The organism is Mesorhizobium sp. M0698, from assembly GCF_040320455.1.
In the GTDB taxonomy this organism is placed as follows: domain Bacteria; phylum Pseudomonadota; class Alphaproteobacteria; order Rhizobiales; family Rhizobiaceae; genus Mesorhizobium.
On the sequence record NZ_JAMYPQ010000005.1, the window covers coordinates 108,413 to 163,478 of the forward strand.

Annotated in this window: 58 protein-coding genes and 1 pseudogene (2 of these 59 cut by a window edge); 29 read left to right on the plus strand and 30 right to left on the minus strand. The window is 62.9% G+C overall.

Going from position 1 to position 55,066, the window contains the following annotated elements:
- The 14 genes and pseudogenes from rpsF to NKI16_RS13600 all read left to right on the plus strand — a co-directional run.
- Positions 1–10, plus strand: partial view of a 30S ribosomal protein S6 gene (gene rpsF, locus NKI16_RS13535; protein ID WP_292663863.1) — the end only. Its footprint begins 491 nt before the window's first position; the window shows 10 of its 501 coding nt (coding positions 492–501); the start codon falls outside the window, past its left edge; it ends in the stop codon at positions 8–10.
- Entirely contained in the window at positions 10–258 is a 249-nt protein-coding gene (rpsR, locus tag NKI16_RS13540; protein WP_006203718.1) for a 30S ribosomal protein S18, read from the plus strand. Before rpsF ends, rpsR begins: the two co-directional genes overlap by 1 nt.
- A 215-nt stretch (positions 259–473) precedes the next feature.
- Entirely contained in the window at positions 474–1,058 is a 585-nt protein-coding gene (gene rplI / locus NKI16_RS13545; RefSeq protein WP_352625005.1) for a 50S ribosomal protein L9, read from the plus strand.
- 153 nt (positions 1,059–1,211) lie between these two features.
- Positions 1,212–2,501 (plus strand): cyclopropane fatty acid synthase, encoded by a 1,290-nt coding sequence (locus NKI16_RS13550; RefSeq protein ID WP_352454398.1) that lies wholly within the window; start codon positions 1,212–1,214, stop codon positions 2,499–2,501.
- An 82-nt stretch (positions 2,502–2,583) separates the two neighbouring features.
- Positions 2,584–2,907 carry a YnfA family protein gene (locus NKI16_RS13555; protein WP_352625003.1) on the plus strand — a complete coding sequence of 108 codons (324 nt, stop codon included), beginning with the start codon at positions 2,584–2,586 and terminating at the stop codon, positions 2,905–2,907.
- A 3-nt stretch (positions 2,908–2,910) separates the two neighbouring features.
- A complete protein-coding gene (locus NKI16_RS13560) occupies positions 2,911–3,879 on the plus strand; it encodes a small ribosomal subunit Rsm22 family protein (RefSeq protein WP_352641007.1) in 969 nt (322 codons plus the stop codon).
- Positions 3,880–4,085: 206 nt separating this feature from the next.
- Positions 4,086–5,576 (plus strand): replicative DNA helicase, encoded by a 1,491-nt coding sequence (locus NKI16_RS13565; protein WP_023677714.1) that lies wholly within the window; start codon positions 4,086–4,088, stop codon positions 5,574–5,576.
- Positions 5,577–5,804: 228 nt separating this feature from the next.
- Positions 5,805–7,223, plus strand: coding sequence for a DNA repair protein RadA (radA, locus tag NKI16_RS13570; protein WP_352622587.1), 1,419 nt, complete (start codon positions 5,805–5,807; stop codon positions 7,221–7,223).
- Positions 7,224–7,270: 47 nt separating this feature from the next.
- On the plus strand, positions 7,271–7,942 hold the full coding sequence (locus NKI16_RS13575) for a CvpA family protein (RefSeq protein WP_352622585.1): 672 nt from the start codon (positions 7,271–7,273) through the stop codon (positions 7,940–7,942).
- A 125-nt stretch (positions 7,943–8,067) separates the two neighbouring features.
- Positions 8,068–9,537 (plus strand): amidophosphoribosyltransferase, encoded by a 1,470-nt coding sequence (gene purF / locus NKI16_RS13580; RefSeq protein ID WP_023677717.1) that lies wholly within the window; start codon positions 8,068–8,070, stop codon positions 9,535–9,537.
- A 26-nt stretch (positions 9,538–9,563) separates the two neighbouring features.
- Positions 9,564–9,854 carry a hypothetical protein gene (locus tag NKI16_RS13585; protein WP_352922954.1) on the plus strand — a complete coding sequence of 97 codons (291 nt, stop codon included), beginning with the start codon at positions 9,564–9,566 and terminating at the stop codon, positions 9,852–9,854.
- Complete coding sequence (locus tag NKI16_RS13590) at positions 9,851–10,597, plus strand: SDR family NAD(P)-dependent oxidoreductase (protein WP_023677719.1); 747 nt, start codon at positions 9,851–9,853, stop codon at positions 10,595–10,597. Before NKI16_RS13585 ends, NKI16_RS13590 begins: the two co-directional genes overlap by 4 nt.
- 144 nt (positions 10,598–10,741) lie before the next feature.
- Positions 10,742–11,047 (plus strand): annotated as a pseudogene (locus NKI16_RS13595) (hypothetical protein); the annotation flags it as partial.
- A gap of 130 nt (positions 11,048–11,177) precedes the next feature.
- Positions 11,178–11,399: a hypothetical protein gene (locus NKI16_RS13600; protein WP_023677720.1), complete on the plus strand. Its 222-nt coding sequence runs from the start codon at positions 11,178–11,180 to the stop codon at positions 11,397–11,399.
- A 152-nt stretch (positions 11,400–11,551) separates the two neighbouring features.
- On the opposite strand, the gene NKI16_RS13605 is transcribed toward NKI16_RS13600, so the two are convergent.
- The gene (locus NKI16_RS13605) at positions 11,552–12,058 is read right to left on the minus strand and encodes an OsmC family protein (protein ID WP_352448969.1); all 507 of its coding nucleotides are present in this window, start codon (positions 12,056–12,058) and stop codon (positions 11,552–11,554) included.
- Between the two features lie 324 nt (positions 12,059–12,382).
- On the opposite strand from NKI16_RS13605, the gene NKI16_RS13610 reads away from it, so the two are divergent.
- Positions 12,383–13,291, plus strand: a complete 909-nt coding sequence (locus NKI16_RS13610) for a DMT family transporter (protein WP_502897595.1) — start codon at positions 12,383–12,385, stop codon at positions 13,289–13,291.
- Between the two features lie 196 nt (positions 13,292–13,487).
- Here the strand turns inward: NKI16_RS13610 and NKI16_RS13615 are convergent, their stop codons facing one another.
- Positions 13,488–14,342 carry a LysR substrate-binding domain-containing protein gene (locus NKI16_RS13615; protein ID WP_352622583.1) on the minus strand — a complete coding sequence of 285 codons (855 nt, stop codon included), beginning with the start codon at positions 14,340–14,342 and terminating at the stop codon, positions 13,488–13,490.
- Between the two features lie 115 nt (positions 14,343–14,457).
- On the opposite strand from NKI16_RS13615, the gene NKI16_RS13620 reads away from it, so the two are divergent.
- Positions 14,458–14,865, plus strand: a complete 408-nt coding sequence (locus tag NKI16_RS13620) for a tautomerase family protein (protein ID WP_023677725.1) — start codon at positions 14,458–14,460, stop codon at positions 14,863–14,865.
- Between the two features lie 141 nt (positions 14,866–15,006).
- Entirely contained in the window at positions 15,007–17,229 is a 2,223-nt protein-coding gene (locus NKI16_RS13625) for an AMP-binding protein (RefSeq protein ID WP_352622581.1), read from the plus strand.
- A 121-nt stretch (positions 17,230–17,350) separates the two neighbouring features.
- Here NKI16_RS13625 and NKI16_RS13630 read toward each other — a convergent pair whose 3' ends face one another.
- The 3 genes from NKI16_RS13630 to NKI16_RS13640 form a co-directional block, all read right to left on the minus strand.
- Positions 17,351–17,614 carry a hypothetical protein gene (locus tag NKI16_RS13630; protein WP_352578953.1) on the minus strand — a complete coding sequence of 88 codons (264 nt, stop codon included), beginning with the start codon at positions 17,612–17,614 and terminating at the stop codon, positions 17,351–17,353.
- A gap of 249 nt (positions 17,615–17,863) precedes the next feature.
- A complete protein-coding gene (locus tag NKI16_RS13635) occupies positions 17,864–18,679 on the minus strand; it encodes a CDP-alcohol phosphatidyltransferase family protein (RefSeq protein ID WP_023677728.1) in 816 nt (271 codons plus the stop codon).
- A gap of 3 nt (positions 18,680–18,682) precedes the next feature.
- A complete protein-coding gene (locus tag NKI16_RS13640; RefSeq protein WP_352622579.1) occupies positions 18,683–19,381 on the minus strand; it encodes a phosphatidylserine decarboxylase in 699 nt (232 codons plus the stop codon).
- A gap of 263 nt (positions 19,382–19,644) precedes the next feature.
- Between NKI16_RS13640 and NKI16_RS13645 the strand changes: the two genes are divergently transcribed.
- Positions 19,645–20,511 (plus strand): SMP-30/gluconolactonase/LRE family protein, encoded by an 867-nt coding sequence (locus NKI16_RS13645; protein ID WP_352922959.1) that lies wholly within the window; start codon positions 19,645–19,647, stop codon positions 20,509–20,511.
- 5 nt (positions 20,512–20,516) lie between these two features.
- Here the strand turns inward: NKI16_RS13645 and NKI16_RS13650 are convergent, their stop codons facing one another.
- The 4 genes from NKI16_RS13650 to NKI16_RS13665 form a co-directional block, all read right to left on the minus strand.
- On the minus strand, positions 20,517–20,864 hold the full coding sequence (locus tag NKI16_RS13650; protein WP_352647491.1) for an antibiotic biosynthesis monooxygenase: 348 nt from the start codon (positions 20,862–20,864) through the stop codon (positions 20,517–20,519).
- An 89-nt stretch (positions 20,865–20,953) separates the two neighbouring features.
- Positions 20,954–22,840, minus strand: coding sequence for an ABCB family ABC transporter ATP-binding protein/permease (locus tag NKI16_RS13655; RefSeq protein WP_352922962.1), 1,887 nt, complete (start codon positions 22,838–22,840; stop codon positions 20,954–20,956).
- 20 nt (positions 22,841–22,860) lie between these two features.
- A complete protein-coding gene (locus NKI16_RS13660; protein ID WP_023677733.1) occupies positions 22,861–23,235 on the minus strand; it encodes an ArsR/SmtB family transcription factor in 375 nt (124 codons plus the stop codon).
- Positions 23,236–23,295: 60 nt separating this feature from the next.
- Complete coding sequence (locus NKI16_RS13665) at positions 23,296–24,801, minus strand: LysM peptidoglycan-binding domain-containing protein (RefSeq protein WP_352622575.1); 1,506 nt, start codon at positions 24,799–24,801, stop codon at positions 23,296–23,298.
- A gap of 114 nt (positions 24,802–24,915) precedes the next feature.
- Here NKI16_RS13665 and NKI16_RS13670 point away from each other — a divergent pair, with 114 nt between their 5' ends.
- On the plus strand, positions 24,916–25,527 hold the full coding sequence (locus tag NKI16_RS13670; protein ID WP_023677735.1) for an LOG family protein: 612 nt from the start codon (positions 24,916–24,918) through the stop codon (positions 25,525–25,527).
- A 122-nt stretch (positions 25,528–25,649) separates the two neighbouring features.
- On the opposite strand, the gene NKI16_RS13675 is transcribed toward NKI16_RS13670, so the two are convergent.
- Positions 25,650–26,003: a LysR family substrate-binding domain-containing protein gene (locus tag NKI16_RS13675; protein WP_352922966.1), complete on the minus strand. Its 354-nt coding sequence runs from the start codon at positions 26,001–26,003 to the stop codon at positions 25,650–25,652.
- Complete coding sequence (locus NKI16_RS13680; RefSeq protein WP_352922969.1) at positions 25,949–26,557, minus strand: LysR family transcriptional regulator; 609 nt, start codon at positions 26,555–26,557, stop codon at positions 25,949–25,951. The genes NKI16_RS13675 and NKI16_RS13680 overlap by 55 nt, the downstream gene beginning before the upstream one ends.
- Before the next feature lie 100 nt (positions 26,558–26,657).
- On the opposite strand from NKI16_RS13680, the gene NKI16_RS13685 reads away from it, so the two are divergent.
- Positions 26,658–26,948, plus strand: coding sequence for a muconolactone Delta-isomerase family protein (locus tag NKI16_RS13685; RefSeq protein ID WP_352448978.1), 291 nt, complete (start codon positions 26,658–26,660; stop codon positions 26,946–26,948).
- A 55-nt stretch (positions 26,949–27,003) separates the two neighbouring features.
- Here the strand turns inward: NKI16_RS13685 and rarD are convergent, their stop codons facing one another.
- The 7 genes from rarD to cysS form a co-directional block, all read right to left on the minus strand.
- Entirely contained in the window at positions 27,004–27,936 is a 933-nt protein-coding gene (gene rarD / locus NKI16_RS13690; RefSeq protein ID WP_023677738.1) for an EamA family transporter RarD, read from the minus strand.
- Positions 27,937–28,019: 83 nt separating this feature from the next.
- A complete protein-coding gene (cimA, locus tag NKI16_RS13695) occupies positions 28,020–29,642 on the minus strand; it encodes a citramalate synthase (RefSeq protein WP_352454385.1) in 1,623 nt (540 codons plus the stop codon).
- Positions 29,639–30,595, minus strand: a complete 957-nt coding sequence (pip, locus tag NKI16_RS13700) for a prolyl aminopeptidase (protein WP_352641011.1) — start codon at positions 30,593–30,595, stop codon at positions 29,639–29,641. Before pip ends, cimA begins: the two co-directional genes overlap by 4 nt.
- Entirely contained in the window at positions 30,592–31,068 is a 477-nt protein-coding gene (locus NKI16_RS13705; RefSeq protein ID WP_352922972.1) for a GFA family protein, read from the minus strand. Before NKI16_RS13705 ends, pip begins: the two co-directional genes overlap by 4 nt.
- On the minus strand, positions 31,065–31,556 hold the full coding sequence (locus NKI16_RS13710) for a GFA family protein (RefSeq protein ID WP_352622569.1): 492 nt from the start codon (positions 31,554–31,556) through the stop codon (positions 31,065–31,067). Before NKI16_RS13710 ends, NKI16_RS13705 begins: the two co-directional genes overlap by 4 nt.
- Positions 31,557–31,562: 6 nt before the next feature.
- Positions 31,563–31,949 carry a VOC family protein gene (locus tag NKI16_RS13715; RefSeq protein ID WP_023677743.1) on the minus strand — a complete coding sequence of 129 codons (387 nt, stop codon included), beginning with the start codon at positions 31,947–31,949 and terminating at the stop codon, positions 31,563–31,565.
- Positions 31,946–33,415: a cysteine--tRNA ligase gene (cysS, locus tag NKI16_RS13720; protein WP_352622567.1), complete on the minus strand. Its 1,470-nt coding sequence runs from the start codon at positions 33,413–33,415 to the stop codon at positions 31,946–31,948. Before cysS ends, NKI16_RS13715 begins: the two co-directional genes overlap by 4 nt.
- 414 nt (positions 33,416–33,829) lie before the next feature.
- On the opposite strand from cysS, the gene NKI16_RS13725 reads away from it, so the two are divergent.
- Positions 33,830–33,979 carry a hypothetical protein gene (locus tag NKI16_RS13725; protein WP_023677745.1) on the plus strand — a complete coding sequence of 50 codons (150 nt, stop codon included), beginning with the start codon at positions 33,830–33,832 and terminating at the stop codon, positions 33,977–33,979.
- A 55-nt stretch (positions 33,980–34,034) separates the two neighbouring features.
- Here NKI16_RS13725 and NKI16_RS13730 read toward each other — a convergent pair whose 3' ends face one another.
- Positions 34,035–34,796 carry an SOS response-associated peptidase gene (locus NKI16_RS13730; protein WP_352622565.1) on the minus strand — a complete coding sequence of 254 codons (762 nt, stop codon included), beginning with the start codon at positions 34,794–34,796 and terminating at the stop codon, positions 34,035–34,037.
- 123 nt (positions 34,797–34,919) lie between these two features.
- Here NKI16_RS13730 and NKI16_RS13735 point away from each other — a divergent pair, with 123 nt between their 5' ends.
- The 4 genes from NKI16_RS13735 to NKI16_RS13750 all read left to right on the plus strand — a co-directional run bounded on the left by NKI16_RS13735 (position 34,920) and on the right by NKI16_RS13750 (position 37,289).
- Complete coding sequence (locus NKI16_RS13735; RefSeq protein WP_023677747.1) at positions 34,920–35,345, plus strand: NUDIX hydrolase; 426 nt, start codon at positions 34,920–34,922, stop codon at positions 35,343–35,345.
- Positions 35,346–35,393: 48 nt separating this feature from the next.
- Positions 35,394–35,771 (plus strand): TIGR02301 family protein, encoded by a 378-nt coding sequence (locus NKI16_RS13740; protein WP_023677748.1) that lies wholly within the window; start codon positions 35,394–35,396, stop codon positions 35,769–35,771.
- A 374-nt stretch (positions 35,772–36,145) separates the two neighbouring features.
- Positions 36,146–36,403: a hypothetical protein gene (locus NKI16_RS13745; RefSeq protein WP_023677749.1), complete on the plus strand. Its 258-nt coding sequence runs from the start codon at positions 36,146–36,148 to the stop codon at positions 36,401–36,403.
- An 82-nt stretch (positions 36,404–36,485) separates the two neighbouring features.
- Complete coding sequence (locus NKI16_RS13750; RefSeq protein WP_023677750.1) at positions 36,486–37,289, plus strand: hypothetical protein; 804 nt, start codon at positions 36,486–36,488, stop codon at positions 37,287–37,289.
- A gap of 34 nt (positions 37,290–37,323) precedes the next feature.
- Here the strand turns inward: NKI16_RS13750 and NKI16_RS13755 are convergent, their stop codons facing one another.
- Positions 37,324–38,655 (minus strand): dihydroorotase, encoded by a 1,332-nt coding sequence (locus NKI16_RS13755; RefSeq protein WP_352622562.1) that lies wholly within the window; start codon positions 38,653–38,655, stop codon positions 37,324–37,326.
- Between the two features lie 83 nt (positions 38,656–38,738).
- Here NKI16_RS13755 and ygfZ point away from each other — a divergent pair, with 83 nt between their 5' ends.
- The 3 genes from ygfZ (at position 38,739) to NKI16_RS13770 (ending at position 42,434) form a co-directional block, all read left to right on the plus strand.
- Positions 38,739–39,599: a CAF17-like 4Fe-4S cluster assembly/insertion protein YgfZ gene (ygfZ, locus tag NKI16_RS13760; RefSeq protein ID WP_023677752.1), complete on the plus strand. Its 861-nt coding sequence runs from the start codon at positions 38,739–38,741 to the stop codon at positions 39,597–39,599.
- A complete protein-coding gene (locus tag NKI16_RS13765) occupies positions 39,599–40,231 on the plus strand; it encodes an HD domain-containing protein (protein ID WP_023677753.1) in 633 nt (210 codons plus the stop codon). Before ygfZ ends, NKI16_RS13765 begins: the two co-directional genes overlap by 1 nt.
- Before the next feature lie 64 nt (positions 40,232–40,295).
- Positions 40,296–42,434 (plus strand): putative bifunctional diguanylate cyclase/phosphodiesterase, encoded by a 2,139-nt coding sequence (locus tag NKI16_RS13770; protein ID WP_023677754.1) that lies wholly within the window; start codon positions 40,296–40,298, stop codon positions 42,432–42,434.
- 129 nt (positions 42,435–42,563) lie between these two features.
- On the opposite strand, the gene NKI16_RS13775 is transcribed toward NKI16_RS13770, so the two are convergent.
- The 10 genes from NKI16_RS13775 to NKI16_RS13820 form a co-directional block, all read right to left on the minus strand.
- A complete protein-coding gene (locus NKI16_RS13775; protein WP_023719871.1) occupies positions 42,564–42,836 on the minus strand; it encodes a DUF3303 domain-containing protein in 273 nt (90 codons plus the stop codon).
- 22 nt (positions 42,837–42,858) lie between these two features.
- Positions 42,859–44,322 carry a RimK family ATP-grasp domain-containing protein gene (locus NKI16_RS13780; RefSeq protein WP_023677755.1) on the minus strand — a complete coding sequence of 488 codons (1,464 nt, stop codon included), beginning with the start codon at positions 44,320–44,322 and terminating at the stop codon, positions 42,859–42,861.
- A complete protein-coding gene (locus tag NKI16_RS13785; protein WP_023677756.1) occupies positions 44,319–45,425 on the minus strand; it encodes a peptidase C39 family protein in 1,107 nt (368 codons plus the stop codon). Before NKI16_RS13785 ends, NKI16_RS13780 begins: the two co-directional genes overlap by 4 nt.
- Before the next feature lie 209 nt (positions 45,426–45,634).
- A complete protein-coding gene (locus NKI16_RS13790; protein WP_352569633.1) occupies positions 45,635–46,429 on the minus strand; it encodes an anti-sigma factor family protein in 795 nt (264 codons plus the stop codon).
- Positions 46,426–46,944 (minus strand): sigma-70 family RNA polymerase sigma factor, encoded by a 519-nt coding sequence (locus NKI16_RS13795; protein ID WP_352622556.1) that lies wholly within the window; start codon positions 46,942–46,944, stop codon positions 46,426–46,428. Before NKI16_RS13795 ends, NKI16_RS13790 begins: the two co-directional genes overlap by 4 nt.
- 1,411 nt (positions 46,945–48,355) lie before the next feature.
- Complete coding sequence (locus NKI16_RS13800; RefSeq protein WP_352622554.1) at positions 48,356–51,055, minus strand: DUF2339 domain-containing protein; 2,700 nt, start codon at positions 51,053–51,055, stop codon at positions 48,356–48,358.
- Between the two features lie 84 nt (positions 51,056–51,139).
- Positions 51,140–51,415 (minus strand): PaaI family thioesterase, encoded by a 276-nt coding sequence (locus NKI16_RS13805; RefSeq protein WP_023677761.1) that lies wholly within the window; start codon positions 51,413–51,415, stop codon positions 51,140–51,142.
- The gene (gene recO / locus NKI16_RS13810; protein WP_352622552.1) at positions 51,412–52,200 is read right to left on the minus strand and encodes a DNA repair protein RecO; all 789 of its coding nucleotides are present in this window, start codon (positions 52,198–52,200) and stop codon (positions 51,412–51,414) included. Before recO ends, NKI16_RS13805 begins: the two co-directional genes overlap by 4 nt.
- Before the next feature lie 115 nt (positions 52,201–52,315).
- Positions 52,316–53,404 (minus strand): porin, encoded by a 1,089-nt coding sequence (locus tag NKI16_RS13815; protein WP_352622550.1) that lies wholly within the window; start codon positions 53,402–53,404, stop codon positions 52,316–52,318.
- A gap of 361 nt (positions 53,405–53,765) precedes the next feature.
- Positions 53,766–54,470, minus strand: coding sequence for an antitoxin Xre/MbcA/ParS-like domain-containing protein (locus NKI16_RS13820; RefSeq protein ID WP_352622548.1), 705 nt, complete (start codon positions 54,468–54,470; stop codon positions 53,766–53,768).
- Positions 54,471–54,830: 360 nt separating this feature from the next.
- On the opposite strand from NKI16_RS13820, the gene NKI16_RS13825 reads away from it, so the two are divergent.
- Positions 54,831–55,066, plus strand: partial view of a CPBP family intramembrane glutamic endopeptidase gene (locus tag NKI16_RS13825; RefSeq protein ID WP_352782835.1) — the 5' portion only. It continues 202 nt past the right edge of the window; 236 of the gene's 438 nt are visible here — the first part of the coding sequence; it begins with the start codon at positions 54,831–54,833; its stop codon lies beyond the right edge, outside the window.

The window sequence follows — 55,066 nt, forward strand, 5'->3', positions numbered from 1 at the left end:
CGCAGAATAATGGTCGACATCAACCAGATCCCAACCCGGCGCCCCTTCCACCGTCGCCGCAAGACTTGCCCGTTCTCCGGCGCCAACGCGCCGAAGATCGACTACAAGGACGTGCGGCTTCTGCAGCGCTACATCTCCGAGCGCGGCAAGATCGTGCCATCGCGTATCACCGCCGTCAGCCAGAAGAAGCAGCGCGAACTCGCCAAGGCGATCAAGCGCGCCCGCTTCCTCGGCCTGCTGCCCTACGTGGTCCGCTAACACTTCAGGCGGGCGGTTCGCCGCCCGCTTTTTCACCGGCCACGACGGGCGTAGCCGGATCGAACACCAAATCCCGGGTTGGATTTCGACAAGAGATCCTAACTGCCGCGACAGGCAGGACAGCGACACAGGCGACGACGCCCCAGCTTCCTGACCTGTTCCAGACAATTCGGCGCCGATCCTGAGGATAGGTGCCCAACCGAAGGAACAAAACCATGGAAGTCATTCTTCTCGAACGCGTCTCCCGCCTCGGCCAGATGGGCGACACCGTCAAGGTCAAGGACGGGTTCGCCCGCAATTTCCTGCTGCCGCAAGGCAAGGCGCTACGCGCCAACGAAGCTAACAAGAAGAAGTTCGAGGGACAGCGGGCCCAGCTCGAAGCCCGCAACCTGGAGCGCAAGTCCGAAGCCGCGCAGATTGCAGAAAAGCTCGACGGCAAGAGCTTCATCGCCGTGCGCTCGGCCGGCGAGACCGGTCAGCTTTATGGTTCGGTCTCGACGCGCGACATCGCCGAGTTGGTGACGGCGGAAGGTTTTTCGGTCAACCGCAACCAGATCCTGCTCAACCAGCCAATCAAGACCATCGGCGTCACCAATGTGGCGATCGCGCTGCACCCGGAAGTCGAGGTTACCATCACGCTCAACATTGCCCGCACGGCCGACGAAGCCGAGCGCCAGGCCAAGGGCGAAACACTGACCACCGCCGAAGCCATCTACGGCGAGGACATCAACGATAATGTGCGGCCGGAAAACTTCTTCGATCCGAATGCGGAGTTCGAAGGCGGCGAAGACAACGGCTGATCGTCATTCGTCGGCATTCGCCGGCTAATCGCTATTCTGGACCAATGCCCGGGCCTCGTACCCGGGCATTTTTATGCCAAATGGAACTTTTCGAACCCCTATATCTTGATGCAGAATAGGACAGCATGTCTGGCCGAGAGGGGACAATTGGTCATGAATATTCTGCTGAAACGCGTTCTCGACCGCCTGGTCCGCATAGGCAATCTCAAGGTGACAGGGCCGCAAGGCTCGATGGTGACTTTCGGTGACGGCAGCGGCGAGCCGGTGCACATGCACATCAAGACAAGGCATGCCGAGCGCGCAATAACCTTCGATCCGATGCTGGCGGTGCCGGAAGCCTACATGGACGGTGAACTCGACATTCTCGAGGGCGGCGTGCTGGGGGTGATGCGGATTGCCTTCCAGAACATGGGCAGCGGCGGTATCGATGCCACCTGGTCGAAGGCGATCGAAGGTCTGCGCCACGCCTTCCGGCGCCTGCAGCAGATCAACACGGCGTCGCGGGCGCGCCGCAACGTGCAGCGCCATTACGATCTGTCGGGCGACCTCTACCGCCTCTTCCTCGATGAGGACATGCAATATTCCTGCGCCTATTTCGAGCAGCCGGATATGACGCTCGACGAGGCACAAGCGGCCAAGAAGCGCCATATCGCCGCCAAGCTCAGGCTGAAGGCCGGCCAGACGGTTCTTGATATCGGCTCCGGCTGGGGTGGGCTTGGGCTCTATCTAGCCAAGGCGTTCGACGTCGACGTGCAAGGCGTGACGCTGTCGACCGAGCAGCACGGCGTCGCCACCGACCGCGCCCATGCGCAAGGCCTGCAAAACCGGGTGCATTTCGACATCAAGGACTATCGCGAGCTCAATGAGCGTTTCGACCGCATCGTCTCGGTCGGCATGTTCGAGCATGTCGGCGTCAATCATTTCCGCACCTTCTTCGACAAGTCGGCGACGCTGCTGAAGCCGGACGGCGTCATGCTGCTGCACACGATCGGCCGCTCCGGCGTGCCGTGGGCAACCAGCGCCTTCATCCGCAAGTACATCTTCCCGGGCGGCTACATCCCGTCGCTCTCCGAAGTGATGCCGGCCATCGAGAAATCGGGGCTCGTCGTCACCGATATCGAGGTCCTGCGGCTGCATTATGCGGAGACGCTAAAGCATTGGGGCGAGCGCTTCGCCGCCAACCGCGACAAGGCCAAGGCGATTTATGACGAGCGCTTCTGCCGCATGTGGGAGTTCTATCTTGCCGCCTCGGAAGCCGCTTTCCGCTGGCAGGATCTGGTGATTTTCCAAATCCAGATTGCCAAGAAGAACGACACGCTGCCGATGACGCGCGACTACATGGCCAGTTGCGAGAAGGCGCTGGAGATGCGCGATCTTGGACGTCGTGAAAAGGCTTCTGCGGCCAAGCCCACTCGCCGCCGCAAGGTGGCGGATCCGGAGTAGACTGCCTGCGATTGCACCATTGCCGCTTGCCATTGCCGGCTGGCACGCTGAAAAAGGTCTCGTCAACGCGGGACCTTTTTTCATGACCTACCTCCTCTACGTCGCCGCCGCACTTGCCGAGATCGCCGGCTGCTTTTCGTTCTGGGCGTGGTGGCGGCTGGACAAGTCGCCACTGTGGTTGGCGCCCGGTCTCGTCTCGCTGGTGCTATTTGCGTGGCTGCTGGCGCTGGTCGACGCCAGTGCGGCGGGCCGGGCCTATGCCGCCTATGGCGGCATCTACATTGCCGCCTCGCTGGTCTGGCTGTGGCTGGCGGAAGGCGTGCACCCCGACCGCTGGGATCTTGCCGGTGCCGCGATCTGCATCGTTGGCGCCTCGGTCATTCTGCTCGTACCTCGGACTGCCTAAGCGATGGAACTGCCCATCCCGCTTAGACAAGGCGTCGACCGCCTTCTCGAACAGGTGCCGTTGCCGATGCTTAAGCAAGCGGCAAAGACGCTGTCGGACCGCTACCGCGCCGAGTTGCGCGACGGTCGCCTGCACATGGCCGAAGACATGGCGGTGAAGGCCTATCTGGCAACGCGGCTACCGGCGACCTATGCGGCCGTTCGCGCCAGCCTCGATGCGGTGGGCGAGTCTCGGCCCGACTATGCTCCGAAGACCTTGCTCGATGTCGGCGCCGGCCCTGGCACGGTGCTTTGGGCCACAATCAATCTCTGGCCCGATCTCGAACAGGCGGTGCTACTCGAGGCCGGCGCCGCGGTACGAAGGGTCGGCGAAGCACTTGCCGCGGATGCGATCACGGCCAGGACCGCCTGGCGGACCGGCGACATCACCATCGACCTGGTCGATCTGGAGCCGGCCGAGCTGGTGACTTCAGCCTATGTGCTGGATGAGATCGCGCCGGCATCGCTGGCAAAACTCGTCGACCGGCTCTGGCAGCTGACCGCAGACACGCTGCTGGTGGTCGAGCCGGGCACGCCGGCCGGCTGGCAGCGTATTCTTGCCGTGCGGCGGCAGCTGATCGAGGCGGGCGCGCACGTGCTTGCGCCCTGCCCGCATGAGGCGCCCTGTCCGCTCGTCGCCCCCGACTGGTGCCATTTCGCCCGCCGCGTCGCCCGCTCGCGCCTACACCGTCTGGCCAAGGATGCCGAGGTGCCGTGGGAGGACGAGAAATTCATCTTTGTCGCGGCCTCCCGCCATCCGGCCGCTCCGCCTCGAGCGCGAGTGATCGCACCGCCGAAGTCGGGCTCCGGCAAGGTCTTGCTGAAGCTTTGCGAACAGGATGGGGGTGCTGCCGAGCGACTGTTCACCAAGCGCGACGGCGAGACGTTCAAGGCCACGCGGCGACTGGATTGGGGTGATGCCTTGCCGGAATGACCGGCAGCTATTTTCCTGTTTTGTTCTCGCCTGAGAACGGCTAGGCTCGCCATCTTGATTCGAGTCAATCGAGATTCTTTCCACCGAAAGATCCTGGCTGTGAATCGCGGGCATCAAAGTTGGTTGGTTGGGGACTGATGCAGATAAGTCATCACCGACTTGTCTCGTTCTGATATCGAGAGACGGGGATCAGGACCGGGGACATCATGGCAGAGGCAGCACGAAAATTCGGCGTGGCGGAAACACCGCTCTATCGCGAGGCGCCGAACAATATCGAGGCCGAGCAGGCGCTGCTCGGCGCCATACTGGTCAACAACGATGCCTTCTATCGCGTCTCCGACTTCCTGAAGCCCGGCCATTTCTACGAGCCGCTGCATAGAAAGATCTTCGAGGTCGCGGCCGAGCTCATCCGCATGGGCAAGATCGCGACGCCGATCACGCTGAAGACCTTCCTGCCGGCCGACGAGAAGGTCGGCGACATGACGGTGGCGCAATATGTCGTGCGGTTGGCGGTCGAGGCCGTCACCGTCGTCAACGCCACCGACTATGGCCGCGCCATCTACGATCTGGCGACGCGGCGCGCGCTAATCACTGTCGGCGAGGACATGGTCAACATCGCCTATGACGCGCCGGTCGACATGTCGCCCTCCGACCAGATCGAGGATGCCGAGCGGCGCCTGTTCGAATTGGCCGAAACCGGCCGCTACGATGGCGGCTTCGAGAGCTTCACCGATGCCGTCAAGACCGCCGTCGACATGGCCAATGCGGCTTATATGCGCGACGGGCATTTGTCGGGCGTTGCTACCGGCTTGCGCGATCTCGACCGCCGCATGGGCGGCCTGCAGTCGTCCGACCTGATCATCATTGCCGGCCGCCCCGGCATGGGCAAGACCTCGCTCGCCACCAATATCGCCTTCAACATCGCCGAGGCCTATGTCCCGGCGCAGCAGGCGGACGGCTCGTTCAAGGCGGCCAATGGCGGCGTCGTCGGCTTCTTTTCGCTCGAAATGTCATCCGAACAGCTGGCCACCCGCATTATTTCCGAACAGACGGAAATCCCGTCGTCGAAAATCCGGCGCGGCGAGATCAGCGAGATGGATTTCGAAAAGCTGGTCGCCTGCTCGCAGACAATGCAGAAAATCCCGCTGTTCATCGACCAGACCGGCGGCATTTCCATCGCTCAGCTGTCGGCCCGCGCGCGTCGCCTGAAGCGCCAGCGCGGCCTCGACGTCATCGTTATCGACTATATCCAGCTGATGCAGGGATCGAGCGCGAAATCCTCGCAAAACCGCGTCCAGGAAATCACCGAGATCACCACCGGCCTCAAGGCACTAGCCAAGGAGCTGGCGGTGCCGATCATCGCGCTGTCGCAGCTGTCGCGCCAGGTCGAGAGCCGCGACGACAAGCGCCCGCAGCTTTCGGATCTGCGCGAATCGGGCTCCATCGAGCAGGACGCCGACGTAGTGCTGTTCGTCTACCGCGAGGAATATTATCTGAAGAACCGCGAGCCGAAGCCGGGCACCGACGAATACATCAAATGGGAACACGAGATGAACGAGATGCGCGGTAAGGCCGAGGTCATCGTCGCCAAACAGCGCCACGGCCCAACGGGATCGGTCAGCCTCGCCTTCCAGGGCGAATTCACGCGCTTCTCGGACCTTGCGGAAGAGCATCATTTGCCGGATCGGTTCGAGTGACCTCTTGATACAGGTCTCATTCCTTCGCACCCCCCTCTGTCCTGCCGGACATCTCCCCCTCAAGGGGGGAGATCGGATGTCATTTCGGCTTTCGGCAATCGTCAATGCTGCTAGATGTACGGCAATATCGGAGCTGCCAATCTCCCCCCTTGAGGGGGAGATGTCCGGCAGGACAGAGGGGGGCGCTGTCCCGCCGACCTGTCTTTTAATTGCCGCAGGCCGCGCCTGATGGCCAAGTCCCGTATCCAGTTCATCTGTCAGAATTGCGGATCGGTGCATCAGCGCTGGGCCGGCAAATGCGATGCCTGCGGCGAGTGGAACACGCTGGTCGAGGAAGGTACGTCAGGCGGTATCGGCTCCGGCCCGGCCAATACGCGCAACGCCCGCAAGGGCCGCGCGGTGGTGCTGACCAGCCTGTCCGGCGATATCGAGGACGCGCCGCGCATCGTCTCCGGCATCGGCGAGCTCGACCGCGCCACCGGCGGCGGCTTCGTGCGCGGCTCCGCGCTGCTGGTCGGCGGCGATCCCGGCATCGGCAAGTCAACGCTGCTCACCCAGGCCGCAGCCGCACTGGCGGCAAAGGGCCACCGCATCGTCTATGTCTCGGGTGAAGAAGCCGTCGCTCAGATCAGGCTGCGCGCCCAGCGGCTCGGCGTCGCCGACACCCCGGTCGAGCTCGCCGCCGAGACCAATGTCGAGGACATCCTCGCCACCATCGCCGATGGCAAGCGGCCGGATTTGGTCATTCTCGATTCGATCCAGACGCTGTGGACCGACATGGCCGATTCGGCGCCCGGCACGGTGACCCAGGTGCGCGCCGCCGCCCAGGCGATGATCCGCTACGCAAAGTCCACAGGGGCGGCGATCGTTCTGGTCGGCCACGTCACCAAGGAGGGCCAGATCGCCGGCCCACGCGTTGTCGAGCACATGGTCGACGCGGTGCTCTATTTCGAAGGCGAAGGCGGCCACCACTACCGCATCCTGCGCACGGTCAAGAATCGATTCGGGCCAACCGATGAGATCGGCGTCTTCGAAATGTCGGACAAGGGCTTGCGGGAAGTCGCCAACCCGTCCGAGCTTTTCCTCGGTGAGCGCCATGCGAAGTCGCCGGGTGCCGCGGTTTTCGCCGGCATGGAAGGCACACGGCCGGTGCTGGTCGAGATCCAGGCGCTGGTGGCGCCATCGACGCTGGGCACACCGCGCCGCGCCGTCGTCGGCTGGGACGGTGCCCGGCTGTCGATGATCCTGGCGGTTCTGGAAGCCCATTGCGGCGTCCGCTTCGGCACGCACGACGTCTATCTCAACGTTGCCGGCGGCTACCGCATTTCGGAGCCGGCGGCCGACCTGGCGGTGGCGGCGGCACTGGTTTCCTCGCTCACCGGTCTTGCCCTTCCCGCCGATTGCGTCTATTTCGGCGAAATCAGCCTTTCGGGTGCGGTGAGGCCGGTTGCGCATGCGCAGCAGCGCCTCAAGGAAGCCGAAAAGCTGGGTTTCGGACGCGCGGTTCTGCCCTTGGGCAGCGAGGAACTTGTTGGTGGTAATGAGGTCGGGGGGATCGGAGCCGGCGCTTTCCAGCCCACCGAGCTTGCCGATCTCGTGGCGCGCATAGCCGGCTCTCGGCGCAGCCGCGCCGACGAGCAAGAGTGATGCGGCTCGTCGAGTCGTGAAAAAGAGATCGGAGTGGGGCGAAAAACATGCCGATTACGCTGCTTGACGGAATTCTCGTCGGCTTCACCCTGGTCTCGGCGATGCTCGCTATGGTTCGCGGCTTTTCGCGCGAGATCCTGTCGATCATCTCCTGGGCAGCCGCCGCGGCCGCCGCCTTCTTCTTCTACAAGCCGGTGCTGCCTTACATTCAGCCCTATGTCGACAACGAAAAGGCCGCCATGGCGGCGGCCGCCGGTATCGTCTTCATTGTCGCGCTGATCGTCGTTTCGGTCATCACCATGAAGCTCGCCGACTGGATCATCGATTCCAGGATCGGCGCGCTCGATCGTACACTTGGCTTCCTCTATGGCGCGGCGCGCGGCATCCTGGTCGTCGCTGTCGCGCTGCTTTTCTTCAATTGGTTGGCCGGCGCCAAGGCTCCGGGCTGGATTGCCAACGCCAAGTCAAAGCCATTGCTCGAATCGATCGGCGCCAAGCTCGAAAGCCTGCTGCCCGAGGATCCGGAAAACGCCATCCTCAACAAGCTCAATCCGAATCAGCCGGCCACCGAGACGCCTCTGGCCCCCGACGCGCCTGCAGCGGAAGCCCCTGCCGCCGGCGACGACGCCACTGCTCCGGCACCCGACGACAGCGATGTGCCGCCGGCCGACAATGCGCCCGCGACGCCGGCACCTGCAAACCCGGCGCCGGCAAACTGATTTCGACAGACTTGCGAGGCTCAAGACTGTCGATCATGTGAACGCCGCACGACGTGCGTTGCTTTCGATGCGCTATGACCTTATATGGCGACTTTAGCGGAGCTTGAGCCCCAATGGCAGCCTCAGTGGCAGACGCAGACGACGTGCTTTCCGCCGAAGCCGACGACCATTTCCACGACGAATGCGGCGTGTTCGGCATTTTCGGCCGGCAGGACGCCGCAGCCATCGTAACGCTCGGTCTGCATGCGTTGCAGCATCGAGGCCAGGAAGCGGCCGGCATCGTTTCCTATGACGGCACCCAATTCCATGTCGAACGCCATGTCGGCCTGATCGGCGACACCTTTACTAAGCAGCGTGTCATCGACAGCCTGCAAGGCAACCGTGCCATCGGCCACACACGCTATGCCACCACCGGCGGCGCCGGTCTGCGCAATATCCAGCCTTTCTTCGCCGAACTTGCCGATGGCGGCTTTGCCGTCGCCCATAACGGCAATCTCACCAACGCCATGACCGTTCAGCGCGCCCTGCAGAAGCAAGGCGCCATCTTCTCTTCCACCTCCGACACCGAAACGCTCCTCCACCTGGTTGCCACCAGCAAGGAGCGCGACCTGAATTCGCGCTTCATCGATGCGGTGCGCCAAGTCGAAGGCGCCTTCTCGCTGGTGGCGATGACGTCCAAGAAGATGATCGGGTGCCGCGACCCGCTCGGCATCCGCCCGCTGGTGCTCGGCGATCTCGACGGCGCCTGGATTCTCGCCTCCGAGACCTGCGCGCTCGATATTATCGGTGCGCGTTTCGTGCGCGACCTGAAGCCTGGCGAAATGGTCGTCGTCACCAGCAAGGGCATCGAAAGCCTGTTCCCGTTCGAGCCGCAGAAGACCCGCTTCTGCATCTTCGAATATGTCTATTTCGCGCGGCCGGATTCGTCGGTCGAAGGCCGCAACGTCTATGAAGTGCGCAAGCGCATCGGCGCCGAGCTGGCGCAGGAAAGTCCGGTCGAGGCCGACATCGTCGTGCCGGTGCCGGATTCGGGCACGCCGGCGGCGATCGGCTTTTCGCAGGCCGCGGGCATTCCGTTCGAGCTCGGCATCATCCGCAATCACTATGTTGGCCGCACCTTCATCCAGCCCGGCGATTCGATCCGCCACATGGGTGTCAAGCTCAAGCACAACGCCAACCGCCGCATGATCGAAGGCAAGCGCGTGGTGCTGGTGGACGATTCGATCGTGCGCGGCACCACCAGCCAGAAGATCGTCCAGATGGTGCGCGATGCCGGCGCCAAGGAAGTGCATATGCGCATCGCTTCGCCGCCGACGCGCGCCTCCTGCTTTTACGGCGTCGACACACCGGAAAAGTCGAAGCTGCTGGCGTCGCGCATGTCGGTGGAGGAGATGGCCGAGTTCATCCGCGTCGATTCGCTCGGCTTCCTGTCGATCGACGGGCTCTACCGCGCCGTCGGCGAGGCCGGCCGCGACAACGAGCAGCCGCAATTCTGCGACGCCTGCTTCACCGGCCAGTATCCGACCCGGCTTGCCGACTTCGAAGGCTCCGACAATGTGCGCACGCTGTCGCTGTTAGCGGCCGGCGGGTCTTAGAATTCCGATCCGGACGGGGGTAAGACATGAGCGCTCGACGAGGCTTATGGCAAGCCCTCAAGGATTCACTCTCATTTGCAAAATCCTTGCTCAAAGATCAGATTAGATCTGAGGTCGATATCGATACGCCTCTCGGTAATGGATTTCTTTTTTGCCAAGCTAGAGAGGCGAGGGAGACTCAGGACAAGTATGTCGTCGTCAAAGCCATTGGTGGTGATGCAACGGTTTTTGCCCCTCTTGACGAGGATTCCGCCAAACAATTGATTGCCTTCATTCAGCTGTCGTTCTTAGACCAGCAACCCAAGAATAGCTCATGACCCCTCCCCTCGATCTCTCCGGCCGCGTTGCGGTCGTCACCGGCGCCTCGCGCGGTATCGGCTATTTCGTCGCCAGGGAGCTTGCCGCGGCCGGTGCGCATGTGATTGCGGTTGCTCGCACCGTCGGCGGGTTGGAAGAACTCGACGACCAGATCAAGGCAGGTGGCGGACAGGCGACGCTGGTACCGCTCGATCTTGCCGACATGGCGGGGATCGACCGGCTGGGCGGCGCCATCCACGAGCGCTGGGGCAAGCTCGACATACTGGTCGCCAACGCCGCTGTGCTCGGCGTCATCGCCCCGATCGGCCATGTCGAGGCCAAGACCTTCGAGAAGGTGATGACCATCAACGTCACCGCAACATGGCGGCTGATCCGCTCGGTCGACCCGCTGCTCAGGCTTTCCGATGCCGGCCGTGCTATCGTGCTGAGCTCCAGCCTTGCCCACTCCGCACGCGCCTTCTGGGCGCCTTATGCGGCGTCGAAGGCGGCGGTCGAGGCCATGACGCGTTCATGGGCGCATGAGACCGAAAACCTGCCGCTCAGGGTCAATGCCGCCGATCCCGGGGCAACGCGCACCGCGATGCGGGCGCAGGCCGTACCCGGCGAGGATCCTGAAACACTGCCGCACCCTTCGGAGATCGCCAAGCGTATCGTGCCGCTGGCCAGCCCTACGCTCAAGGAGACCGGGCTGATCTTCCAGGCCAAGCACAATCGCTTTGTCGCCTACCGGCAGCCGGAGTAGCCACATATCGCATTTTGCCGGAAGAATTGCGCCGGCACCAACGTTGTTCGGGTGCCACAATTCGAGAAACGGAGGACCATATGCGGAGGCTGCTTCTCTTGACTGCCGCCGCGCTGCTTGCAGTAATCGGCGCCGCGTCGTCGCAGACAGACGGCACTCGACGAAAAGGGCCAAATGGTCAACGGCCGCGGCGACACGCCCAACCGGCACGACGTGTTGACCGGCTCCAAGCCGGATGGCACGAAAATAGCCGACCAGACCTGCGGCGACTGGACGCTGAGCGGAGCATAAGGTGTGGCGATGATGGGTCATCACGATCGTACCGGCCTCGATGATTCGGCAGCCGCCAAATCGTGGAATTCCTCGCATGCGTCACGCGGTGGCTGCAGCCAGGAAGCGCTGAAGGGCACCGGCGGCGACGGCCTGTTCTATTGTTTTGCGGTGAACTGAACCAAAACGACCCGCCATCACGTGGCTGTGATGCCGTGGCTTAACGCCGCGCTTTGGCCCAGCTTTCGCCGCTGGGCCGGAGTTGCTAGGATCGTGCGACTCCCAAAACAAGCAGAGCGAGGAAATACTCATGGCGACACCGAGCGTAGCGTTAGTCTGGTATCTGGTGATCGCCGGCCCGCAAGGCGGCATGGTCGTGCTGCCCAGCACATTCGACACCCGCGAACAGTGCGCCTTCGCCATAACCGAATACCAGAAGCAACCGACGCCGGCCGGCTGGTCGGTGCAGTGCGTGCCGAGCGCCTCGCCCTTCGCCGACGAGGGCGACGCCGAGGAGCCGTCGGCGCAGTAGGACAGCGTGATCTCCCCCCTTGAGGGGGAGATGGCCGACAGGCCAGCGGGGGTTGGTCCGACCGGGCTCGGCCTGCTGCAGCGGTTGGCGCTTCACGCGAGACAACCGCTCTGTCGCCTTCGGCGACATCTCCCCCTCAAGGGGGGAGATCGTCAGCGTCGCGCGCTTACCGTCAGCTCCGGCTTCTGGCTGATGGTCTGGAACACGACGCAGTAGCGCTCGGTCAGCTTGAGCAGCGCATCGATGCGCTCCTGCGGCTCGTCGGTGTCGAGGCCAAATGTCAGCCGGATGGCGCGGAAGCCAACCGGCGCATCCTTTGCCACGCCAAGCGTGCCGCGAAAGTCTAGGTCGCCTTCGGCTTCCACCGTGGCGGCCCCAAGCTTGAATTCCAGCGCCGTCGCTACAGCCTTCAGCGTGACGCCGGCGCAAGCCACCAGTGCCTCCAGCAGCATGTCGCCGGAGCAGAGTTCGAGCCCGGTGCCGCCGGTCGCCGGATGCAGCCCGGCAATGGCGATCGCCCTGCCTGTCTCGACCTTGCAGGCGATCGATTGGTCGTCGATCGAGCCTTTGGCGCGGAGAGTAATCAGCGCGCGCGAGGCGTCGTCGCGATAGGCCACCTTCAGCGGCGCCTGCATGGCCTTCAATGCAATCGCGTCCATTTCGTTTCTCTCCCATAGTAGTTGCCTGGCTTCGCTGCCTAACGGCGATGCCGCCTGCCCAAACGCAAGTCTCCACTGGCGTAGCGCTTGGCAGGGTTTCGCCCGTATAGTCTGACGATACGGCGAGCATCCAACGCCTTCACACCGTCTCTCGCAACACATTCGTAAGGCCGCCGGACATATGGCCGACATCGCCATCGTGGAAACCCGCGAACGGGTTCTTGCCGGAATCCTGTTCACCGGGGCTGCCTACTTGCTGTTTTCGATGCAGGACGCCTCAAGCTGACACTATGGTGTCAGGAAGGGGCAGCGCAGGCTGGTGAGATGACGGGATCGCTGGACATGCCATGCACAGTGGAAAGCGCCCGCGAGCGTACCCTCGGCATCATCCTGGTCTCGGCATCGGCGGCCGTTTTCGGCCTCACCGGCGTGCTGACCAAATCGATCCATGCCGACCCGCTGACCATTACCTGCTGGCGCGGCTTCGTCGGCTCGATCCTGATCAGCCTCTATGTCCTATGGCGCCGCCAGCGCTGCGGCGGTCGCGACAGCTTGCGGCTCGGCTGGCGAGGCTGGCTGCTGGCGATCGAGGGCGCGCTCGCGAGCATCGCCTTTATCTCGGCGTTCAAGTTCACGTTTGTCGCCAATGTCGCGATCATCTATGCCACGGCCCCGTTCGTCACCGCGCTGCTGGCCCTCCTGTTGGTCCACGAGCCGTTCCGGCTGCAGACGCTTGCCGCCGCTGCTGTGTCACTATGCGGTGTGGCAATCATGGTCTGGTCCGGCTTCGGCACCGGCCATTTGTTCGGCGACGGGCTGGCGCTGCTGATGACGATCGGCAGCGCGCTCTACATGATCATGGTGCGCGCCTTCCACGACACGCCGGTGGTGTGGGCGGGTGCGGTGTCGGCATTCCTTCTGTTCGTGCTCGGCTGGTTCGTCGCCGATCCGCTGGCTGTCTCGGCCAGGGACGCTGTGCTTCTAGCCACCTTCGGCGCCTCGTTCGCGCTGGCTTCGATCCTGTGGACGGAGGGCACTCGGCTTATTCCGGCGGCCGAGTCCGGATTGCTGGGTTCAGCTGAAGTGCCATTCGCGATCCTGTTTGCCTTCCTGTTCCTGGCGGAGATCCCGCCGGCAGCCAGCATGGTCGGTGGCGCCATCGTGCTTTGCGCGGTGTTCGCTCACGCCGGCCGCGACTGGCTGATGGCCAGGCAGCGCGCAGCGGATGCATGACCAATCCTCGCCGCGTCCGAGCGCGAGTTGGTGGTCCGATCACGAGAAATCCGGTCCTGAAAATTAATTTGAAAAGTCATGGAACCATCATAGGGCTCAGGCATTATGGCTGCGACGGGCCACCCCAAGTCCCCCCAAACCCCTCGGCCCGTCCTACTCAGAAGCCGACCGCAAGGTCGGCTTTTTCTTTGCTGGCTCAATTGGCCAAGGCCAGGTTGCCGCTGAACAACGCGGCCAGATCCTGCGCCGGCCGGTCGGCATCCTCACGCAAGCGGACGGCGAATTCGGCGACCGGCACCGGCGGCAGATCAAGATCGCGCGGCGCCTCGACGATGCCGGAATGAGCGAAGCGCGCCGTCCTCAACGTCAAGGCGATGCCGGCGTGCACCGCCGTGCGCAGGCCGGCAAGGCTGGCACTGCCGGCAGCAATGCGGTAGCGACGGCCGGCCGCATCGAGTGCACTGGTCGCCGCTTCGCGAAACCCGCAATGGGGATCGAGCAGCGCCAAGGGCAGTTCGTCGTGGCGGGTGGCCAGCCCGTTCTGTGAGCAAAGCCAGATCATTGGTTCCTTGAGCACACCGACCTCGTCCAGTGTCGGCACCTGCCGCATGGCAATGGCCAGATCAAGGGTGCCGGCCTGCAAAGCCTGCGCCAGTTCGGCGGAACGGCCGACGCGCAGTTCGATCCTGACGCGCGGATGGCTGACAGCAAAAGCCCTGAGAAGCTGCGGCAAGCCGCTGTCGGCGAAATCCTGCGTGGTGCCGATGGCGACGCGCCCGTCGGCGTGCGCGCCTTTGAGGGCCAGCCACGCCTCGCGGTGCGCGGCAAGGATGCGACGCGCGTGAACGATCAGATCCTCGCCTGCCGGCGTCAGGCCGCGCCCTCGCCCCTGTGGCACCAGCAGCGGTTCGCCGACAACATCCTCCAGCCGCTGCATCTGCGCGGTCACTGCGGACGGCGAGCGACCGACGATCGACGCGGCCCGCGCCAGGGAACCGCCATCGACGAAAGCGAGGAAAGTTTTGAGGAGGTCGGGATCGAACATCTGCACAATTCGATACTATCAAAGTGTTTATCAAAAACAATTCGATTTTTTTTGATCAAAGGATGATGGCATGATTTTCTCGACGGCGAAGAGGCGCCGCTTGAAACCGAGGAGAAGAAATATGCCGATCATCAATGTCAGCGTTACCGGCAAGCCCGATGCCGCTTTGTCCGCCGCCATTGCCAAGGAAGTGACCGAACTGACGGCCACGCATCTGCGCAAGGACGCGACGATCACAGCTGTTGCCATTTCCTATCACGACCCCGAGCACTGGTTCGCCGGCGGCAAGTCGCTGGCCGAGCATGGCACCAACACGGCCTGGCTCGACATCAAGGTTGTCGACGGCACCAACACCAAGCTCGAACTGGAGGCGTATCTGCAGGCAATTTTCGCGGCATTCGGCCGGCTGCTGGGTAAGGTGCATGAGGAAAGCTACGCCCTCGTGCATGAAGTGCCTGCGGCCGCCTATGGCTTTGGCGGCAAGACGCAGGAATTCCGCTTCATCAGCGGAAGGATGAAAGCGGCGTAGCTGCGATAGGCAGCCGAGCCGAATCAAACATAGGAGAGAAGGAAAAATGGAGCCGCATTGACGTTGATCCAACTTCGGCTAGGTTCTCACCCGAAGCGGCCACTGAAGAGCCGTGACGTGAGATCGTTGGGAGATGCGGCGATGATCCTGACACTGGCGCTGCTTGCGGGTCTTGTCGCGGCCTGGCTGCTGATCGGCGTGGTGGAGAAGTTCCGCCTCGGCCTGCGTTTGAGCCAGGCGCTGCTCTACGTGCCGTTCAAGCTCGCCTACCGGATCAGCGACGAGCGCATCAAGATTGCGCGCAGGTCGGTGACCCCGGTCATCTATGTCATCTGGCATCAGTCACGCATCGAGCCGGCGCTGATGCTGTCGCTGCTGCCGGAGGACACGCTGCACATCCTCGACCAGGCTTCGGCCAGATCGCCGTGGCTGGAGCCGTGGCGCGAGCTCGGCCGCACCATCGCCTTCAACGCCGAGCATGTCTTCGTCAGCCGCAGATTGGTGCGGGTGCTGAAGGGCAAGGGCCGGCTCGCCGTTTACCTGCCGGATGCGGTCGAGCCAGACGTCAAGTCGTTTCGGTTGTTTCGCGCCATCACCCGTATCGCCATGCAGGCCGACGCCCGTATCGTGCCGGTCTTCGTTGCCGGCGCACGCAGCCTGCCGGCCTCGCTGACGCCGGCGGACAAGGCGCCGCGCCATTGGTTTCCGCAGCTGTCGATCAGCGCGCTGGAGCCGATGACCATCGCCGAGCTGGTGGCGCGGAACCCAGATCAGGCCTCCAACACCAATGCGCTGTTTGATCGCTTCGCCGAGGCCAGGCTTTTCGGCAGTGATCTCGACCGAGGGCTGTTCCTCGCCATGCGCGATGCGGCCGACCGTGTTGGCGCTTCGCACCCAATAATCGAGGATGTCATTGGCGGTCCCCTGAGCTACCGGAAAATGTTCATCGGCGCCAGGGTTTTGGGCCGACGGTTCGAGGCAATAACAGCGCCGGGCGAAGCGGTTGGGCTGCTCCTGCCCAACGCCAATGGCGTCGTGCTGTCGTTCGTCGGACTTTTGTCGGCTGCGCGGGTGGCAGCAATGATCAACTATACCGCCGGCCCGGCCAGCGTCACCGCCGCCGTCCGCACGACGATGATCCGAACCGTGGTCTCCTCACGCGCCTTTGTCGAAAAGGCCAACCTCGCCGACATCGTCGAGGCGGTGGAAAAGGGCGGGGCGAAACTGCTGTGGCTGGAGGATGTCCGCGCAAGCGTGACCGTGCTGGACAAGGCCGCAGCCGGCTTGCTGTGGCGCTGGCCGTTGCAGCGCCAGGATGCAGCCAAGCCGGCGGTGATCCTGTTCACCTCCGGCTCGGAAGGCACGCCCAAGGCCGTGGTGCTGTCGCACCGGAACCTTCTTGCCAATGCGATGCAGGCGGAAGCTCGCATCACCATCTCGCCGGCCGATATCCTGCTCAACGTGCTGCCGGTGTTCCACTCGTTCGGGCTGACCGGCGGCACCATCCTGCCGCTGGTCACCGGAGTAAAGCTGTTCCTCTACCCGTCACCGCTCCACTACAAACTTATTCCGGAGGTGGCGCGCAAGGTCCGGCCGACGGTGATGTTCGGCACCGACACGTTCCTCGCCAACTATGCCCGCACCGCCAAGGACGGCGATTTTTCCAGCCTGCGCTTCGTCGTGGCCGGTGCCGAGGCGGTGAAGCCGGAGACGCGCCGGGTTTACCGCGAGCGCTTCCAGGCCGAGATCATCGAAGGTTTTGGCTTGACCGAGGCCGCACCAGTGGTTGCCGTCAACACCGCCATCCACGGCCGCGATGGAACGGTCGGGCGGCTGCTGCCGGCCATGCGCATGAAACTCGAACCGGTCGAAGGCATCAGCGACGCCGGCCGGCTGTGGCTCGACGGGCCGAACCTGATGATGGGCTACATGACCGGCGACCGGCCTGGCGAGCTGCAGCCGCTCGAAGGCTGGCACGACACCGGCGATATCATTTCGGTCGATCGCGAAGGCTTCATCACCATTCGCGGCCGCGCCAAGCGCTTCGCCAAGATAGCCGGCGAGATGGTATCGCTTGGTGCGGTCGAGATGCTGGTGCAGTCGCTGTGGCCGGAAGAGCATCACGCCGTGGTAGCGGTGCCGGACAAGCGGCGCGGCGAGCGCCTCGTTCTGGTCACCACCGCCGACAATGCCGATCCCCACGAATTGCGCGAATTCGGCAAAAAAGCCGGCGCGGCCGAACTGATGGTGCCGAACGACATCGTCAAGGTCGAGGAGATCCCTGTACTGGGCTCCGGCAAGACCGACTATGTCTCGACTAGAAAGCTGGCACTCGAGAGGCTGGGACTGAGCGCAGCCGCCTGAGGTTTGCTGTCGAGAACTCTAAAGCGCGTCGCGTTCGACCGGCCTTGTGCGACGCGCTTTAGATTCTTGCTTTTATGCATGCCGTTATCGCAAAACCGCTGCACACTTTTGCGCGAATGCATTAGAAGACCACCACCGACAACAGCAGAATGGCCCCGACGGCCATCATCAGCAGGCCCGGCCAGTTCTGCGACAGGCCGAGAAAACGGAGCCCGCGCCGCCGCGGCTCCAGGGTCGGACCTGGTGTTGCGAGATTAGGCGTCGGACTGTCCGGCGCGGTGGAGACAGCGGCCGGTTCACTAAGCCGCCCGCGCATGATGGCTGCTACCGCCATATAGACGAGGCCGGCGACAGTCAGTAACACGCCGATGAGGATGACAGCCATTTCTCCTCGTTTCCGATGGTTCTGCGCCCGATGCGGCAGCTTGCGCGACGTACACGACGTACCACGAGCAGCCGCTCAGACGGACCTACCAAACACAAACGGTCTAGCCGCCCAGCAAGTTCCGAAAACGGGGTTTTTGAGGTGCATTCCACAGCGCCGCGCGCTGTGTGAGCCGATCCTGAGTCTAAACGGACGACCCTTTTCGGAATCATGCACTGCCAGGCGCAACGCGAACTGGCACCAAATCTGTCAGCCAATATCCGAGGACGGCACCTTCTCGCCTTCGCGCTTGGCGCGTCTCGAATAGGCGCGCACGCTGAACGGCAAGAAGACCAGATAGCCGGCAACCGAGGCCGTCAGCGTATACCAGGGATAGGTCATCAAAAGCAGGACGTAGAGGACGACTGCGAGGATGATCGGCAGCACCCTGTCGCCCGGTATCCTGACGCTCTTGCCGGAATAGACGGGCAGTCTGCTGACCAGCAGGAACGCCACCAATATTGTAAAGCCGGTGGCAATGAAGGCTGCCAGGCGGCTGGGTTCAAGCCCAAGCCTGAGGAAGAACAGATAGAGCGGCAGCATCACCAGCACCGCACCCGCCGGCGCCGGCACGCCGACGAAATATTCGGTCTGCCACTGCGGACGGTCGAGTTCTTCGTCGAGCACGTTGAAACGGGCAAGCCTCATCCCACAGGCGATGGTGAACAGCAGCGCGGCGATCCAGCCCGGCGAACCTGCCCTGTCGAGCAGAAAGGCATAGAGCACCAGCGCCGGTGCCACGCCGAAATTGACGATATCCGCCAGCGAATCCATCTGGGCGCCGAATTTGGAAGTCGCCTTCAGCATTCGCGCCAGACGGCCGTCGATACCATCGAGGAAGGCGGCGAGCAGCACCATCACCACCGCTGGCTCGAAGCGGCCCTCGAAGCCGAAGCGAATACCGGACAGGCCGGCGCAGATGGCGAGCACCGTGACCAGATTGGGCAGCACCATGCGCATCGGGATTTCGCGAATGCGCGGGCCACCGCCGCCATGCGCCTCGAATTTCTTGAACGGCGGGGCCACCGGTCAGGAGATCCGCACGAGCGGCGTTGCGGCAACGCCGCCGAATTCCGCCAGCACCGTCTCACCGCCAACCGCGGTCTGGCCGACGGCGACACGCGGCGTCGCGGTCGAGGGCAGGAATACATCGACGCGCGAGCCAAAGCGGATCAGCCCGAAGCGCTGGCCGGTGCCGATGGCGCCGCCGGGCTCGGCCCAGCAGACGATGCGCCGCGCCACCAGGCCGGCAATCTGCACCGCGGCGACCGTTCCATTGGGGCTTTCGATGACCAGCCCGTTGCGCTCGTTCTCGGTGCTTGCCTTGTCGAGCTCGGCGTTGAGGAATTTTCCTGGCCGATGCTCGATCCTGGAAATGCGGCCACGCACCGGAGAGCGGTTCACGTGGCAGGAAAAGACGTTCATGAACACCGAGATGCGGGTCATTTCACCGCCGCCGAGGCCAAGCTCGCGCGGCGGCACGGCCGGGCCAACCGCCGAGACGATGCCGTCGGCCGGGCTGACAACCAGCCGGTCATCGATCGGCGTGACACGCTCGGGATCGCGGAAGAAATAGGCGCACCAGGCCGTCAGGATGAGACCGATCCAGAACAGGGTCGAGGAGAAGTAGCCAAGAAAGAGCGTCGCCGCGCCGAACGCAGCGATAAAGGGATAACCCTCGCGATGGATCGGAACGAACGCATTCTTGATCGTGTCAACGAGGCTCATGGGATGAGGGCAACCTTGGTTCCAAGTCCGGCCTCAATAGCGGAAACACCCCGCGGTCGCAACGCGACAATGAGAGCGCTCGGGGGTGGCGGTCGCCGCCGTTTCAGGATGCCGTTAGCAGAATCCGGACTGCCGAAGTGATCAACCGGAAATGTTCATTGCGATTGTCGGAACGCAGCACTCTCGCCCGTCCTTGGCAAGACAGCGCCTCTCATCGGCCTTCCGGCCATGACGATTTGCGCAAACCCGGAGGTTCTCGGCCCATGCAGAAATCAGCAGCTAGGCAAGTGCAAGTGGTGATGAACGGCTTGGCCTTCGGCGAGTCGCCGCGCTGGCACGATGGCCGGCTGTGGTTCTGCAACTGGGGCACAGGCCAGATCATCGCCGTTGACGCCCTAGGCAACAGCGAGATCGCGCTCACCGTGCCGGCCACCCTGCCCTATTCCATTGACTGGCTGCCGGACGGGCGCCTGCTTGTCGTCTCCGGCTGCGAGGGGCTGGTCCTCAGGCAGGAGGCAGACGGGAGGCTGGTCACCCATGCCGATCTGAGACACCTCTCGAAGAGCCCGTGGAACGAGATCGTGGTCGATGGGCGCGGCAACATATACGTCAATGGCGGTGGGCCTGCTCCGGCCCTCGGCCAGCATTTCGGCCCCGGCACCATCGTGCAAGTTGCACCTGATGGCTCGGTTCAGCAGGTGGCTGAGAACCTCGCGTTCGCCAACGGCATGGCGGTGACGCCTGACAACAAGACGCTGGTCGTTGCCGAGTCCCACGCAAACCGGCTGACCGCCTTCGACATCGCTGCCGATGGTGGCCTTTCCAACCGGAGGGTCTGGGCCGATCTCGGCAACGGTTTTCCCGATGGCATCTGCCTAGATGCCGAAGGTGCGGCCTGGTATGCCGACGTTCCGAACCGGCATTGCGTGCGGGTGCGCGAGGGCGGCGCGATGCTCGAAAGCGTCGACGTCGACCGCGGCTGCTTTGCCTGCATGCTCGGCGGCAGCGAGGGAAAAGCGCTGTTCATCGTCGCCGCCGAATGGCGCGGCTTCGAACATATGATCAGCGATGCCCGTACCGGCCAAGTGCTCAGCGTCGACGCTACTGCGCCGGGCGCCGGCTGGCCGTAGAGAGCTTACATCCCGGGAATCCGCTGATAGTTGGCGATATCGGCCTTGACGCCAAGTCGCGCGATGGTCTCCTGAGGATTGAAGCCGCTGCGCTCATGCGCAGCCTTGATGATCGGCACGACCTTGTCGACAGCGGCCTGCCCTTCCCATTCGACAATGGTCACGAGGTTGAACTCGCCCGGCCCCGAGAATTGCTCAAGCAGGAAATCCTGGACGAACCCTTGCTGCTGGCGCAGCAAATCATGCGTCATCCGGACCTTGGCAAGAATCTCCTCGCGGGCGTTGGCCGGAACGACAAACTTGTCCACCCGAAATACACTGCCGCCACTAACTGCCTGATTTATCCCATTCATATCGATTGTCTCCGTTTTTGAACGACGCATCTTGCTGCGATCCAAAACGGCCTACGATCTCAACTTAAGTTGAGGTCAAGCACGAATTTTCAGCTCACCTCCGAGGTGCGACGGCGGACGACGACGCCGAACTCGTCGCTTTCGCGGGCGATGCGCAGCCGCTCCTCGGCCTCGCTTGCCTCGCGCTGGCGGTCCCACATCGATGCATAAAGGCCGCGCTTGGCTATCAAGGCGACATGGGTGCCGCGCTCGGCGATCTGGCCATCCTGCAGGACGATGATCTCGTCGGCCGAAATCACTGTGGACAGCCGATGGGCGATGACGAGGGTGGTGCGGCCCTGGCTGACCAGGTCGAGTGCCGCCTGGATCTCCTGCTCGGTGTGGCTGTCCAGCGCCGAGGTCGCCTCGTCGAGCATCAGGATCGGCGGTGCCTTCAAAATGGTGCGGGCAATCGCCACCCGCTGCTTCTCGCCGCCGGACAGTTTTAATCCGCGCTCGCCGACCATTGAGCGATAGCCGTCGGGCAGCCGCTCGATGAACGGTCCGATCTGGGCCAGTTCTGCCGCCTTGCGCACATCCTCCTCGCTGGCGCCGACTCGGCCGTAGCGGATGTTGTAGGCGATGGTGTCGTTAAACAGCACCGTGTCCTGCGGCACCATGCCGATGGCAGCGCGCAAGCTCTCCTGCGTCACGTCGCGAATGTCCTGGCCGTCGATTAGAACCTTGCCGCGCTGGATATCGTAGAAGCGAAACAGAAGCCGCGAAATGGTCGACTTGCCGGCTCCGGAGGGGCCGACGATGGCCACCGTCTTGCCGGCTGGCACCTCGAAGCTGATGCCCTTCAGGATCTTGCGGTTGGGGTCGTAGGAAAAATGTACGTCGCGGAACTCGACCCTGCCGGCATCGACGACCAGCGGCTTGGCGCCCGGCCGATCGACGATCTCACGCTTGACGTCGAGCAGATCGAACATATTTTCGATGTCGGTCAGGCCCTGGCGAATTTCGCGGTAGATCATGCCGATGAAATTCAGCGGCACCGAAAGCTGCATGAGCATGGCGTTGACGAAGACGAAATCGCCGACGCTCTGTGTGCCCGCCTTCACCTCGAGCGCCGACATCACCATGACGACGGTCATGCCGATACCGAAGATCACACCTTGGCCGAAGTTCAGCCAGCCAAGCGAGGTCCAGGTCCTGGTCGCCGCCAACTCATAGCGCGCCGTGGACCGGTCGAACCGCTCGGCCTCCATGGCTTCGTTATTGAAATATTTGACTGTTTCGTAGTTGAGCAGCGAGTCGATCGCCTTCGTGCTGGCTTCATTGTCGCTTTCGTTCATCTCACGGCGGATCGAAATACGCCAATCGCTCGCCCTGACGGTGAACCAGACATAGAGCCAGACCGTGACCGCGATCACCAAGACGTATAGCCAGCCATAGGTGACGGCGAAGATGCCGGCGGTGAGCGCGAATTCGACGATTGTCGGCGCCGTCGCCAGCATGGTGAAGCGGACGATCGTCTCGATGCCCTTGGTGCCGCGCTCGATGACGCGCGACAGTCCGCCGGTGCGCCGTTCGAGGTGGAAGCGCAGCGACAGTTCATGCATGTGCACGAAGGTGCGGAAGGCGAGCCGGCGCACCGCATGCTGGCCGACCCGTGCAAACAGGGCGTCGCGTAACTGGTTGAAGCCGAGTTGCACCAGCCGCACGGCATTGTAGGCGACGACCAGCATGACCGGCGCCAGCAGCAGGGCCGGCAGCGGCGGCGGCGATTTGCTATCGCCGGCCAGTGCGTCGGTCGCCCATTTGAAGAAATAGGGTCCGGCCACCAGGGTCAGCTTGGCGACAACCAGCAGTACGGTTGCCCACACCACGCGCGCCCTCAGGTCGGCGCGGTCGGCCGGCCACATATAGGGCCAGAGATTGCGCAACGTTCTGAAGGTCGAGCCGGAATCTGCGGAAACGGTTTTCTCGGCCATTCTTGTTTACCTTTATGATTTTAGCGGCCGGAGCAGCAGGAATCGACCAGCGCGGCCAGCGATGCCGAAACATCGGCGAGCGCGGCGCGGTCGAGCTCATAGCGCGAGCGCTGGCGGTCAGGCTCGAAGCGGATCAGCCCGGCCTCGACCAGGATCTTCAAATGCTGGGAAACGGTGGACTGCGCCAGGTCGAGATGCTCGACGACCTCGCGACAGCAGCAGGAACGGCTTGCGGAAAGGTGTTTGAGAATTTCGATCCGCGCTGGATGCGAAAGGGCCGCGAGCCGGACAGCGACAGCGCGGCTATCCGGCGTGCAGTTGGCCGGCGTGCAGTTGGCCGGCGCGCGTTCATCTGCCGCGCGGCTTCGGTCCGTTACGAGGGGGGATTCGGTCATCGTCCATCGGCGATAAACGATGACTGGCCCTGCCGCAAGCTATCCTGATGGGCAGAACGGCTACTCGGTCTTGACTGGCGCCGTCGTCATCTGGTCGCCCATTGCCTTGAGATCGGCGGGCTCGCCTTCCTTCGATTTCTCCGGCACCTTGAACACCTGCCCCGGCCAGATGCGGTTCGGATTGCTGATCTGGTCCTGGTTGGCGAGATAGATGGTCGAGTAGCGCATGCCCTGGCCATAGACCCGCCGCGAAATCCGCCACAGCGTGTCATGGCGGCGGATGATGACTGCGCCATCGGCATGTTCGAGCTTTGGCGCCACGGTCTCGGGAGTTTCGCCCGGAGGCGTTGCGACAGCCATTTCGGCCGGGGCCTCGGTTGTAGGAGTGGGGGCAGTTGCGGGCGTTTCGGCGGCCGTTGCCGGTGCGGCTTCGGTCGCCGGAGCATTCGGCTCGGCTTGTTTTACCCCGGCAGGCTTCTGCTCGGCCGGCGCCACGGCCGCAACCGCCTCACCAGGCTCGCGCTCGAACGGCACAGCCGCACGGGCCACCACCGTCACGCCGTCGGCGTCGAGCGCATCGACGTGGATGGTGTAGGTGCCGACCGGGATGTCGCGTGTCGCTTCGACCAGGAAGTGGCGGTCGGGCGAGGTCTTCGCGTCACCGAGCAGGATATCGTTGGCATAGGCACGCACCTTGCGGCCGGGATCGGCGAGGCCGGCAACGAAAATCTTGTTGCCGTCGATTTCGACAGCTTCGACGACGATCTTCGGCTCCACCGCGGGAGTAGCGGGCGCTGCCGGTGTGGCGGGTGCTGCCGGAGCCGGCGCGCCTTCAACAGCGGCCGGCGCGGCAGGAGCAGGCGCTGCTGGAACATCAGCCGCCGGGGCGGCTGGCGCCGGCGCTGCGGCAGCCGGCAATTCGGTGCCGGTGGCGGGTGGCTGAACGGCCGCCTGTTCGCCGACAGGCGGCGAGGCGTCAGATCTCGCCTGAGGGGCCGGAACAGTGAGCAGTTCGGACGGCTTGCCCGGCTCCTCGACCATTGCCAGCACCTGGCCGGTGGAATTCTGGGGGATCGAAACGACGGCGGTCTGCGCCGAGGCGGTCACGACATTGCCAGCCGTAGAGCGCAGCGTGATCGTATAGTCGCCGGGCTTCAGCGGATCGTCGAGAATAATGGCAAAGGCGCCGTCAGGGCCGGCGACCGTCGAGCCGAGCACAGCCGAACCGTTAAGAATCTCTACCTTGGCGTTGGGCGCCGCATTGCCGGCGACGACGATCGAGCCGTTGCTTTCGACGCGCACGATGTCGAAGGTCGGCACGATTGCACCTGCTGCGGCCGGCGCGGCGGGCGCTGCCGCATCGGTGGACGCGGCGGGCGCAGGCGGCAGCCGGCCCTCGGTCGCCGGAGCGGCCGGTTTCGAAGCCGGCGGCGTCAGCGCCGCGACCTCCGCAGGCCGGGTAGAATTGAGATACGGGTCGAGCGCGCCCGATACATAGGCGGTTCCCGCCGCGGCGACAGAGCCGCCAGCCGCGAACAAAAACGCCTTCAATGGATTAATTGCCATGTTTCCCTGCCCCTTAGCCACCTAATTTCGGTCTAGCCTGTTTTACCAAAGCCGACAAGAAAAAGCCCGCCCCAGGGCTTGACCATGCCAATAGTCCCTATCACCAATCATAACATGAACACGATTCGATCTGTCTGCGTCTATTGCGGCTCGTCCCCGGGCCGAGATGAGACCTATATCAAGGCCGGACACCTGCTTGGCCGCTCGATCGCCAAGTCCGGCCTGCGTCTGATTTATGGCGGCGGCACTAAAGGGATCATGGGTGCCGTCGCTGAAGGGGCATTAAAGGCCGGTGGCAAGGTAACCGGCATAATTCCACGTTTTCTGATCAACCGGGAGGCGACCGAAACCGCGCTTAACCGGCTCGACGAGCTCGTCATCACCGACAACATGCACCAGCGCAAGCACAGGATGTTCGAGAAATCTGACGCCTTTGTGGCGTTGCCCGGCGGCATCGGCACCGTCGAGGAGATCGTCGAGATCATGACTTGGGCACAGCTCGGCCATCACCGCAAGCCGATCGTCTTCGGCAACGTCGGCGGGTTCTGGGATCCGATGCTGGCGTTACTCGACCACATGGCAACGGAGGGCTTCATCCACACGGCGCAACGGGTCAAGCCGCTGGTGGTCGAGGATCCGGAAGCAATCGTCGCCGCTATCATGGTGGCAGGATCCTCCGTCGATGCACCGACGGAGGGCGTGCAGTCGGTGATTGATAAGATGTAGAGTGAATGGTGAATGGTGAATGGTGAATGGTGAATGGTGAATGGTGAATGGTGAATGGTGAAGTAGAAGACTTTCCAAACCGGCGCCTGTCTATTCACTATTCACTATTCACTATTCACTATTCACTCCTTCCCTACTGCCTTCCTCAAGTCTCCGATGACCGCACGCTTATCCTGACGCCGCCAGGCGAGATGGATCGAGACGGTGCGTTCGAACCACGGCAGATCGCGAAACACGATCTGAGGCGGCGCGGCACTCCGCAGGCTGGCCTGCACCGTCGCCAGCCCAAGCCCGGCGCTGACCAAGCCCAACGACGTCAACGGATCGGTCGTCTCATAGGCTATGTCGGGCAGGAAACCGGCCTTCGCACAGGCGGCGAGAAATTGGCTGCGGTTGGTGTCGTCAGGCTGGCGCACCACCGTTATCCAGGTACGGCCGTCCAGTTGCTGCGGCAGTATCTCCGCGATTTCTGCCAATGGATCGCCTTCCGGCATCGCCAGAACCAGCGGCTCGCGCATGATGAGGGCATGGCGACGATGTCGGGATCATCGGCAGAAGGAGGCGTGTAGACAAGGCCCAGATCGAGCGATCGTTCGCGCAGCGCTTCGATCTGGGCGGCGGAACGCTGACCCTTCAGTTGAAGATGAAATTCGGGCCGGTCGCGGCGAAACTGGCGCAGCATCCGAGCGACAAGCCCGGCATGGACCGCACCTTCCACATAACCGATGGCGAGACGGCCGACCGTACCGCTGGCGAGATTGCGGCCGAGCTCCTCCAGCCGTCTTGCATGGGCCAGCAGCGCACGCGCCTCGGCAAGAAAAGCGCGGCCCTCGGCATTGAGATGAACACGCTGCCTCGCCCTCTCGAACAGTGCGACGCCCAGCTGCTCCTCCAGCTGAATGATCTGACGGCTGAGCGGCGACTGCGAGATGTGCAGCAATTCGGCGGCACGCCCGACGTTGCCGGTTTCGGCCACCGTGATGAAATAGCGGAGCTGGCGCAGGTCGAACATTGTTGCTTCGATGCTCAAGTCCCGTGAGGTCTCAAATTTAGCCTAATCAGTCTTGGACTGTCTGGCCAGCAGAAGCGAATATTTCCGCCATTCCAACGGCCAACATCAGGAGATTCCGATGCAGTTCTTTGCCCTTCTTGCGCGCAACACCGAAAAGTTCACCGACGCCGATTTCGCGCCGCTGCTGCCTGGCGAGGCCGAGCAGCGCCGCACGCTCTATGCCGAAGGCGCCGTGCGTCAGGTGTGGAATCGGGGCGACATTCCCGGCAGCGGCATGATGTTCGAAGCCGGCAGCGATGCCGATGTGCGCCACCATCTTGCAACTTTACCGCTGGTCAAGGCCGGCATGATGGATATTGCCGCCGTCGTGCCGCTGCAGCCATATCCCGGCTTCGGGCCGAAGCGCTGAGCGCTCGTGAAAGACGCGGCTGCCGGCATTAAGACCGGCCAGCCGCCTTTCTTCGTTACGCGGCTCGAGCTGATGCGGAAACGGTCTTGCGCGCCGAAGAAAACATCGACCAGGAGTACATCGCCAGTGCCGCCCAGATCAGCCCGAAGGCTATGGCCTGAACACTGCCGAAGGGTTCGCCGAAAATCAGCACCGCGATCAAAAAGACGATCGTCGGCGCGATATATTGCATGATGCCGATGGTGGAGAGGCGCAGCAGCCTGGCGCCGAACGCAAACAACAGCAGAGGCACGGCGGTGACCGGACCGCAGCCGATCAGCAAGGCGGTGTCGTTCAGCGAGCTGGAGACGAAATGATCCTGTCCTGTGGCGATCAGGAAGATGATGTAGCCGAGTGCCGGCACCGACAGCAGCAGCACTTCAAGCAGGAAGCCCTGGCTCGGGCCTATTGGCAGCGTCTTGCGGAAGAAGCCATAGGCGGCAAAGGAAAAGGCTAGCACCAGCGACACCCAGGGCAGTTTGCCGGCGTCGATGGTCAGCACCGCGACCGCGATTGCCGCCAGCACCACCGCCGCGATCTGCAGGCGGTCGAGCCGCTCGCCGAGGAGCAGCGCGCCGACAACGACGCTGACCAGCGGGTTGATGTAATAGCCGAGCGCGGTCTCGATGGTGCGGTCGACCGCGATCGCCCAGACATAGATGCCCCAGTTGACCGAGATCAGCGCCGCCGTCAGCACCGCCATCGAAATGATGCGCGGCGAACGAACTGCCGCTTTGAAATCGGCAGTGCGGCCGGCCCAGACCAGGACGGCGGCCGCGATCGGCACCGACCAGACGATGCGGTGGGCGATGACTTCGGCCAGCGGCAGATGCGCGACAGCCTTCATGTAGAAGGGCAGCAGCCCCCAAAGCAGGTAGGCGCCGAGTGCCAGCAGGAAGCCGCGACGAGCTTTGGTGTCGGCCTCGATGTGAAGTGCTTGGGTAGTCATGGCCCAAGGCTATGCGCCAGCGGCTTGCCCAAAACCATCGCAAATTGCTGATGGATCAATGGAGTCTCGCTGATGGTTCAACACTACTCCGCCGCCGCCAAGCCCGCCATGTCGCGGTTCTTCATCAGCTTATAGACGATCGAATCCATCAGCGCCTGGAAGGAAGCATCGATGATGTTTTCGGAGACGCCGACCGTCCACCAGCGCGCACCGGTGCCGTCATGCGATTCAATCAGCACGCGGGTGATCGCCTCGGTGCCGCCGTTGAGGATACGCACCTTGAAGTCGGCCAGTTCGAGATCGGCGATCTCGCTCTGGAATTTGCCGAGATCCTTGCGCAGCGCAATGTCGAGCGCGTTGACCGGGCCGTGGCCTTCGGCCACCGACATCTTCTCCTCGCCCTCCACCAGCACTTTCACGATCGCCTCCGAGACCGTCTTCAGCTGGCCGTTGGCGTCGAAGCGGCGCTCGACCATGCAGCGGAACGAAGTGACGCGGAAGAATTCCGGCAGGCCGTGCAGCATCTTGCGCGCCAAAAGCTCAAAGCTGGCGTCGGCACCTTCGTAGGCATAGCCCTCGGCCTCGCGCTCCTTGACCACGGCGATCAGCGCGTCGAGGCGATGGTCGTCCCGGGGCATGTCGATGCCACGCCGTTTCAGCTCGGCCAGGAAATTGGCCTTGCCGCCCTGGTCCGAAACCATGACGCGGCGGCGGTTGCCGACAGTCTCTGGCGGCACATGCTCGTAGGTCGCCGGCTCCTTGGCCAGCGCCGAGGCATGGATGCCGGCCTTGGTGGCGAAAGCGGAGGCGCCGACATAGGGCGCTTGCGCTTCGGGCGCGCGGTTCAGCAACTCGTCGAAGGCGCGGGACAGGCGCGATATACCGGTCAACGCTTCTGCCGAAATGCCTGTAGCAAAGCGGCCCGAAAAGGCCGGCTTCAACGCCAATGTCGGCACGATCGAGATCAGGTTGGCGTTGCCGCAGCGCTCGCCGATGCCATTCAGCGTGCCCTGGATCTGGCGCACGCCGGCCTCCACGGCGGCAAGCGAATTCGCCACCGCCTGGCCGGTGTCGTCATGGGCGTGGATGCCGAGATGGTCGCCCGGTATGCCGGCGGCGATCACCTTTTCGACGATGGCGCGCACCTCGGAGGGCTGCGTGCCGCCATTGGTGTCGCACAGCACCACCCAGCGCGCGCCGGCATCGTAGGCCGTCCTGGCGCAGGCCAGCGCATAATCTGGATTGGCCTTGAAGCCGTCGAAGAAATGCTCGCAGTCGACCATCGCCTCCTTGCCGGCAGTGAGCGCCGCCTCGACCGAGGCCTTGATCGCCTCGAGGTTCTCCTCATTGGTGCAGCCGAGCGCGACGCGGACATGGTAGTCCCAACTCTTGGCGACGAAGCAGATGGCGTCCGACTTCGACTGGACCAGCGCGGCAAGCCCAGGATCGTTCGAGATCGACACTCCTGCCCGTTTGGTCATGCCAAAGGCAACGAACTTGGCATCGGCCGTGCGACGCTCGGCAAAGAAGGCGGTGTCGGTTGGATTGGCGCCGGGGTAGCCACCCTCGACGTAGTCGATGCCGAACTCGTCGAGCAGCTTGGCGATGGCGATCTTGTCCTCGACGGAGAAGTCGACACCCGGCGTCTGCTGACCATCGCGCAGCGTGGTGTCGAACAGATAAAGGCGCTCGCGAGCCATGGTCATTTCCCGGCAAACATGTCCGTTGCGCGGATCAGCCTGTCGAGGATGCCCGGCTCCGAATAGGCGTGGCCGGCGCCTTCGATCAGATGGAAATCCGCTTTCGGCCACGCCTTGTGCAGCGCCCAGGCGTAGCGCGCCGGGCACGGCATGTCGTAGCGGCCGTGAACGATGGTACCCAGGATATCCTTAAGCTTCCATGCATCGCGCAGCAGCTGTCCCTCTTCCAGCCAGCCGGCATGGACGAAATAGTGGTTCTCGATGCGGGCGAAAGCCAGGGCATAATCATCCTGGCCGAAGGGACCGCTGGTTTCCGGTTCCGGCAGCAGCGTGATCGTCTCGCCCTCCCACAGGCTCCAGGCGCGGGCGGCCTCGACCTGCGCCACAGGATCGCTGCCGACCAGCCGTTTGCGGTAGGCGGCCATCATGTCGCCGCGCTCGGCCTCCGGGATCGGCGCCAGAAACCGCTCCCACTTGTCGGGGAACATCTCCGACACGCCGAACTGGTAGTACCATTCGAGTTCGGCGCGGGTCAGCGTGTAGATGCCGCGCACGACCAGTTCGCTGACCCGCTCGGGGTGGGTCTCGGCATAGGCCAGCGCCAGCGTCGAACCCCACGAACCGCCGAACACCAGCCATTTGTCGAAGCCGCACATTTTTCGCAGGCGCTCGATGTCGGCGACCAGGTGCCAGGTGGTGTTGGCTTCAAGCGAGGCATTGGGCGTCGATTTTCCGCAGCCGCGCTGGTCGAACAGGATGACATCGTACAGCTTCGGATCGAACAGCCGCCGGTGCTTTGGCGAAATGGTGCCGCCCGGCCCGCCATGCAGGAAGACAGCCGGCTTGGCCCCTCTGGTGCCGGAGCGCTCCCAATAGACCTGATGGCCATCGCCAACGTCGAGCATGCCGGACTCGAAAGCCTCGATCTCGGGATAGAGGGTACGGAATTCGCTGCTCATAATTTCAGGCCCTGCTGCGGCCAGTTGGCCGTCTCGTGATCGGGATGCTGGAAGGAGATGATGGATTCCTGTCGCGCGTAGAAATCCGGGTCGTCATGGATCGGCGCGTCGAAGATCGTCTCGACCCAAGGCAGCCTGGCGGCGTAGTTAACCTGGATCTGCGGCACCAGATCGGAACGGTCGTCGAAGGCGCCGATGGCGATCTCCAGCGCGCCGGGCTGGCGGTAGGTCAGCGGTGTGCCGCAGCGGGCGCAGAAGCCGCGATCGCTGTTGACCGACGACTGAAAGTAACTCGGCTCCTCGCGCACCCATTCGACGCCGTCGCTCGGCACTGTCACCAGCGCGCCGAAAAACGACCCGAACTGTTTCTGGCACATGCGGCAATGACAAATGGACGGGCGGCCGAGCGCCCCGTGGATGCGGAAGCGCACGGCGCCGCACTGGCAGCCGCCGGTACGAACGGTTTCGGTCATGATTTTTCCTCCGGCGGCCATTGTTCGGTGTCGTGGTCGGGATGTTGGTAGGAGACGAGATCGGCGAGATACGAGGCCGACGAGACGTCGGCCATCGTTTCCTCACCTGGCAATTCGTGGACGTGATCCACGTACGGGAGCTTGGCTTCGACACCCCATTGGATGATCGGGGCGATCTCCTCGGGGTGGTCGAATGTGGCGATGGCGAGGGCCACCCCGTCGGGCGCTTCGAAGGTCAGCGGCGTGCCGCATTCGGCGCAGAAACCGCGCAAAGCCGCGTTGGACGAGCGGAAGCGTTTGGGCTCACCGCGCGTCCAGTCCAGCCTTGCGCCGCGCACCGAGACCAGCGGCAGGTAGAAATTGCCGCTCGCCTTCTGGCACATGCGGCAATGGCATACGGAAGCATCGCCGAGAGCTCCTTCGACGCGGAAGCGCACCGCGCCGCACTGGCAGCCGCCTGTATAGACCGGTCTGTTGTCGAGGCTCATCGCGCACTACTCCGGGGCATGGCAAACCGCCTCGACATTGTTGCCGTCGGGATCGAAAACAAAGGCGCCATAATAGTTCGGATGGTAGTGCGGGCGCAGGCCCGGCCCGCCATTGTCCTTGCCGCCGGCGGCAATCGCCGCGGCGTGAAAGGCATCGACCTCGGCGCGGCTGCGAGCGGTGAAGGCGACATGCTGATGATCCTTCGGCTTGTCCTTGCCGGCATGCAGCCAAAACACCGGCCGGTCGCGGCCGTAGCCGCCGACCTTGGCGCCGCCGGTATATTCCTGCGGCACCATGTAAAGCAGCGAGGCGCCGAGCGGCGCTATCGCCCTGTCGTAAAAAGCCTTCGACGCGTCGAAATCCGAAACGGTGATGCCGAGATGATCGATCATCTTTTTACCTCCCAGGTGGTGATGCGTTCGCCGGTGACGGGGTCCTTGCCGTCCTTCAACTGGATGCCTTGCGTCAGCAACTCGTCGCGGATGCGGTCGGCCTCGGCCCAGTTCTTGGCGGCGATCAGCGCGAGGCGTTTGGCGATCGCCTTGGCAATGGCGTCTTCATCCACCTTGGCTGTTGTGATGTCGAAGCCGAGGAACAGAAGCGATGCCTTCAGTGAAGCGGCAGCATCGTTGTCTTCGGCGGCTGCGTTGCCGCTACCTGCGTTGAAATCAACAGCATCACCAGCCAACTGCGTCAGCAACTGGAATGCGGCATAGGTGGCAAGGTCATCCGACAGCGCTTCGATCACATCCGCCGGCACCGGCTTTGCCGTCGGCGGCGCCCGATCGGCCGCCCGCTTCCATTTGCGCAGCGTATTCTCCGCCTCTTCCAGCTTGCGCACGGAAAAGTCGATCGGCTCGCGATAGTGCGTCATCAGCATCGCCAGCCTGAGCACCTCGCCCGGCCATTTGCGGCCGCCAAAGGTATCCGTCTCCAGCAATTCGGTGATCGAATAGAAATTGCCCAGGCTCTTGGACATCTTCTGGCCCTCGACCTGCAGGAAACCGTTGTGCATCCAAATCTTGGCCATCGTTTCGGTGCCGTGGGCGCAACGCGATTGCGCGATCTCGTTCTCGTGGTGCGGAAAGATCAGGTCGATACCACCGCCATGGATGTCGAACACCTCGCCGAGATAGGCGGCCGACATCGCCGAGCACTCGATGTGCCAGCCCGGCCGACCCCTGCCCCACGGGCTGTCCCAGCCCGGCTCCTCGGGCGAAGACAATTTCCACAGCACGAAATCCTGCGGGTTCTTCTTGTGCTCATCGACGGCGACGCGGGCGCCGGCCTGCTGCTCATCGAGATTGCGCTTCGACAACTGCCCGTAGTCCGGCATGGAAGCGGTGTCGAACAGGACTTCTCCAGCCGCGACATAGGCATGGCCGCGTTCGATCAAGCGTTGAATCAAGAAGATCATGTCGACCTTGCCGTCGGGCCTGGGCTCGACGAACTCGGTGGCGCGCGGCTCGACCGTCGGTTCCAGGCAACCGAGCGCCGCAACGTCCTTGTGGAACTGACCGGCGGTCTTTTCGGTGACCCGCCTGATCGCTTCGTTCAGCGACAGCTTGCCCGATGCAATTTCGCCGCCGAAATCGCGCAGCGCGCGAGCGTTGATCTTGTCGTCGACGTCCGTAATGTTGCGGACGTAAGTGACATGCGCTTGCCCGTAGAGATGGCGCAGCAAGCGGAACAGCACGTCGAAGACGATCACCGGCCGCGCATTGCCGATATGGGCGAAGTCATAGACCGTCGGGCCGCAGACATACATGCGCACGTTGCGCGGATCGATCGGGAAGAAATCCTCCTTGCTCCGCGTTAGCGTGTTGTAGAGGCGCAGGCTCTTCGATGCGTCAGACATACGTGCGTTCCCGGTGCGTTACTTTGGCATGATCTTTTGGGATCGTGCTCTGGATGGAGTCGGTTACGCCGAGGCGCAAATCGGGGTCCAGCCTGCTGGCCGGGGCGTTTGTCCAATCTGGGAGGAGATGAGGCGAAAACGTCCAGGACCAGCGCGAGGCTAGCCGATAATGCAAATGCCACAAATGGCGAAAGACGTTTTCATGGCCGGCTTTATCGCCTTGCCCGGTGTTGCCGTCAAGTCGCTACCTTCGCCAAAAATATCGTTGGCTCACAGGAATTGAGCCACTGAAACATTTTATTAAACAGGTCGGCACTGTGATGAAACATTCGCCGGCTAGATCAGCAAGCGTCACGATTTGGTCGGATTCGGCCAGCAAACGCAGACATGAAGACGTTACCAGGGAAGAGAACAATGCCTAAGCAAGAATCCAACCGCGCCAAGCAACCGGCGCTCGCCAGCCACTACCGGGCGATCGGCCCGGCAGCAATCGTCGCAGCTCTTCTGCACACCGCGAAGAAGAAGAAGCCGGCGCAGAAGATCGTTTCGCCGCGCGCTGCCTGAGAATGCCGTCGGGAAGATTGAGGCGCTCACGGCGCACCAGCAATAGTAGCTTTTGCTAAAATAAATTCATCTGACTGTCGTTCGCGCCGGACTTCTGGCGCCTGACCTTCTCAGGCTCAGGCTCGACGACGCCCTTCTCCTGAATCTCCGGCCCGGTATTGGCGACCTTGTTGACGAGGTCGGAAACCGGGATCGCTTCGAAGAAATCGGGCTGGGCGGGTCTCAGCAGATGGGCCACATCGCGCGGCTCGAGCGTGCTGCAATCCAGCCAGCGCGCGAAATCTTCGGGATGGATCACCACCGGGATGCGGTCGTGGATATGGGCAGTATCGGCATTGGCGTGGGCGGTCAGAATGGCGCCGGTGTCCATTTCCGAGCCGCCCGGCTCGGCATAGGTCTCAATCAGCCCGGCGAAGGCGACAAGCCCGCCACGCCTTGGCCGCACCCAATAGGGCTGCCCTCTTCTGCCACCGGTTTGGTGCCATTCGTAGAATCCCGAAGCCGGTACCAGGGCGCGGCGATGGCGCATGGCAGCGCGAAACGACGCCTTTTCCGAAGCCCCCTCAGAACGCGCGTTGAACAGCAGCGGGAAGTTACGCGTATCCTTGACCCAGGCCGGGATCAGGCCCCAGCGCACCAGCATCGAGCGGCGGTCGGGCAGGTTCGAGCCCGGCGCCTGCGGCAATCCGGCGAGCGCCATCAGCACCGGCTGCGTCGGCGCGATGTTGTAGCGGGCCGGAAACTCCTCAAGTTCCGCCAGGCTGAGAAAGGCGGCGGTCTGGTCCGGAGTGGCGGTCAAGGCAAAGCGTCCGCACATGAATTCAGCTCTCGAATTGGTGGCATGTGAAAGTGGCCATGGAACCCGCCTTTCGCAACCGCTAAAGCTGTTCGCCGACGGCCGGTCCACAACGGGCTATGCCAATCGAGCGATCCGAAGCCCATGGAAGCACGCAAGATCATTCCGGCAGTCTCGGTCTGCGTCGTGCGCGAGAACACGGTGCTGCTGGTCAAGCGGGCCAGGCCGCCCTCGCAAGGCCTCCATGCCTTTCCCGGCGGCAAGGTCGAAGCCGGCGAGACGCTGGAACAGGCAGCACGGCGCGAATTGCTGGAAGAGACCGGATTGCAGGCGCGCAGCTATCGGCCGCTGCGGGAAATCCACATCGACGGCAGCGGCGACGGGCATCCGGTCGACTACTGGCTGACGGTGTTTGGGGCCGATTATGCTGGCGGCGAGGCGGTGGCCAGCGACGACGCCGAGACCGCGGCTTTCTATACGCTGGCCGAAATGACAGCGATGCCGCTCGCCGATGCGGTGTTTGAAATTGCGGACGATCTACTCGGTCCCAACAAAGACGGCGGGACCTGAGCCAGAGAATCGCCTTGCAGGCGACAAATTGTTTCAGCACAAGGACTCATGAGCCGCACGTCTTCGTTTCTCGCCGCATGCCTCGCCGTCAGTGTGGTTGTCGGTGCGCGCCCGGCGATTGCCGCCGAAGCACCGTTCGAGCCCGGGCTGATGCGGCTGGCGGAAGTGCTCGGCTCGCTGCATTTCCTGCGTAATCTGTGTGGCGAGAAGGGCGATCGGTGGCGAGCCGAGATGGAAAAACTGATCGCATCGGAAAATCCGAACCCGGAGCGGCGCGCCCGCTTCATCGCCAGCTTCAACCGCGGCTACCGGTCGTTCGGCGGTACTTATACGCAATGCACCGCCTCGGCGACGGAAGCCATCAGCCGCTACATGAAGGAAGGCGAGACGCTGTCTCGCGACATCGCTTCGCGCTACGGAAACTGACGACGGCAGCTGCCGTTCCGGCAAACCGGCATCAACCGCCGGCGCTGTGGGCGGCGGACGCGTTCGACACTTCTCCGCTTGCCTCGGGTGAGGTCTTGGTGCAAACCTGATGTTGCACTTTTGCAACTATGTTAACGAAACGTTAGCGCGCGAATGTGAAATTAACTCAAACTGAAGGTTTCCGTCCCCTTGGCCGGCCTAATCGGCTAAGTTTGAATCGGATCGGACGCAGGTTTGCTGGACGCGACGGAATTTGTAGAAGACGACCAAAAAAATGTCGTATTTACAAATACTTACTGCGCCTGCGTGTAAAAGGGACAACTCAAGCTTGATCCCTGTCCAACGGATCACCGCTTGAAAGGGTGGAAATCGCAATGGAACATGGCGTCAACGACATCGACGCGCTGGTCAGGGAAGAAAAGCGCCTGACCGCCGTGGAAAGCCACAGCGAAGCCTGGGCAGAAGGATTGTCGGCCGGGATCGAGCCGGAAATCATCGCCGAGGCAGCCCTCGAAACGGCATTCGGCGAAATGCTGCGCACCAATGGCGAGACCTCGGCGCTTGCCCTGCTCGATCGCATGCGTGAAAAGGTGATTGCCGGGGCCTTCGAGCCCGAAAGACTGCGGCACTGACCCCGGTTCTTTGACGACGGCGCGCCGCCCGGACATCATATCCGGGCACATGGACGGGCCTGGAACCAGGGAGTAGCAGGCGGTGAATTTTTCGATATCAGGCAAGCCGCACGGCCTGGTCCTCAGCATTTGGCTCACCGCTTCCTGCGCCATGATTCCTTCTGCACTGTTTCTTGCGAGCAGTCCCGCTCACGCCCTCAGCGAGATCAAGCGCGAAGACCTGCCCTCGCCGGTCACGCCGCCGCCCGACGGCGACGTGTCGCCGCGTGGAAGTACCGTGCCGATGCCCGGCCCGCTCGGCACGACGCCACCTGCAGCCAGCCAGCCGACTCCGTCCGACGAGCCGGAACAAACCGAACCGATAGGGCCGGCCAATGATGGCGGCGTGGCCAATCCGCATGTCGATCCCGACGCGCCTGTGCCCGAAGTCGTCTACGACCTCGCCAAGTTGCCGGAACCGGTCAGGCGCATGCACGATCTGATCGTCGAGGCGTGCAAAAGCGGCGACATCGAAAAGCTTCGGCCGCTGATCGGCACGGGAGACATGATGACCCAATTGTCGCTGGGCGACATGGAGGGCGACCCGATCGCCTTCCTGAAAGGCCTTTCCGGCGACACGGAAGGCCAGGAGATCCTCGCCATCCTGGAAGAGGTGCTCAATGCCGGTTTTGTCCATGTCGATGCCGGCACGCCGCAGGATCTCTATGTCTGGCCCTATTTCTTCGCCCTGCCGCTGGACAAGCTCGATGCCAGGCAGCGGGTCGAGCTGTTCAAGATCGTCACCGCCAGCGACTATGACGATATGAAGCAGTTCGGTGCGTACATCTTCTACCGAGTCGGCATCACGCCGACCGGACAATGGACGTTCTTCGTCGCTGGGGATTGAGTGATTTAGCCTGGCCCCTATGGAGGCAGGGAGCTTAGCCCGCCAACGCCTCGGAAAACTCCACCGCCCTACCCTGGCCCGGCGCGACGATCTCGCCTTCCCACATCACGCGCCGGCCGCGAACGATGGTGCCGACCGGCCAGCCGGTCACCTGCCTGCCGTCATAAGGCGTCCAGCCGACCTTGGAGCCTTGCTGGGCGTTGGCGATGGTCTCGCGGCGCTTCAGATCGACGATGGTCAGATCGGCATCGTAGCCGGCGGCAATACGGCCTTTCCTGGCGATGCCGAAAATACGCTGCGGGCCGTGGCTGGTCAGGTCGACAAAGCGCTGCAACGTCAGCCGGCCGGCGTTGACATGATCCAACATGATCGGCACCAAAGTCTGCACCCCGGTCATGCCGGACGGCGACGCCGGATAAGGCTTTGCCTTCTCGGCCAGCGTGTGCGGCGCATGGTCGGAGCCGAGCACATCAACGATGCCTTGCGCAACGCCGTACCAGACCCCGTCGCGATGGCGCGTGGCGCGCACCGGCGGGTTCATCTGGATCAGGGTGCCCAACTGCGCATAATCATCGGCGCTCAGCGTCAGATGATGCGGCGTCGCCTCGCAGGTCGCGACATCCTTGTGCTGTTCGAGGAAGCCTATCTCCTCGGCGGTCGAGATGTGCAGCACATGGATCCGGGCGCGGACCTGGCGCGCGATTCGCACAAGGCGCTCGGTGCAGCGCAACGCAGCGATCTCGTCGCGCCACACCGGATGTGAGGACGGATCGCCCGCGATGCGCTCGCCAAGCCGCTCGCGCAGCCGGAACTCGTCCTCGGAGTGAAAGGCGGCGCGGCGGCGTGTGTTCCTCAGGATCGAGGCAACGCCTTCGTCGTCCTCGACCAGCAGGTCGCCGGTGGACGAGCCCATGAAAACTTTTATGCCGGCCGCACCTGGCAGCCGCTCGAGATCGCCAGCGTCTTTTGCATTGTCGCGGGTCCCGCCGACCCAGAAGGCAAAGTCGCAATGCATGCGGCCGGTGGCACGCCGCACCTTGTCGGCAAGGGTTGCCTCACTGGTGGTCAGCGGATTGGTGTTCGGCATCTCGAAGACGGCGGTGACGCCGCCGAGCACCGCTGCCCGCGAGCCCGTCTCCAGATCTTCCTTGTGCTCCAGGCCCGGCTCGCGGAAATGCACCTGGCTGTCGACGACGCCCGGCAGGATGTGCAGCCCACGGCAGTCGATCGTCTCACCGGCCGACGCCTCGCGGAGGTCGCTGATGGCAGCGATGCGCCCACCATTGATGCCGACGTCGCGAAAACTCTGGCCGTCGTGATTGACCACGGTGCCGCCTGTCAGGATGAGATCGTAGATGGGGGCCATACGGATCCGGTCTCTTGCGGGGGAAGTGCCAGCGGCTTACGTAATGACCAATAGTTTTGCAAGATCAGGCTCGTTTTCCCACCATGCCCTTTGCCTCGCTCAGAGATCGCGCACTCGTTTCCGTGTCCGGGCCGGATGCCGAGCACTTTTTACAGAACATCCTGACCACCGACCTCGACGTGCTCGGCAGCAGCGAAGCAAAGCCCGGTGCGCTGCTAACGCCGCAAGGCAAGATCCTTTTCGACTTCCTGATCTCGCGCGCCGGCGAAAATGCTTTCCGACTTGAATGCCGTACCGAGACCGCCGATGATTTCATGCGACGGCTGACGCTCTACAAATTGCGCGCCAAAGTCGAAATTGCCAAGCTGGATCAGCCGGTTGTGGCCGTCGCATGGGGAAGCGATTCAACCATTTCGCAATTTGAATCAGCACCGTTTGCTGATGCGCGGTTTGTCGATACTGCCGTCAAGCGCTTCTATGATGACACCGCAGATGGCGGCGACCTTGCCGCATGGCAAGCCTTTCGCATCGCCCATGGCATTGCCGAAAGCGGTGCGGACTACCAACTCGGCGACGCTTTTCCGCATGACGTGCTGCTCGACGAGATCGGCGGTGTCGGCTTCAAGAAAGGCTGCTACGTCGGCCAGGAGGTCGTCTCGCGCATGCAGCATCGCGGCACTGCCAGGCGTCGGGTGTTGATTGTCTCGGCCGAACGCACCCTGCCCACTTCGCGCGCAGAGTTGACCGTGGAGGGGCGACCGGTCGGCACGCTTGGCTCGACCGCGGCCAGGACAGGCCTTGCCATTGCCCGCATCGACCGGGTCAAGGCAGCGCTCGACGCCGGCCTGCCGGTCCTGGCGGAGGATGTCGCCGTGTCGCTCGCTATCCCGTCCTGGGCGAAATTCAGCTTTCCGCAGGAAGCCATCGGCGCGGAGGACGCCTGATGGCTGCAGATCGCGCCGGGGCGCCGCCGCGCGCCTGGCAGCGCATGCTGTCCGGCCGACGGCTCGATCTGCTCGATCCCTCGCCGCTCGACATCGAGATCTCCGATATTGCCCATGGCCTTGCCCGCGTCGCACGCTGGAACGGCCAGACCAGAGGCGATCACGCCTTTTCGGTCGCCCAGCATTCGCTGCTGGTCGAAACGCTTGTCGGCGAGCTGATGCCGGATGCCGACGCCGACGCGCGGTTGGCGGCGCTGCTGCACGACGCGCCGGAATATGTCATCGGCGACATGATCTCGCCGTTCAAATCCGTGATGGGCGGCAGCTACAGGGATTGCGAGATCAGGCTGCAGCGCGCCATCCATCTGCGCTTTTCACTGCCGGCCGAACTCGACGCGGGACTGCGCAAGGAGATCAAGCGAGCGGATCAGATCGCCGCTTATTTCGAAGCAACGCTGCTTGCGGGTTTTTCGACGGCAGAGGCGACGGAGTTCTTCGGCAGGCCGCGCGGCTTCAATGCCGAGCGCTTCGACGTCACGCCGCGCTCGGTGACTTGGGCGCAGAATGCCTTTCTCAAACGCTTTGCGGCGATCGAAAAGTCTCGACGCCAGACTGCCGTTCCAGCCGGCTGAAAACGGTAAATTAACCGGCAGGGACAACAGTGCCATGGTTAACCATGGTCCATAGGCTTGCCTCATGCCCGTTGCCGGTATCAAGGCTGGTTCGTCCGTCCGCCGACGGAGGGCCAAAGGCGTTGGTCAGCCGCAACCTATTGAAGACGAGCTGCGCGAACAGAACGAGCGTTTTTCGGCAGCGGTCGAGAACATGTCGCATGGCCTGTGCATGTTCGATGCCGATGAACGGATGATCATCTGCAACAGGAACTACATCAGCATCTTTCGCCTCGACGCCGAAGTGGTGCGGCCCGGCATCCGGTTTTTCGACATCCTCCAGCACAGCGTGGATATCGGCATCGCCTCGCAAAGCGCTGAGCAACTCTATGCCATCCGCAAGCCCTATATCGACCAGGCAAAACCTTCCACCTATGAGGAAACGCTTGCAGACGGGCGTATCGTCAACATTTCGCACCGGCCGCTGGCGTCAGGCGGTTGGGTATCGATCTACGAGGACATCACCGAGCAACGGCGCGCCGAGCAGGAGTTGAAGGAGCAGCACCGCCGTTTCGACGCGGCACTTGCCAACATGTCGCAAGGCCTTTTGATGTACGATGCGGATGGCAAGCTGATCGTCCGCAACGAACGTTTCCTGGAACTTTATCATGTCAGGCCGGCCGACTTCCCGCTTGGCATGAGTCACCATGATGCGTTCAAGCGGCTGCTGGAACTGGGCATTTATACAAAGCTCGACCCCGACAGCGAAATCTCGCAAATCGAAGCCTGCCTGCGGGCGGGGAAAACACACGTAACGCATCGCCATCTCGCTGACGGCAGGACGCTGCTGGTTGCGCGCCGGCCGATGAGCGGCGGCGGCTGGGTCGCGACGTTCGACGACGTCACCGAGCGCAGGCGTGTGGAAGAGCGCATGACCCATCTTGCGCACCACGACACACTGACGAACCTGCCCAATCGCTCGATGCTTCGCGAACGGCTCGACCAAGCCCTGAGTGAGACGAGAGACGGATCGCTGGCGATATTCTCGCTCGACCTCGATCACTTCAAGGCGGTCAACGACACTTGGGGCCATCCTTCCGGCGACTGGCTGCTGAAATGCGTGGCCGAACGGCTGCAACGGTGCCTGCGCAATGAAACGGACGTTGTCTCCCGCTTCGGCGGCGACGAATTCGTCATCATCCAGTTCAATCTCAAAAGCCCGGGCGACGCGGAAAAGCTGGCCAAACGCATCGTCGAGATCATCGGAAAGCCGTTTCGCGACAAAAGACACGACATGCGTGTCGGCATCAGTCTCGGCATCGCGCTGTTTCCGAATGACGGCAAGGACGCCGACACTTTGCTGAAAAATGCCGATATGGCGCTCTATCGGGCAAAGAGCGAAGGGCGCAACCTGTACCGCTTCTTCGAACCAGCCATGGACGCGATGGTGCGGGCACGCCGGGCGCTCGAAATCGATCTCAGGGCAGCGCTGTCGCGCCGGGAATTCGAGCTGGATTTCCAGCCGATCATGAACATCGCCTCCGGCGAAATCGTCGGTGCCGAAGCCTTGATGCGCTGGCGTTCGCCGGTGCGCGGCCTGGTACGGCCGGACGACTTCATTCCGGCCGCCGAGGAGACCGGGCTGATCGTGCCGCTTGGAGAATGGGCGCTGCGAAAAGCCTGCACGACCGCGGCAGGCTGGGCGGCTTGGCGGATCGCAGTCAATGTCTCCGCTGTGCAGATCAAAAGCGGTACCTTTGCCCGCAGCGTTATCTCGGCACTGGCGTTCTCGGGCGTGCCGGCCAACCGGCTTGAACTGGAAATCACCGAAACCGTGCTGATGGACGAGAGCGATCTGGTGCTCAAGACACTCAGGCAGCTACGCGATCTGGGCGTCCGCATCGCGCTGGACGATTTCGGCACCGGCTATTCGTCGCTGGGCTACCTCAGGCGCTTTCCCGTCGACAAGATCAAGATCGATCGCTCTTTCACCCGTGACATCGACAGTCGCGATACCGCGGCGATCGTGCGCACCATCATCGGGCTTGGCGCACAGCTGGGCATCACCGTCACCGCCGAAGGTGTCGAGACCGAAGCGCAGCTTGAATTCCTGCAAAAGGAGGGTTGTGTCGAGGCCCAGGGCTATTTGATCGGGGTGCCGTCAAAGGCGTCGGACATTAATCGGCTGCTGAAGTCGAGCGCGACGATCCGGCAGTCCGGCTAAGTGCGACAGTCTCGCGGAAGCGCGGGCAACCGCCTTAGATCTCCTTGAGATGACGCTCGATCCGCGTGTTAATTCCTTGATAGGAGAAGGCGGCATTCAGGTGTGGCGAACCAGGAGGTTCCCAACGGGTCAGAGATGTCCGCTCAATGCCTCCACCATATCCTTGTTCGTCGCCACGGGAACAATCTCGAATTCGACCAGATCCGCCCATTCGATGACCCACCGCTGCAGGAGCGTGACGTCATCGGCCTCCACCAGCAGGAAGCAGCGGCTCATATCCGCTGCGATCCAGCTGTGGTGCACGAGAAGCGCGTCCGGCTTCAGGCGGCCCTGGTCGCGGAAACGGCGGTAGATCTCCTTGCGGTCGCAGCCGCGAAAATCCTCGGTTACGAAGAACAGCATCTTTTTCCCCTCAGTTCGGATATTATCGCCCCGGCCGGTCCAGCCGCTCCAGGAACCACTGCGTCAGCCGCACCCAGACCTCGTCTTTTTCGCCGGAGTCTTCCCAGCCGTGGTCGAGGTTGGGGTTGTCGTTGACCTCGATGACGAAGACGCCGTCCCTGGTTTCCTTGAGGTCGACGCCGTAGAGGCCGTCGCCAATGCAGCGCGCCGCGCTCACCGCCGTCTCGACGACATGGGCCGGTGCTTCCTTCAGGGTGAAGGTCTTGATGCCGCCCTGGTCGGGCTTGCCGTTGGCCTTATGATTGACGATCTGCCAATGTTTCTTGGCCATCAGATAATGAACGGCAAACAAGGGCTGGCCGCCGAGGACACCGACACGCCAGTCATATTCCGTCGGAATGAATTTTTGCGCGATCAGGAGGTCGGAATCCTCCAGCCATTCGGTTGCGAGCGTCTTCAACTCTTCAAAGGTGCCGCATTTCTTGACGCCGCGCGAAAACGAGGAGTCCGGGATCTTCAGCACCAGCGGGAAGCCCAGCGTCTGTGCCGCAACGTCCAGGTCCGAGGTGCCGGCAATCATCACCGTCGGCGGCACCGGTACCTTGTTGTAGGTCATCAGCTCGTTGAGATAGACCTTGTTGGTGCAGCGGATCATCGACAGCGGATCGTCGATGACCGGCATGCCTTCCTGCTGGGCGCGGCGGGCAAAGCGGTAGGTGTGGTTGGAGATCGAAGTGGTCTCGCGGATGAACAGCGCGTCGTAGTTGGCGAGCTTGGCCAGATCCCGCTTGGTGATCGGCTCGATTTCGACACCCATCTTTTCAGCGATCTTGGCCCAGTGGCGCAGCGACGAAATCTCCGACGGCGGCAGTTCCTCATGCGGATCGACCAGCGTTGCGAAAGTGTAGCGCGCCGGCGTGCGGCCCTTGGTGTCGCGCCACTCGCGGTTAGTGTAGGTCTCCAGGCACTGGAGAAAGTGCGTTTCCTCGTCCTCGGTCATCCTGGCCAGGGGATGGAAGCCAATCTTGCGGATCGAGGCCCATTCGGCGCTGTCCCTGATGTGGAGCTCGAGCGCCGGGGCACGGAACCAGTCGAACAGAAGTTTTGCGAAGCGGTCCCATATCCTGGATGGTCCGATGCCGAAGAAGATGCAGACCTTCTGCGGAAAAGCGCCACCCAGGTCCTTGCGGCACTTGTTGAGTGCGAGTTCGAGTTCCGGCAACGCGTGCTCATAGAGCTTGCGTTCTGACAGGTCGATCATCGTTTCGACCGTCGGGATGACCTTATGGCCGCGCGAACCAGCAAGCAGCGACGCGTAATAGCCGCGGCTCTGGTAGCCATAATTGTTCGACAGGTTGATGACCTTCGGCCGCTGACCGCGAAACAGTGCCGGATGGGCAAGGTAGTCGCGATTGGTGATGATCTTGTGCGGCGTCGCCACCTGGTCGAGATCGTTCTGCCGGCCGGTAAGGATGACCCAGGTCATTGGCTGTCGCGCTTTCCGAGAGTGATGGCGGCGCGCAATCCGTCGCGGCCGAATTGCGCCATGTTCATGAAGATGCCGTAAGGCACGGGAATATTGGCAGCATCGAGGATCGTCTCCTGCCGCTCGTCCTCGACCCAGGGGTCGTGGATCAGGATATGATCGCCATCGTCACCGATGGCCAATACCCAGTGCGGAACCTTCTTGCCGAACATCAGGAAGCCGCTGATCAGGACCAGCACCAGTTTTCCCTCTGCGATCGCGGTGCGAATGTCGTCAAGCCCGAATGAACGGTAATTCACCGGGATGCCGTAAAGTTCCGCGCGGCGGCGAAAGTCGACCTGCGCCAGCTCCATGACCCGGCGCTTGTCCTCGCTGCGCACCGACTGCAGGAACAGCGCGCCGTAGAAGGACACATAGATCTCAGCAGCAAGCCCGCTCTCATAGCCGGCGACGGCAAGCCCGAACGGCTCGCAGCCGCCCGGCCCCGACATCATGAAAACGGTCGTCGCCTCACGCCACAGCCGGATTTCCATCACCGGATCCGGCACGAATCCGGGGTCGAAGTTAGCCATCGCCATCATCAGGCAGCATGGTCCGCAGGTGAATTCGCAAGTCTGCTGATAAAACGGCACTTCGGTGGCGACCGGAATGTCGCCGCGCAAGGTCTTCTCATAGCGCAGCGCCGTGGCGCCGTCCTCGTAATAGTCCGGTTCACGGCCGATCTTGCGGTAGCCGCTCTGCTCGTAAATCTGGATGGCGCGCGGATTGTCTTCGCGGACTTCCAAACGAAGCATCATGCGGCCGTGCTCGAAAGCGGCGGCTTCAGCCTCTTCCAGCAGCAGGCGGCCAACGCCACGGCCGCCGAAAAATGGACCGACGGCGATCGAATAGAGCCGCGCGACGCCGCTGCCCTTGCGAAACAGCACGACCGCATAGCCGGCGACGTGACCATCGTTCTCGCCAACCAGCAGTTCGGCGGTGTCGCGTTCGATCAGTTGGCGAAAGGAGCGGCGAGAAATGCGGTCGCTCGAGAAAACAGCTTTTTCGATGGCGGCGAGGTCATCGACGTCGGACGCGCGGGCCTTGCGAATCTCGGCAGGCATGCGGGCTCAGAAAACCTCGATTGGGTTGTGGAAACGGCCCTAGTCTAAACATCGGTCACACCAGCCGAAGCGCCAGCATTCAGCAAGCGCTATCGCACCTCGATTAGGGCCGAATTGTGACAGTTTTTAAGGCAGGCAGGTCGCGCAAAGGCTTTGAAACGACCTTCGTGTTTCGGCATCGGCGCGGCCCCGGAAAAACGAGATCCTGCTCAGCTTTTCAAGCCCGCCAGAAGCTGGCCATAGGCGCTCTTGGCCACCGCAGCCAGCTGCTCGCGCGGCAGCGATCCGACGACGGCGCAGCCATAACCCTTGTCCAGCCAGTAGACGGCCTCAGGACCATTTTCCTCGGACCCATAGGTGCCCTTGGCCTTGGCCGCCGATTCGGCGATTACGAAGAGCGATATGCGCTCGCCCTTGTCGTCCTCGTAAAGCAGCATCGCGGCCTTGCCCTGGCCGGCAGGCAGCAGCCGGCCACCGACCAGTTGGAATCCCTGCGCCGCCAGATCTGGCGCCACCAGCTTCAAACCCACCTGGTTAGACAGCCAGTTCTGCAAATGATCCTTGTCGCTTGCCGGCACTTCCACAGCATGCCGCTTTTCAGCGGCATAGATGACGTGGGCGGCAATCGCCTCTTCGGCAAGCTGGTCCTCGGCCGTATTTTCCAGGCCGAGGCCGCCGATGCCGGCAAGATAGCCGCCAGCACCGCCAATCACCAGCATGGCGGCAGCGGCGGCCGCAAGCCACCAACGCGAGCGCGACGCCGCCGCCCTGACCACCGGCGCCTCGCCGAGCACCACCTTATTCAGCCGCACCGGGACGGGTTCGTCCAGCACGCCGTTAAAGGCCGCGCGCAATGCTGCCCGGTCGGCGGCGTAGCGTGCGCTCTTGGCCTTCATCTCGGCATTGGCGTCGAGCCATGCCTCATAGGCCGTCCGCTCGTCGCCCGGCAACTCGCCATCGAGCGCCATGTGAATGTCGCGTTCGGAGAAATCGCGCCGGCTCATTTCTCGACGATCCTTATCGATCGGCGGCGCGCGGTATCATCCAGCAGCGCGCGCAGTTCCTCACGCCCGCGCGCGATGCGCGACATCAAAGTGCCGGCGGGGACTCCAAGGATGTTGGCGGCTTCGGCATAGGAAAACCCTTCGATGGCGACCATCACAAGGGCCGCGCGCCGGTCTGGGCTGATCGCCTGCAGAGCCTCGACGATCTCGCGCGAGGCGATGCTCTCGACCTGCTCGGCGGGTGCTGCCTGCGCCTCGCTCGCCTCGAGCGGCAGCATCGCTGCCTCGCCGCGCCGGTTCACCTTGCGCATCTGGTCGATGAACAAATGATGCATGATCGTAAACAGCCACCTCCTGGGGCTTTCTCCTGTCTGCCAGTTGTCGAGCCGCACAAGTGCCCGCTCGAGACAATCCTGGACGAGATCGTCGGCGGAATCGCGGTCGCGCAACAGCGAGCGTGCATAGCGGCGCAGACGCGGTATTTCACCAAGGATTGCTGCCTTCTTTTCGTCCATGACCGCTGGTTCTGGAGCCCTGTCCGTGGTGATTGAACGCGCCTTCGCGGCGCGGCGCAAGCGGCCAGCGCGAAGCGGTCCGCCGCCCCGGTCACCCAAGCATCTGATTAACGCTGCCAGCGGCAGGTTTATTCCCGGCAGGATTGAGAGGCAAACAGAATCCCTCCCATCGCGAGCGACGCGACAAAGACCCGATATCCCGCCTTGGCACGTGCCGGAAGGCGCAGCGATCCAGACTCGAGCCGTCGAGTTCCTTCGCACACCCGCCGCCGCAAGGGGGGGAGATTGGCGGTTTCGGCGACAGCGCCTTTTCTGCATCCCTGGAAAATTGGCGAAGGCAGTAATAACAGCGATCTCCCCGCAAGTGGGGGAGATGTCCGGCAGGACAGAGGGGGCGCTGTCCAGGGCGCTGTCCCGCCGACATTGCCATCGGCAGATCACGCAATGTTTGATCGAAAGGAGCCAGAATCGGGATGGGTGAAACTTGCGGTTCCTCCCCTCCCACACTACCCAGCATACGGGTCCGTACAGGGCGGTTCGGCTGGTTATGCGGCTTTGGCAGGAGCCATGGCCGCCGGGCTTTCGGAAACGGCGTTCGCCGCACCGGCTTCGGTCCCTGCCCCGAGACGGTTGCGGGCTTCACCCGCTCCCACTTCAGGCTTCAGGGAAGGCCAGCTCCAGCTGGATTTTCCGCCGCATGGGCCAATGCGAGAACTCCGTCCTACTCGTCCTTCCAAACCGTTCGGGCCTTCGCCTCCGCGGCAAGCCCGGCGACTATTATGCCCTCTGCTGACTTCTGCACCGCGATCGGCGCGCCTCACGGCGGGCCCAGTCCGGAATCCCGGACACGGCACAGATCTCCCAAGGTAAGATCGACCGCCTTCCCCGCACACCCGCCAGATTTACCACCCCGGCCCTTGATGACCTTGGACTTCGCGGTCAGTTGCCCGCTCGTCCGGCCGGGTAGGCCTCATATCCGGTTCTTGTCCATCGGGTCGCGGTTTTGCTCCACACTTCCTTCAGACCCCGCCTCACGACGACGCCCTTGTGCTTCGATAACCCTTCGCCGCCATCAGGCTGGGTAGAGGACTTGCACCTCCGAGCTGTCGATCATGCTCGGCACACACAAAAACCCGCCTCGGCGGGCGGGTCGTTGGAGCCAATTGGCACCATACCCAAATTAGTACCATAGCTGCCGGCACAAAGCAAGAACAAAATACGTTGCGACCGGCAAAAAATGCGAATTCGCTTCGCCCTGTTCGCCTTTGAGGCCGCGTTCCTTCGCGCCCCCCTCTGCCCTGCCGGGCATCTCCCCCACAAGTGGGGAGATTGGCAGCTTCGGCGACAGCGCCTTTTCTGCATCCTTGGAAAATTGAGGAAGGCCGTGACTCCAGCGATCTCCCCTGATCCCTTAGGCCTCCCTCGCGGCCCTTGTCAGCAGCCGCTGATAAAACAAGCCGATGCCGATGAGCACCGCGCCGAGGCCGATGAAGGACAGCGCCCGCAACACACCTTCCAGCTCCGACATGTCGAAGACGAAGACCTTGAGCACGGCGACCGAGATCAGCGCCGCCGACGCAATGCGCAGCACCTGCGACCTCAGCCAGACACCGGCGGTGAGCAGCACCACGCCGATGACCAGCCAGAGCGCCGAATAGGTATAGGTCTCGAGCTGGCCGAGGCCGCTCCACAGGCCGATGAACTCACCCTTGAACAGCCTCCTGACCGACAGCGTCGCATAGGCGAAGGCGAGCACCGCCGCCACAACCGCCAGCATGGCCGCATACCATTTCGGCCGCTTGTCGCGGGTATAGAGCGCCAGTGCGCCTGTCGCGACTGCCGGCAAGAGGTAGGCGAGCAACAGAAGGTTGAACACCGGAATGCTGCCGGTCGATTCATCCGTCAGCAACGGGTTCAGCGCCAGAAAATGCTGGAGGACGATGAACGCGACCGAGACCACGCCCGCTGCAATCGAGCCGTAGCGCAGCACCGAACTTGGCGAGCGCATGTCGATGGCGACCAGGATGGCACCGCCACCGATGGCGATCAGCGTGTAGATCGCCTGTTCGGCAAGCGTCGCAGCAGCGGTATCGATGACGCCGCCATGCATGGCATGGCGCACCAGCATGGCGACGGTGAGCAGGGCGAACAGCGCGGCGCCGGCCTCCATTGCGAGGCGCGGCCGGCCATTGGTGGTGCGGGCAAGCTGCCAGGCGGCAAAACCGAAAGCGAGCGCCGGCACGCCATATCCAAGCAGCAGCCAGTTGAACACCGGCGTCTTCGACAGGAACTCGGCACCGACGATGGTCGGGTCGAAGACAGCGCGGCCGAGCACTGCAATCACCACACCAACGGAAATCCAGCCAAGCACCGGATAGCTGCGCCAGCGCGTCGCCAGCGCTGGCACAACGGCGGCTGCTCCGAGCAGGATGGTTGTCCAGCCGGACCCAAAGGCCATGTGCAGCATCAGCAGGCCGGCAATCGCCGCCCCGCCGAGCGCGAAGGAGACAGCAGTGCCGCCGGTTAGCGGCGGCGCTTCGCCGCGCGCTATCCACTCGCCGCCGGCGACGAAGACTCCGACCAAAACGGCTGCGACCGCCGCATAAGCAAGGTCTCGGTCGAGATTGCCGAAGGTAGACCAGAGCGCCAGCAGGATGACCAGTGGCGCGACAGCGCTCCAGGCCGCCCATGCGGCGGCGCGCAGCCAGCCAGAGGCCGCAAAACGGCGCGCCGCCCAAAAGCCGGCGCCGATGAAGACCAGGCCGAGCGCGATGCCGACCCTGAGCATCAAGGCATCGGACGCCACAACCGGCATGCCGTCGACGCCAAGAGCGCCACCCGAAAAATCGGAAGCGATCGTGGTCGGCGGAATGATGCCGAGATAGACCAGTACCGTCGCCAGCCCGGCGGCGTGCAGCAGTGCAAGCGCCCGCGGCCGGTAGAGCGCCACCGCCACCAGGGCTGCGACAAGGGCGGCCCCCGGCAATGCACCGCGGATGGCGGCGAAGGCCGGATCGACAAACAGGGCCAGCGCCGAAAGGCCGACGAAGAAGCCCGGCGCGATCGACGGCCAGTCGAAGCCGCTGCCGGCGACCGCTTCGTCGCGGCGGCCAAGCCAGACGAAGGCGAGCACGGCCAGTGTCACCACGTCGATAAAGAGGATGACGGCAAGGTTCGCCCCCGGCGCGTCGGTCATGTAGAAGATGGTCCAGATGCCCGTGGCGACGAAGGCTGCGGCCATCAAAAGCCTCCAGTCGCGGATGCGGGCAATGACGCCGGTGGCGGCGAGCACGATCGCCAGATAGCCAAACAGCGCCCACGGATTGGGCGCCTGCGAGGCGACCAGCAGCGGCGTCACCATGGCACCGAGCAGGCCGACGCCGGCCAGCGCCTGACCGTGGACCAGGCTTGCCGCGATCGTCGCCACCCCGATGGCGCCGAGCAGCGTGAAAGCGAGCGTCGGGCCGATGAAGCCGTAAATACTGTACGCGGCGTAGACGGTACCGAACAGGATGAAAGCGCCGGCCGCCGTCAGGATCGCCGGGATATAGGCACCGGCGGCACCTTGCACCGGCACCCTGAAGCCGGTGCGCCGGATGAACTCGCCGCTGGCGACCAGCACCAGCCCGAGTGCCGCCGCCATGACAAGCCGCACGCGTGGCCCGAAAATGCCGGCCTCGATGGTGTAGCGGATCAGAAACAAGCCACCCAGCGCCAGCGCGATGCCGCCGACCCAGACCGCCCAGCGGGTACCGAGCGCCGTTTCGACGTCGGACTGGCGAGCTGCCTTCGCCGCTGTCGCCGGTTGCGCCGACTCCGGCGCGGACGGCGCCGTTGTATCGGCATCGGCCTCTGTAGCTGACACGACCGCTGCGGTCCGTGGCGATACGGCCATGTCGGCTGCGGCCGCAAGCGGGATTGCGGCATCCGCCGGTTTGCTGTCGTTTGCAGCCGGTTCCTTGGCTTGCGGCGGCAGCGCAGGCGTGCCCGAAAGCACAAGGCTGCGCAAGGCGCCAAGCTCGCGCTCGATCAGGCCGATGCGGCTCTGCTGGCGTGAAATGATGACGAACAGCGCGATGATGGCGACGAGGCCAATCAGGCTTTCAAACATGGCGGTTCCCCCAAACCAGGCCAGTTGTCACTGACATTCAATGTTCAGTGACATTCAAATGCGGCGGCCAAACGGCCGGTCCATTCAACGTGCCGCCAGATTGGCCGGAAAGATCGAGCATGTTTCGGTGCCGAAAGCCAGCAGCTTGCCGTTGGCGTCCTTCAGCGCCGCTTCCGAAACCGTCAGCGTGCGGCCCTTGTGCACCACTTTGCCCTCGCACACCACCTCGCCCGTCCTTGGCGTGATCGGCCGCGTCAAATTCACTTTGAACTCGGCCGTCGCATAGGCCTCGCCCACTTGCGAAATGGTGCCAAGGCCGAGCGGCGAAACGTTTTCGGGATCAGGTTCAACTTCGCTCATCTGGTGGTTTCCCCGGTGGCGGTTTCCCCGGCGCTTGCCTTGCCGGATTCATGGCCGGGTGAATGATGCCTGCGCAAGGCGGCGAGAAACCCGGCGCGGGCGCCGGGAGGCTCGATGCCGCGCGGTTCGTAGACATGGCGGGTCAAAAAGAAGCCGGTCAGCCGGAAGGCGTCCTCGATCGCCGCCGGATCGGCGCGCAGCCCGGAGCCGCGCTGCAGGAAGGCAGGCAGCGCCAGCATCTTATCGCGCCACGGCGCGCCCGCCGCCCGCGACACGGCGCGGCCGGATTTCGGCGAGACATAGGCAAGGTCCTGCCTGGTGCCGGTCGCCGCACACTGGCTGAGATCGAGGCCGAAACCGAGTTCGTCGAGTACCAGCAGCTCGAAGCGGGCCACCAGCTCGCCGGCGGCATCGGCATCGTCGAGATGAGCGATCATCACCGCAAGCGTCTCGTAAAGGCCGCCATGGGCGTCACGCTCGGGCAGAAGACGCAAATGCGCGGCCATCGTCTGCAGGCCGTAGACGGCAACGGCGCTGTCCATCAGCCGGGCGGCGTTCATCTCGATGGCCTCGACCTGGAAGGTGCCGAGATGCTCGTCGAGCCGCGCCCGCCACAACAGGTCGACGCGATTGCCGGGCTGCAAGACAGGCTGCTGTTTGCGCGAACGGCCGCCGCGCACGAGACCGAGATGGCGGCCATGCGCGCGCGTCATCACCTCGAGAATGGCGCTGGTTTCGCCATGCTTGCGGGTGCCGAGAATGATTCCCTCGTCGCGCCATTCCATGACGAGAGCTTGTCACCGGTTGGATGGCGAAATCAAGATGAGCGACGTATCCGCCGCCAAACCAAAACGGGCCGTAGCGTATCGCTACGGGCCGTTTTTTCGAGATCGTCGTTGATCAGAACGAGCGCTGGAAGCGGAAGATGCCGCCGATTGCGTCGGCATCGTCGGCATCGAAATTGTCGTAATAATCGACTTCGGCGGTGATCGTGTAACCAGGAACGATGGTGTAGGCGACGTTGGCCGCAACGGCGAAGTCTTGGTCGTCGGTATAGGAGACCTGGGCGTTCAAAGAGGTCTTCTTGTTGACGGCATAGCTGCCGCCGCCCCAGACGGCAAAGTTGCCAGTCCACGGCTTGTAGAAGTTCTTCGCGACGTTGTCGTCGCTGCCGTAGCCCGCCATCACGAACAGGGTCAGGTCAGTAATCGGCTTGACGTCGAGGCGAGCTTTGCCGGCCCATTCTTCTGACGTGCTGTTATAGGCGCCGACCGCAGTGATCGCACCCCAGTCGCCCTTGTATTTCACGCCGCCGACGACAAACGGAACGTAGCTGTCGATCGACTGGTCAGCGCCGGAGCCCGTTTCGACCGAGGCGACTGCCGTAAAGCCATTACCGCCGTCGAAATAGTAACTGATCAGGTTGGTGTCCTTGGTGCCGTAAGGAATGATAGTGTCCTGGACGACGTTGCCGGCGTAACCGATGAACGAATCATAGACAGTTTCATCCTTACCGACGCGGAAACCTCCAAGCTGGATCCAGGCGAAGTTCAGGGTAACCGCCTTGTTGTCCTGCACGCTGAAATCAACACCGCTCACGGTGTGTTTGGTGTTGCCGAAGTTGAAACGGGTCTCGGTATAGGTCTTCAACGTGCCGAACTCGGTCTCCTGGCCGGTCCACGTCTTCAGATTGAAGCGGGCATTCTTGTTCCAGGTCTGCTGCTCGTCACCGTCCAAAAGGTCATGTGTCGTCGCGCCATCGAAAACGCGGCCGGCGTCGCCGAAGCTGGCGTCATAGCGGACATAGCCGCCGATGCGCAGGCAGATTTCGGTGCCGGGGACGTAGTAGTAGCCGGCGCCGTAGACGTCGCAAATCTTGACGTATTCGGCGGGTTCCGGCTCGGCGACCACAACAGCGTCGGCGGCGCGCGCACCGGAGACCGCGACGAATGCCGCGGCTGAGCCGAGAAGAAGGCTCTTGATATTCATTTTCTGACCTCTCCAGTCAAAGTTAAAAATGGCTTTGGATTCATGGGTTGAACGGCTGAACGCCTCACCCACGTCGAAAAAGGCGCGCACCGCACCCCCTCTTCAGGCGGCGAACATACTCATCCGCATTCCAGTCTCAATGACGATTCCGAAAATAATCAATGTTTGTATAGCAGAATAAATTCATGTTGCACAAATATCACTTTATATTTCCTTCACATTTGCCCCCGGCACAAACGAGACACTGTCACAATTGTACAAAAATATACTTATGCCATTAGCCGGCAAACCGATACGAATCCGACATACATTCCTTCTACGTGTTCTTTTTTGGAATAGACTTCTAACGTTGGCAGCGAGGTCAAGGCGACTTCGCCATCGCTGCGTTCTGTGCGGCAAGAACGACTTCCGCCACCAGATCCCGTTTGAGCATTTCAATGGGAATACGTCCGGCGAGGCCGGGCGCGGGGCCGATCAGCCACGACCAGGCATGCCGTGGATCGGGCATCGCGGATAACACTTCCTTGATACCCGACGCCGGCCTGCCGTCGATGAACTGGGCCAGGGGAAATACATGTTTGCGGCCACCGGTGCGCAACGCAACGACCGTGCCGCTCCGCTGCCAGCGATGCAGGGTCGAGCGCGATATGTCGAGATTTTGCTGCAGGAACGTCGACCCGGCGACCCGACCGGCCCAGTCCTCGACCCGCATCGAGTCGAGGTCGCCCGTTCCGGCCAGGCGTTGGATGTCTGCCCCTTGGCCTTCGTGCGCCGTCGACAGATGCGTCCGGGCACGGCGTTCCGCAGCTTCGGCTGCCAATATCCGCACGAAACGCGACGCCATGCCGGGTAATCTTTCCTGCATGGTGTCGATCGCACTGATGTCGGTCGGCGCAAGCAAAGCCACGGCGGCGGCAACGGCGCCGGCGACCCTGCCCGCTGCAACGACCGCATCGCTGTTCGTCACCTTGCCTTGCCGCGCCAGCACGCGCTCGATCTCAACAGCGACGGCGCTTGCAAACTCGATCTGACGGATGGGGTCGATGCGATTCCAAGTCCCGGTCATGTCCTGATCTGGCTGTTTGCCTGCCGGATCCGGTTTGCTCGGAAGCGGGTCTTTCGCACAGCCTATAGGCAGGGTGTATGACGGAGAGACGACAAACGGGAACCACGCACGGTCGCAGTATCGGCAGGAGTTCCATTCGATCTACTGGCCGATTTTGCATGAAATATCGGAAATTTCTCAGAACCCGCTCAGGATTTCCCGTCGCGCCGGTACCAATAAGGAACGGGTCGACCGACGTGGTCGGCGCATAGCCTCCCGAATGATTCGGCGGCTGTTCAAGATGCAAGTCGACCGATCAGGCACCCCGGCGACCTCTGGGCCTGGAGCAACATTCCAGCTGTCATTGAGATACTGCCGATCATCGCGCTTTATGCGGTCTTCAGCGGCCCGCTTGGCGAAGAGCCGGGATGGCGCGGCTTTGCGACACCGCGTCTGCTAGCCAAGCATTCGGCGCTGGCCGGAAGTCTGATCCTCGGCGCTATCCGGGCGATCTGGCATTTTCCGCTCGGCCTGGTCGGCGATCTCAGCGTCTATGGCACAGTCAACGTTGTGCTAGCGGCAGTGGTATTTACCTGGCTCTATCAGAACACCGGTAG

What these genes read in the sequence shown, in the direction of transcription:
- rpsR (WP_006203718.1), top strand. Translation starts at nt 10, where the DNA reads ATGGTCGACATCAACCAGATCCCAACCCGGCGCCCCTTCCACCGTCGC.
- rplI (WP_352625005.1), top strand. Translation starts at nt 474, where the DNA reads ATGGAAGTCATTCTTCTCGAACGCGTCTCCCGCCTCGGCCAGATGGGC.
- NKI16_RS13550 (WP_352454398.1), top strand. Translation starts at nt 1,212, where the DNA reads ATGAATATTCTGCTGAAACGCGTTCTCGACCGCCTGGTCCGCATAGGC.
- NKI16_RS13555 (WP_352625003.1), top strand. Translation starts at nt 2,584, where the DNA reads ATGACCTACCTCCTCTACGTCGCCGCCGCACTTGCCGAGATCGCCGGC.
- NKI16_RS13560 (WP_352641007.1), top strand. Translation starts at nt 2,911, where the DNA reads ATGGAACTGCCCATCCCGCTTAGACAAGGCGTCGACCGCCTTCTCGAA.
- NKI16_RS13565 (WP_023677714.1), top strand. Translation starts at nt 4,086, where the DNA reads ATGGCAGAGGCAGCACGAAAATTCGGCGTGGCGGAAACACCGCTCTAT.
- radA (WP_352622587.1), top strand. Translation starts at nt 5,805, where the DNA reads ATGGCCAAGTCCCGTATCCAGTTCATCTGTCAGAATTGCGGATCGGTG.
- NKI16_RS13575 (WP_352622585.1), top strand. Translation starts at nt 7,271, where the DNA reads ATGCCGATTACGCTGCTTGACGGAATTCTCGTCGGCTTCACCCTGGTC.
- NKI16_RS13585 (WP_352922954.1), top strand. Translation starts at nt 9,564, where the DNA reads ATGAGCGCTCGACGAGGCTTATGGCAAGCCCTCAAGGATTCACTCTCA.
- NKI16_RS13590 (WP_023677719.1), top strand. Translation starts at nt 9,851, where the DNA reads ATGACCCCTCCCCTCGATCTCTCCGGCCGCGTTGCGGTCGTCACCGGC.
- NKI16_RS13600 (WP_023677720.1), top strand. Translation starts at nt 11,178, where the DNA reads ATGGCGACACCGAGCGTAGCGTTAGTCTGGTATCTGGTGATCGCCGGC.
- NKI16_RS13605 (WP_352448969.1), bottom strand. Translation starts at nt 12,058, where the DNA reads ATGGACGCGATTGCATTGAAGGCCATGCAGGCGCCGCTGAAGGTGGCC.
- NKI16_RS13610 (WP_502897595.1), top strand. Translation starts at nt 12,383, where the DNA reads ATGACGGGATCGCTGGACATGCCATGCACAGTGGAAAGCGCCCGCGAG.
- NKI16_RS13620 (WP_023677725.1), top strand. Translation starts at nt 14,458, where the DNA reads ATGCCGATCATCAATGTCAGCGTTACCGGCAAGCCCGATGCCGCTTTG.
- NKI16_RS13625 (WP_352622581.1), top strand. Translation starts at nt 15,007, where the DNA reads ATGATCCTGACACTGGCGCTGCTTGCGGGTCTTGTCGCGGCCTGGCTG.
- NKI16_RS13630 (WP_352578953.1), bottom strand. Translation starts at nt 17,614, where the DNA reads ATGGCTGTCATCCTCATCGGCGTGTTACTGACTGTCGCCGGCCTCGTC.
- NKI16_RS13640 (WP_352622579.1), bottom strand. Translation starts at nt 19,381, where the DNA reads ATGAGCCTCGTTGACACGATCAAGAATGCGTTCGTTCCGATCCATCGC.
- NKI16_RS13645 (WP_352922959.1), top strand. Translation starts at nt 19,645, where the DNA reads ATGCAGAAATCAGCAGCTAGGCAAGTGCAAGTGGTGATGAACGGCTTG.
- NKI16_RS13650 (WP_352647491.1), bottom strand. Translation starts at nt 20,864, where the DNA reads ATGAATGGGATAAATCAGGCAGTTAGTGGCGGCAGTGTATTTCGGGTG.
- NKI16_RS13655 (WP_352922962.1), bottom strand. Translation starts at nt 22,840, where the DNA reads ATGGCCGAGAAAACCGTTTCCGCAGATTCCGGCTCGACCTTCAGAACG.
- NKI16_RS13660 (WP_023677733.1), bottom strand. Translation starts at nt 23,235, where the DNA reads ATGACCGAATCCCCCCTCGTAACGGACCGAAGCCGCGCGGCAGATGAA.
- NKI16_RS13665 (WP_352622575.1), bottom strand. Translation starts at nt 24,801, where the DNA reads ATGGCAATTAATCCATTGAAGGCGTTTTTGTTCGCGGCTGGCGGCTCT.
- NKI16_RS13670 (WP_023677735.1), top strand. Translation starts at nt 24,916, where the DNA reads ATGAACACGATTCGATCTGTCTGCGTCTATTGCGGCTCGTCCCCGGGC.
- NKI16_RS13685 (WP_352448978.1), top strand. Translation starts at nt 26,658, where the DNA reads ATGCAGTTCTTTGCCCTTCTTGCGCGCAACACCGAAAAGTTCACCGAC.
- rarD (WP_023677738.1), bottom strand. Translation starts at nt 27,936, where the DNA reads ATGACTACCCAAGCACTTCACATCGAGGCCGACACCAAAGCTCGTCGC.
- cimA (WP_352454385.1), bottom strand. Translation starts at nt 29,642, where the DNA reads ATGACCATGGCTCGCGAGCGCCTTTATCTGTTCGACACCACGCTGCGC.
- pip (WP_352641011.1), bottom strand. Translation starts at nt 30,595, where the DNA reads ATGAGCAGCGAATTCCGTACCCTCTATCCCGAGATCGAGGCTTTCGAG.
- NKI16_RS13705 (WP_352922972.1), bottom strand. Translation starts at nt 31,068, where the DNA reads ATGACCGAAACCGTTCGTACCGGCGGCTGCCAGTGCGGCGCCGTGCGC.
- NKI16_RS13710 (WP_352622569.1), bottom strand. Translation starts at nt 31,556, where the DNA reads ATGAGCCTCGACAACAGACCGGTCTATACAGGCGGCTGCCAGTGCGGC.
- NKI16_RS13715 (WP_023677743.1), bottom strand. Translation starts at nt 31,949, where the DNA reads ATGATCGATCATCTCGGCATCACCGTTTCGGATTTCGACGCGTCGAAG.
- cysS (WP_352622567.1), bottom strand. Translation starts at nt 33,415, where the DNA reads ATGTCTGACGCATCGAAGAGCCTGCGCCTCTACAACACGCTAACGCGG.
- NKI16_RS13725 (WP_023677745.1), top strand. Translation starts at nt 33,830, where the DNA reads ATGCCTAAGCAAGAATCCAACCGCGCCAAGCAACCGGCGCTCGCCAGC.
- NKI16_RS13730 (WP_352622565.1), bottom strand. Translation starts at nt 34,796, where the DNA reads ATGTGCGGACGCTTTGCCTTGACCGCCACTCCGGACCAGACCGCCGCC.
- NKI16_RS13735 (WP_023677747.1), top strand. Translation starts at nt 34,920, where the DNA reads ATGGAAGCACGCAAGATCATTCCGGCAGTCTCGGTCTGCGTCGTGCGC.
- NKI16_RS13740 (WP_023677748.1), top strand. Translation starts at nt 35,394, where the DNA reads ATGAGCCGCACGTCTTCGTTTCTCGCCGCATGCCTCGCCGTCAGTGTG.
- NKI16_RS13745 (WP_023677749.1), top strand. Translation starts at nt 36,146, where the DNA reads ATGGAACATGGCGTCAACGACATCGACGCGCTGGTCAGGGAAGAAAAG.
- NKI16_RS13755 (WP_352622562.1), bottom strand. Translation starts at nt 38,655, where the DNA reads ATGGCCCCCATCTACGATCTCATCCTGACAGGCGGCACCGTGGTCAAT.
- ygfZ (WP_023677752.1), top strand. Translation starts at nt 38,739, where the DNA reads ATGCCCTTTGCCTCGCTCAGAGATCGCGCACTCGTTTCCGTGTCCGGG.
- NKI16_RS13765 (WP_023677753.1), top strand. Translation starts at nt 39,599, where the DNA reads ATGGCTGCAGATCGCGCCGGGGCGCCGCCGCGCGCCTGGCAGCGCATG.
- NKI16_RS13770 (WP_023677754.1), top strand. Translation starts at nt 40,296, where the DNA reads ATGCCCGTTGCCGGTATCAAGGCTGGTTCGTCCGTCCGCCGACGGAGG.
- NKI16_RS13775 (WP_023719871.1), bottom strand. Translation starts at nt 42,836, where the DNA reads ATGCTGTTCTTCGTAACCGAGGATTTTCGCGGCTGCGACCGCAAGGAG.
- NKI16_RS13780 (WP_023677755.1), bottom strand. Translation starts at nt 44,322, where the DNA reads ATGACCTGGGTCATCCTTACCGGCCGGCAGAACGATCTCGACCAGGTG.
- NKI16_RS13785 (WP_023677756.1), bottom strand. Translation starts at nt 45,425, where the DNA reads ATGCCTGCCGAGATTCGCAAGGCCCGCGCGTCCGACGTCGATGACCTC.
- NKI16_RS13790 (WP_352569633.1), bottom strand. Translation starts at nt 46,429, where the DNA reads ATGAGCCGGCGCGATTTCTCCGAACGCGACATTCACATGGCGCTCGAT.
- NKI16_RS13795 (WP_352622556.1), bottom strand. Translation starts at nt 46,944, where the DNA reads ATGGACGAAAAGAAGGCAGCAATCCTTGGTGAAATACCGCGTCTGCGC.
- NKI16_RS13800 (WP_352622554.1), bottom strand. Translation starts at nt 51,055, where the DNA reads ATGTTTGAAAGCCTGATTGGCCTCGTCGCCATCATCGCGCTGTTCGTC.
- NKI16_RS13805 (WP_023677761.1), bottom strand. Translation starts at nt 51,415, where the DNA reads ATGAGCGAAGTTGAACCTGATCCCGAAAACGTTTCGCCGCTCGGCCTT.
- recO (WP_352622552.1), bottom strand. Translation starts at nt 52,200, where the DNA reads ATGGAATGGCGCGACGAGGGAATCATTCTCGGCACCCGCAAGCATGGC.
- NKI16_RS13815 (WP_352622550.1), bottom strand. Translation starts at nt 53,404, where the DNA reads ATGAATATCAAGAGCCTTCTTCTCGGCTCAGCCGCGGCATTCGTCGCG.
- NKI16_RS13820 (WP_352622548.1), bottom strand. Translation starts at nt 54,470, where the DNA reads ATGACCGGGACTTGGAATCGCATCGACCCCATCCGTCAGATCGAGTTT.